The organism is uncultured Microbulbifer sp. (assembly GCF_947504145.1).
Lineage (GTDB): Bacteria > Pseudomonadota > Gammaproteobacteria > Pseudomonadales > Cellvibrionaceae > Microbulbifer.
Window position 1 is genome coordinate 690,369 of sequence record NZ_CANNGQ010000002.1, and the last position, 57,222, is coordinate 747,590.

Annotated in this window: 53 protein-coding genes (2 of these 53 running past the window's edge); 37 read left to right on the forward strand and 16 right to left on the reverse strand. The window is 57.7% G+C overall.

The window, feature by feature from the left end; genetic code table 11:
* Positions 1–731, reverse strand: the 5' portion of a protein-coding gene (locus tag Q1A74_RS09500) for an O-antigen ligase family protein (protein ID WP_299595086.1). It extends 670 nt beyond the left edge of the window; the window shows 731 of its 1,401 coding nt (coding positions 1–731); the start codon lies at positions 729–731; its stop codon lies off the left edge, out of view.
* A gap of 158 nt (positions 732–889) precedes the next feature.
* Between Q1A74_RS09500 and waaA the strand changes: the two genes are divergently transcribed.
* Positions 890–2,230 carry a lipid IV(A) 3-deoxy-D-manno-octulosonic acid transferase gene (waaA, locus tag Q1A74_RS09505; protein ID WP_299595088.1) on the forward strand — a complete coding sequence of 447 codons (1,341 nt, stop codon included), beginning with the start codon at positions 890–892 and terminating at the stop codon, positions 2,228–2,230.
* Positions 2,231–2,352: 122 nt separating this feature from the next.
* Here waaA and Q1A74_RS09510 read toward each other — a convergent pair whose 3' ends face one another.
* Genes Q1A74_RS09510 through Q1A74_RS09520 form a run of 3 tightly spaced genes read right to left on the reverse strand, consistent with a single transcriptional unit; the run spans position 2,353 to position 4,883 of the window.
* The gene (locus Q1A74_RS09510; RefSeq protein ID WP_299595091.1) at positions 2,353–3,252 is read right to left on the reverse strand and encodes a glycosyltransferase family A protein; all 900 of its coding nucleotides are present in this window, start codon (positions 3,250–3,252) and stop codon (positions 2,353–2,355) included.
* 24 nt (positions 3,253–3,276) lie between these two features.
* A complete protein-coding gene (locus Q1A74_RS09515) occupies positions 3,277–4,152 on the reverse strand; it encodes a glycosyltransferase family 2 protein (protein ID WP_299595093.1) in 876 nt (291 codons plus the stop codon).
* A gap of 44 nt (positions 4,153–4,196) precedes the next feature.
* The gene (locus Q1A74_RS09520) at positions 4,197–4,883 is read right to left on the reverse strand and encodes a hypothetical protein (RefSeq protein WP_299595095.1); all 687 of its coding nucleotides are present in this window, start codon (positions 4,881–4,883) and stop codon (positions 4,197–4,199) included.
* 192 nt (positions 4,884–5,075) lie between these two features.
* On the opposite strand from Q1A74_RS09520, the gene Q1A74_RS09525 reads away from it, so the two are divergent.
* Positions 5,076–5,975 (forward strand): glycosyltransferase family A protein, encoded by a 900-nt coding sequence (locus Q1A74_RS09525; RefSeq protein WP_299595097.1) that lies wholly within the window; start codon positions 5,076–5,078, stop codon positions 5,973–5,975.
* Positions 5,976–6,119: 144 nt separating this feature from the next.
* A complete protein-coding gene (locus Q1A74_RS09530; protein WP_299595099.1) occupies positions 6,120–6,845 on the forward strand; it encodes a 3-deoxy-D-manno-octulosonic acid kinase in 726 nt (241 codons plus the stop codon).
* A gap of 15 nt (positions 6,846–6,860) precedes the next feature.
* On the opposite strand, the gene Q1A74_RS09535 is transcribed toward Q1A74_RS09530, so the two are convergent.
* Entirely contained in the window at positions 6,861–7,889 is a 1,029-nt protein-coding gene (locus Q1A74_RS09535; protein WP_299595101.1) for an NAD-dependent epimerase, read from the reverse strand.
* 170 nt (positions 7,890–8,059) lie between these two features.
* Positions 8,060–9,589, reverse strand: coding sequence for a TolC family outer membrane protein (locus tag Q1A74_RS09540; protein WP_299595103.1), 1,530 nt, complete (start codon positions 9,587–9,589; stop codon positions 8,060–8,062).
* Between the two features lie 448 nt (positions 9,590–10,037).
* On the opposite strand from Q1A74_RS09540, the gene Q1A74_RS09545 reads away from it, so the two are divergent.
* From Q1A74_RS09545 to Q1A74_RS09625, 17 genes are all read left to right on the forward strand, one after another.
* Positions 10,038–10,748: a paraquat-inducible protein A gene (locus Q1A74_RS09545; protein WP_299595105.1), complete on the forward strand. Its 711-nt coding sequence runs from the start codon at positions 10,038–10,040 to the stop codon at positions 10,746–10,748.
* 137 nt (positions 10,749–10,885) lie between these two features.
* Positions 10,886–11,434 carry a paraquat-inducible protein A gene (locus Q1A74_RS09550; protein ID WP_299595107.1) on the forward strand — a complete coding sequence of 183 codons (549 nt, stop codon included), beginning with the start codon at positions 10,886–10,888 and terminating at the stop codon, positions 11,432–11,434.
* Positions 11,431–13,791 (forward strand): MlaD family protein, encoded by a 2,361-nt coding sequence (locus Q1A74_RS09555; RefSeq protein ID WP_299595109.1) that lies wholly within the window; start codon positions 11,431–11,433, stop codon positions 13,789–13,791. Before Q1A74_RS09550 ends, Q1A74_RS09555 begins: the two co-directional genes overlap by 4 nt.
* A 74-nt stretch (positions 13,792–13,865) precedes the next feature.
* On the forward strand, positions 13,866–14,429 hold the full coding sequence (locus Q1A74_RS09560) for a DUF4136 domain-containing protein (RefSeq protein ID WP_299595111.1): 564 nt from the start codon (positions 13,866–13,868) through the stop codon (positions 14,427–14,429).
* Between the two features lie 99 nt (positions 14,430–14,528).
* Entirely contained in the window at positions 14,529–15,119 is a 591-nt protein-coding gene (locus tag Q1A74_RS09565; RefSeq protein WP_299595113.1) for a DUF4136 domain-containing protein, read from the forward strand.
* A 26-nt stretch (positions 15,120–15,145) separates the two neighbouring features.
* The gene (locus tag Q1A74_RS09570; RefSeq protein WP_299595115.1) at positions 15,146–15,772 is read left to right on the forward strand and encodes an NUDIX domain-containing protein; all 627 of its coding nucleotides are present in this window, start codon (positions 15,146–15,148) and stop codon (positions 15,770–15,772) included.
* Between the two features lie 264 nt (positions 15,773–16,036).
* Positions 16,037–16,603 (forward strand): DUF1249 domain-containing protein, encoded by a 567-nt coding sequence (locus tag Q1A74_RS09575; protein ID WP_299595117.1) that lies wholly within the window; start codon positions 16,037–16,039, stop codon positions 16,601–16,603.
* Between the two features lie 52 nt (positions 16,604–16,655).
* On the forward strand, positions 16,656–17,459 hold the full coding sequence (locus Q1A74_RS09580; RefSeq protein ID WP_299595119.1) for a phosphodiesterase: 804 nt from the start codon (positions 16,656–16,658) through the stop codon (positions 17,457–17,459).
* 210 nt (positions 17,460–17,669) lie between these two features.
* Positions 17,670–18,359 carry a hypothetical protein gene (locus Q1A74_RS09585; RefSeq protein WP_299595121.1) on the forward strand — a complete coding sequence of 230 codons (690 nt, stop codon included), beginning with the start codon at positions 17,670–17,672 and terminating at the stop codon, positions 18,357–18,359.
* A 68-nt stretch (positions 18,360–18,427) separates the two neighbouring features.
* The gene (locus Q1A74_RS09590; RefSeq protein ID WP_299595123.1) at positions 18,428–19,075 is read left to right on the forward strand and encodes a YqiA/YcfP family alpha/beta fold hydrolase; all 648 of its coding nucleotides are present in this window, start codon (positions 18,428–18,430) and stop codon (positions 19,073–19,075) included.
* A gap of 55 nt (positions 19,076–19,130) precedes the next feature.
* Positions 19,131–21,017, forward strand: coding sequence for a DNA topoisomerase IV subunit B (parE, locus tag Q1A74_RS09595; RefSeq protein ID WP_299595126.1), 1,887 nt, complete (start codon positions 19,131–19,133; stop codon positions 21,015–21,017).
* Between the two features lie 200 nt (positions 21,018–21,217).
* Positions 21,218–21,628 (forward strand): DUF4279 domain-containing protein, encoded by a 411-nt coding sequence (locus Q1A74_RS09600; protein WP_299595129.1) that lies wholly within the window; start codon positions 21,218–21,220, stop codon positions 21,626–21,628.
* Positions 21,629–21,802: 174 nt separating this feature from the next.
* Complete coding sequence (locus tag Q1A74_RS09605) at positions 21,803–22,585, forward strand: hypothetical protein (protein WP_299595131.1); 783 nt, start codon at positions 21,803–21,805, stop codon at positions 22,583–22,585.
* 87 nt (positions 22,586–22,672) lie between these two features.
* Positions 22,673–23,062, forward strand: a complete 390-nt coding sequence (locus tag Q1A74_RS09610; RefSeq protein WP_299595133.1) for a hypothetical protein — start codon at positions 22,673–22,675, stop codon at positions 23,060–23,062.
* Positions 23,063–23,198: 136 nt separating this feature from the next.
* On the forward strand, positions 23,199–23,711 hold the full coding sequence (locus Q1A74_RS09615) for a hypothetical protein (protein ID WP_299595135.1): 513 nt from the start codon (positions 23,199–23,201) through the stop codon (positions 23,709–23,711).
* Positions 23,712–23,846: 135 nt separating this feature from the next.
* On the forward strand, positions 23,847–24,155 hold the full coding sequence (locus Q1A74_RS09620; RefSeq protein WP_299595138.1) for a hypothetical protein: 309 nt from the start codon (positions 23,847–23,849) through the stop codon (positions 24,153–24,155).
* Between the two features lie 155 nt (positions 24,156–24,310).
* Entirely contained in the window at positions 24,311–24,970 is a 660-nt protein-coding gene (locus tag Q1A74_RS09625) for an NADPH-dependent FMN reductase (RefSeq protein ID WP_299595140.1), read from the forward strand.
* A 275-nt stretch (positions 24,971–25,245) separates the two neighbouring features.
* Here the strand turns inward: Q1A74_RS09625 and Q1A74_RS09630 are convergent, their stop codons facing one another.
* The 3 genes from Q1A74_RS09630 to Q1A74_RS09640 form a co-directional block, all read right to left on the reverse strand.
* Positions 25,246–26,304, reverse strand: a complete 1,059-nt coding sequence (locus Q1A74_RS09630; RefSeq protein ID WP_299595143.1) for an alpha/beta hydrolase — start codon at positions 26,302–26,304, stop codon at positions 25,246–25,248.
* Between the two features lie 75 nt (positions 26,305–26,379).
* Positions 26,380–27,297 (reverse strand): bile acid:sodium symporter family protein, encoded by a 918-nt coding sequence (locus tag Q1A74_RS09635; protein WP_299595146.1) that lies wholly within the window; start codon positions 27,295–27,297, stop codon positions 26,380–26,382.
* Between the two features lie 168 nt (positions 27,298–27,465).
* A complete protein-coding gene (locus Q1A74_RS09640; protein ID WP_299595148.1) occupies positions 27,466–28,083 on the reverse strand; it encodes a GNAT family N-acetyltransferase in 618 nt (205 codons plus the stop codon).
* A gap of 451 nt (positions 28,084–28,534) precedes the next feature.
* Between Q1A74_RS09640 and Q1A74_RS09645 the strand changes: the two genes are divergently transcribed.
* Entirely contained in the window at positions 28,535–29,989 is a 1,455-nt protein-coding gene (locus Q1A74_RS09645) for a DEAD/DEAH box helicase (RefSeq protein ID WP_299595150.1), read from the forward strand.
* A 119-nt stretch (positions 29,990–30,108) separates the two neighbouring features.
* Here the strand turns inward: Q1A74_RS09645 and Q1A74_RS09650 are convergent, their stop codons facing one another.
* The 3 genes from Q1A74_RS09650 to Q1A74_RS09660 form a co-directional block, all read right to left on the reverse strand.
* A complete protein-coding gene (locus Q1A74_RS09650) occupies positions 30,109–31,425 on the reverse strand; it encodes a M20 family metallopeptidase (protein WP_299595152.1) in 1,317 nt (438 codons plus the stop codon).
* A 167-nt stretch (positions 31,426–31,592) separates the two neighbouring features.
* Complete coding sequence (locus tag Q1A74_RS09655; RefSeq protein WP_299595154.1) at positions 31,593–33,194, reverse strand: AbgT family transporter; 1,602 nt, start codon at positions 33,192–33,194, stop codon at positions 31,593–31,595.
* 312 nt (positions 33,195–33,506) lie between these two features.
* Positions 33,507–34,247, reverse strand: coding sequence for an OmpW family outer membrane protein (locus tag Q1A74_RS09660; protein WP_299595156.1), 741 nt, complete (start codon positions 34,245–34,247; stop codon positions 33,507–33,509).
* 211 nt (positions 34,248–34,458) lie between these two features.
* Between Q1A74_RS09660 and Q1A74_RS09665 the strand changes: the two genes are divergently transcribed.
* Positions 34,459–35,166 (forward strand): gamma-glutamyl-gamma-aminobutyrate hydrolase family protein, encoded by a 708-nt coding sequence (locus Q1A74_RS09665; protein ID WP_299595158.1) that lies wholly within the window; start codon positions 34,459–34,461, stop codon positions 35,164–35,166.
* A gap of 102 nt (positions 35,167–35,268) precedes the next feature.
* Here the strand turns inward: Q1A74_RS09665 and Q1A74_RS09670 are convergent, their stop codons facing one another.
* Positions 35,269–35,829: a thioredoxin family protein gene (locus Q1A74_RS09670; RefSeq protein WP_299595160.1), complete on the reverse strand. Its 561-nt coding sequence runs from the start codon at positions 35,827–35,829 to the stop codon at positions 35,269–35,271.
* A 219-nt stretch (positions 35,830–36,048) separates the two neighbouring features.
* Here Q1A74_RS09670 and Q1A74_RS09675 point away from each other — a divergent pair, with 219 nt between their 5' ends.
* Genes Q1A74_RS09675 through Q1A74_RS09710 form a run of 8 tightly spaced genes read left to right on the forward strand, consistent with a single transcriptional unit; the run spans position 36,049 to position 41,495 of the window.
* On the forward strand, positions 36,049–36,948 hold the full coding sequence (locus tag Q1A74_RS09675) for an urease accessory protein UreD (protein WP_299595162.1): 900 nt from the start codon (positions 36,049–36,051) through the stop codon (positions 36,946–36,948).
* Between the two features lie 34 nt (positions 36,949–36,982).
* Positions 36,983–37,285 carry an urease subunit gamma gene (locus Q1A74_RS09680; protein WP_299595164.1) on the forward strand — a complete coding sequence of 101 codons (303 nt, stop codon included), beginning with the start codon at positions 36,983–36,985 and terminating at the stop codon, positions 37,283–37,285.
* A gap of 17 nt (positions 37,286–37,302) precedes the next feature.
* Positions 37,303–37,644: an urease subunit beta gene (locus Q1A74_RS09685; protein ID WP_299595166.1), complete on the forward strand. Its 342-nt coding sequence runs from the start codon at positions 37,303–37,305 to the stop codon at positions 37,642–37,644.
* Positions 37,641–39,356, forward strand: a complete 1,716-nt coding sequence (gene ureC, locus Q1A74_RS09690; RefSeq protein ID WP_299595168.1) for an urease subunit alpha — start codon at positions 37,641–37,643, stop codon at positions 39,354–39,356. Before Q1A74_RS09685 ends, ureC begins: the two co-directional genes overlap by 4 nt.
* A gap of 16 nt (positions 39,357–39,372) precedes the next feature.
* On the forward strand, positions 39,373–39,900 hold the full coding sequence (gene ureE, locus Q1A74_RS09695; RefSeq protein ID WP_299595170.1) for an urease accessory protein UreE: 528 nt from the start codon (positions 39,373–39,375) through the stop codon (positions 39,898–39,900).
* A complete protein-coding gene (locus Q1A74_RS09700) occupies positions 39,881–40,555 on the forward strand; it encodes an urease accessory protein UreF (RefSeq protein ID WP_299595172.1) in 675 nt (224 codons plus the stop codon). Before ureE ends, Q1A74_RS09700 begins: the two co-directional genes overlap by 20 nt.
* Positions 40,556–40,577: 22 nt before the next feature.
* Positions 40,578–41,249 (forward strand): urease accessory protein UreG, encoded by a 672-nt coding sequence (ureG, locus tag Q1A74_RS09705; RefSeq protein ID WP_299595175.1) that lies wholly within the window; start codon positions 40,578–40,580, stop codon positions 41,247–41,249.
* 36 nt (positions 41,250–41,285) lie between these two features.
* Positions 41,286–41,495 (forward strand): hypothetical protein, encoded by a 210-nt coding sequence (locus tag Q1A74_RS09710; protein ID WP_299595177.1) that lies wholly within the window; start codon positions 41,286–41,288, stop codon positions 41,493–41,495.
* A 188-nt stretch (positions 41,496–41,683) separates the two neighbouring features.
* Here Q1A74_RS09710 and Q1A74_RS09715 read toward each other — a convergent pair whose 3' ends face one another.
* Together Q1A74_RS09715 and Q1A74_RS09720 are read right to left on the reverse strand one after the other, a co-directional pair.
* Positions 41,684–42,634 (reverse strand): response regulator transcription factor, encoded by a 951-nt coding sequence (locus Q1A74_RS09715; RefSeq protein ID WP_299595179.1) that lies wholly within the window; start codon positions 42,632–42,634, stop codon positions 41,684–41,686.
* Positions 42,631–46,098 carry an ATP-binding protein gene (locus Q1A74_RS09720; RefSeq protein WP_299595181.1) on the reverse strand — a complete coding sequence of 1,156 codons (3,468 nt, stop codon included), beginning with the start codon at positions 46,096–46,098 and terminating at the stop codon, positions 42,631–42,633. The genes Q1A74_RS09715 and Q1A74_RS09720 overlap by 4 nt, the downstream gene beginning before the upstream one ends.
* A 249-nt stretch (positions 46,099–46,347) precedes the next feature.
* Here Q1A74_RS09720 and Q1A74_RS09725 point away from each other — a divergent pair, with 249 nt between their 5' ends.
* From Q1A74_RS09725 to urtE, 6 genes are all read left to right on the forward strand, one after another.
* Positions 46,348–47,523: a hypothetical protein gene (locus Q1A74_RS09725; protein WP_299595183.1), complete on the forward strand. Its 1,176-nt coding sequence runs from the start codon at positions 46,348–46,350 to the stop codon at positions 47,521–47,523.
* 48 nt (positions 47,524–47,571) lie between these two features.
* Entirely contained in the window at positions 47,572–48,858 is a 1,287-nt protein-coding gene (urtA, locus tag Q1A74_RS09730; protein ID WP_299595185.1) for an urea ABC transporter substrate-binding protein, read from the forward strand.
* A 246-nt stretch (positions 48,859–49,104) separates the two neighbouring features.
* On the forward strand, positions 49,105–50,772 hold the full coding sequence (gene urtB / locus Q1A74_RS09735; RefSeq protein ID WP_299595187.1) for an urea ABC transporter permease subunit UrtB: 1,668 nt from the start codon (positions 49,105–49,107) through the stop codon (positions 50,770–50,772).
* A gap of 98 nt (positions 50,773–50,870) precedes the next feature.
* Positions 50,871–51,989, forward strand: a complete 1,119-nt coding sequence (gene urtC / locus Q1A74_RS09740; RefSeq protein WP_299595593.1) for an urea ABC transporter permease subunit UrtC — start codon at positions 50,871–50,873, stop codon at positions 51,987–51,989.
* 38 nt (positions 51,990–52,027) lie between these two features.
* The gene (gene urtD, locus Q1A74_RS09745) at positions 52,028–52,831 is read left to right on the forward strand and encodes an urea ABC transporter ATP-binding protein UrtD (protein ID WP_299595595.1); all 804 of its coding nucleotides are present in this window, start codon (positions 52,028–52,030) and stop codon (positions 52,829–52,831) included.
* Positions 52,828–53,523 carry an urea ABC transporter ATP-binding subunit UrtE gene (urtE, locus tag Q1A74_RS09750; RefSeq protein ID WP_299595189.1) on the forward strand — a complete coding sequence of 232 codons (696 nt, stop codon included), beginning with the start codon at positions 52,828–52,830 and terminating at the stop codon, positions 53,521–53,523. The genes urtD and urtE overlap by 4 nt, the downstream gene beginning before the upstream one ends.
* 81 nt (positions 53,524–53,604) lie before the next feature.
* On the opposite strand, the gene Q1A74_RS09755 is transcribed toward urtE, so the two are convergent.
* A complete protein-coding gene (locus Q1A74_RS09755; RefSeq protein ID WP_299595191.1) occupies positions 53,605–54,579 on the reverse strand; it encodes a questin oxidase family protein in 975 nt (324 codons plus the stop codon).
* Positions 54,580–54,808: 229 nt separating this feature from the next.
* Here Q1A74_RS09755 and Q1A74_RS09760 point away from each other — a divergent pair, with 229 nt between their 5' ends.
* On the forward strand, positions 54,809–57,222 hold the 5' portion of the coding sequence (locus tag Q1A74_RS09760) for a chondroitinase-B domain-containing protein (RefSeq protein ID WP_299595193.1). Its footprint extends 220 nt past the window's final position; the window shows 2,414 of its 2,634 coding nt (coding positions 1–2,414); its start codon is at positions 54,809–54,811; the stop codon falls past the right edge of the window.

Here is a 57,222-nt window from a genome sequence, read left to right on the forward strand (position 1 = left end):
ATACCCACCCAGCCGCCGCGGGTCTGGGTCAACACCACGGCGGTGATACAGGTGGCCAGGGCCAGCAGCCAGCCGGCGCGAATGATCCAGCAGCCGCGGCGGGTGCGCAGTATATCCGGCGCAAATGCCAGCAGGCCCAGGGCGCCGGTACCAAACAGCATGGCGGTGTGCTGGGCGTTGTGCAGGCCGAAATCCACCCGCACACCGGCAAACCCCTGCTGCCACTCCTGCCAACCGCCGCCGGAAATCCACGGAGACAGCAGCAGGCCGCAGAGGGCAACGAGCCAGATCGTATAGGTGTTCTTTACCTGCCCGCCCAAGAGTATTGCTACCGGAATCATGGCAAACCAGTTGGTGAGCCGGTGCACTTTGAACGAAGATTCGGCCCAGTGGGGGTGAGTCAGCCAGGAGCAGCCCCAGGAAATCAGAGCTACCACGATGGCCGCAATCGCCAGCCATAGAATGCCGGAGCGCCGCAGGGAAACCCCGTCCACCGGCCGCCCGTAGATAGCGAGCATCAACAATCCGCACAGGAGCGCCAGTTGACCGGCTTTGTCCGGCACAGAGTCCAGGCTGATGCCGAAAAAGACATACACCAGTAACGCGGGCACGCCGAGTGCCGGCAGCCAGGCGCGTGACTGCAGCAGCCGGTTGGGTTGCCACCAGCGCTGCAAGTCGACTCTGTGACTGAGACGGTCGTGCTCGGCTGGGGATGAGGACGGTGTGGTCATTGGGGGATAGGCTCGGATACAGCAGAGTTCGACACTGCGGGAATTGGGTCGCACCAGCGGGGCGCATAGATGGGGTAGAATGCTACCAAACGCGGGGGGCATTTCCACGGACTTTGTCCCCACTCTGACAATGTGTACGGGCTTCCGTTGTAACCTTGATGCGCCATTTTTATACCTGGTTTTTCCGGCTCACTCTGCCACTGATGCTGCTGCACCTGTGGTGGCGGGGCCGCGCCGACCCGGCCTACCGCAAGCGCTGGAGCGAGCGCTTCGGCCTGGTTCCCAAGCGCGCGGGCACGCGCCGTCGCTGGCGCGAGCGTTTCGGTGTGGTACCGGACCGCGCGAGCCGGGCACCGCTGATCTGGATCCACTCGGTTTCGGTGGGCGAGACTCTGGCCGCAGTGCCATTGATCGAGTCCCTGGCGGCCCGCCACCCCGGCTGGCAGTGGCTGGTCACCACCACTACGCCCACCGGCTCCCAGCGCGTACACGATGCGCTCGAGCCGATTCTCAATGGGCGCCTGCTGCATTACTACCTGCCGTTTGACCTGCCTGAATGCCTTACGCCATTCCTCGACGCCCTGCGGCCCACGATTCTGGTGAGCATGGAGACCGAACTCTGGCCCAATCTACTGTCGGTCTGCCACCGGCGCGAAATGCCGGCCATTCTGGTCAATGGTCGCCTGAGCGAAAAATCGGCTCGCGGCTACGGGCGCTTCTCCCGTTTAAGCCGGGATATGTTGAGCCACCTCAGCAAAGTGGTTGCCCAGTATCCAGCCGACGCTCAGCGCTTCATGGCGCTGGGGTTGCCGGCCGAGAAGGTGACTGCAGTGGGCAATATCAAGTTCGATCTGCATATCGGCTCGGGCCAGATCAGCAGCGCACAGGCGCTGTCGCATCAATGGCGGGGAGCTGCGAATCGGCCCGTATGGCTGGCGGCGAGCACCCACAGTGGGGAAGATGAAATCGTGTTGCAGGCCTATGGCGAGCTCCGCGATGAGTTTCCGGATTTGCTGCTGGTGCTGGTGCCGCGCCACCCGATTCGCTTCGACAGTGTGGCCCGCTTGTGCCGCGAACAGGGCTTGCGCGTGGCAAGGCGCAGTGACGGCAACCCTCCCGGTGCCGGGGACCAGGTCTTGCTGGGCGACACCATGGGCGAGCTGCTGCGCTTCTACGGCGCCAGTGACGTGGCCTTTGTGGGCGGTAGCCTGGTGCCGGTGGGTGGGCACAATATGATCGAGCCCGCAGCCTGGGGAGTGCCGGTGGTATGCGGGCCCTATCTGCACAATTTTGCCACCGTCTCCAGCCTGCTGGAGGACGCCGGTGGTCTGATGGTGTGCGAGGATGCTGCACAGCTGGCACATCAGGTGGGTTACTGGCTGCGCGACGCGGACAAACGCGAGATGGCGGGTGCCCGCGGGCGCGAAGTCGCTGCGCAGAACAGCGGTGCACTGGCGCGCACGGTCAGTGAGGTGGAAGCGCTGATGCGGAGCTATTGAGCCAGGCTTAACCCATCTCTGCGCCAACCCCGCAACACAAAAAAGGCCGGTCGCGAAAGCGCCCGGCCTTTTTTGTGTCTTCTGTGGCTACTGGAGCGAAGGCGCGGCAAGCGAGTGCCGCGTCAGTGCTTGTCTGTCGCCTTGCGTACACTGCTGCGGATCTGGGTCTGTAGCTTGCTGCCGGTATAGCGGCCCTTGCTCACATGGCGGATACGGTAAACCCCAGGGATCTCGAGAGGCTCCCCTTGGGTGCCCAGCAGCCAGCGGAAGGCGCGGTCTTCGTGGGCTTTGCACCAGCGTTCAGCGGGCTTTTGGTAATAACTCAGGCTGTCGCAGTAACCGCCCGCGCGGGCCATATCGCCGTGGGCAATCTGCAGTGGCCCGGTGGCGCGGTCGCGCGTCTGTTCCACAAAGCGGCTGTCGTCGATCTCGATCACGCGCAGTTCCGCGGGATCGAAATTGAGCATGGGGTCGTCGTCGGCGAGCAGAGAAGTGATGCGCTCGCGGGCCGGGAATACCAGGCTGTCGCGGCGGCCTTGCAGCAGCTCGGTCAGGGTGTCGATGCAGTGCTCGCGGAACATCAGGTCGCAGTCAGTAAACCAGATCCAGTCTGCTTTGGTGGCCAGCGCCGCCTCGTTGCGGCCGATGGCCCGGCGGTAAAGGGATTCTTTGGGGAGCTCTTTCCAGTTCCAGGTGATTCCCGGGACCTGTTGCTTGGCGAAGAAATCGAGCACCGCGGCGGTGCGGGTGTCTTCGCGGTTGTAGTAGACGGTCATGGTGACCGTGGCCTTGGTGGGTGGGTAGAGCACCAGGGAGCTCAGCTGATACACCAGGAAATGGGAGTACTGCCAGCAGTGGCTGACAACCTCGATGTCCAGCACGCCGGTGCGCGCCGCACGCTCGCTTTCCGAGGGCAGCGGTTTCTGGAACAGGGAGGCCGGTATCCAGCCGCTGGCCGCGAGGCGCAGGAAGCGGCTGACAATCGGGTCGGACCAGTGTTTTTTTGGGGTGGTAGCGTTCATTGCTTGGCTCTTTGGTACAGGCCTTCAGGCCTGCGTCTGGCTGGTGTTGGTGTGGTCATCGGCGGCGTATCCGCTTTCGGTCAACTGGCGAATTCCCCGCGGGGTTTCCACAATGCCCTCTTTGGCAACGCGCACGCGCAGTGCCTTGTTGCGGGCGACAATTTCTGGATCTGCGTAGCCGCGGGGGTGGTCCAGGTGGATGCAGATCGCATCAAAGCGCACATGCCGCGGCTTGATACCGGCATTTTCCAGGCGCACGCCAAACTCGCGATCGAGCCCTCCCCAGGCCATGCGCTCATCGAAGCCATTGACCTTGAGGATGTCGGCCTTCCAGGCGGAGGCGTTGGAGCCCTTGAGGTTGCAGGCGGTGGGCGTGAGGCGATTGAGTACCGGCGCCCAGCGCGCGCTGGCGCGCAGTTTCAGGGTTTTGCGTCGGGTCTTCAGGCCATTGGCCTTGAGCCAGGTGTAGTCGAAGCAGCGGCCGGAGAGGATATCGTCCCGGGTGATCGATTCGCTGGTGCTCATGGGCAGCTTGAAGTAGCTGCCAGACAGAAAGTACCCGGGCTCCGCACGCTGCTTGTGCACCGCGAGAAAATCCGCCCGTGGGATGCAGTCGCCATCGGTGAAGACGATGTAGTTGCCGCGGGCCTGCAGTATGGCCTTGTTGAGGATGCGGCACTTGCGGAAGCCGTCGTCCTTCTGCCACACGTGGCGGATATCCAGCCCGGTTTCGCCGCGCAGGCGGGCGACCAGTTCGCCCGTTTCAGGGCCGGAGCCGTCGTCCGCCACAATTACCTCCAGTGGCGGTTCGCTCTGGCAGCTGTAGCCCCACAGCACCTTTTCCAGCCAGGCGGGAGAGTTGTAGGTGGTCATGATCACGGAGATTTTCATGGCGGTCATGGTGGGTAATTCCAGTGCAATCTAACGGTGTCAGAGTATGGCGATCAGAGCTGGTAGCCGTAGCGATTGGCGGCCAGTGTCAGTTCTTCGCGCAGGGTATCGGGCAACAGGTCCAGGGTGATGTCTTCGCGCTTCTGCCCGCGGGTATTCACATTCCGGGGCAGGCTGTTGAAGGTCTCTTGTACCTGGTCTTCACGGTAGCTGAATTCGACACTTTCCAGAATGTGCAACAGCAGAGGCAGGTCGAAATCTTCGATTCGGTACTGTAGATACGTCTTGCCCTCAGAGCACGATTCTACCAGCGCGTTCCAGTCGATCCAGAAGCGTGCCAACCAGGCTGCCTGCTGTTCCAGGGGCAGGGCGGCAAACTCCGCCTTGTTCATTTTGGGGATATGCGGCAGGTGGCGGCTGCGAAATCGGCCGTGAACCCAGCCTTTCTTCTGCCGCGAGCGGATGAATTCCAGCGGGTGGCGCACCTGGTGGAAAACCTGGGTGCTGTCGGCGAGGTGCGGCAGCCACGGAGCCGCCTCCCAGGCCGCCTCACCCACGGCGGAGGCTTTCCACTGTGGCTGGCGCAGGCCACTGCGGGCGAGGAGGCCCGCGATCGGCGACGGTTTGCTGCCGGTAAAGACCTGTTCGTGGGTGCACACACAGCCCAGCTGACTCAGCAGTCTGGCGGTGTAGGTGGTGCCGGATCGGCCACAGCCGGTGATGACAAAACGCTTGGTCATACAGGTCTCGAAGTCTACGCTGAGCCGAATCCATGGCGTAAAAACGGCGCATTCTAGGTTGTTTTTCCGGCGACTGCACCCCGGGTGTCCGCGAGTGTAAGCAGAATGGTGTGCCCCGGTAGTATGCGCTGCAAGCCGTCGTGGCATGGCGACTTCTGGTATGCTGCGCGAAATTTCTACGGATGTCGGGAAATGCACATTTTTGTTTTCTCCTATAACCGTGGCCCTTTTCTTGAGAACTGTATTCGTTCTATTGAAACCTGCGCGCCACAGTGTGGATTGACGATCATTGACGATGGCAGCGACGACGCAGATACGCGCCGGATACTGGCGGAAATCGGCGAGCGCCACCGGGTGTTGGATAAAACCGCGAACTCTGGCCACAAGCTCGGTGGGCTCTATGCCAACATGCAGGCGGCGTTTGAAATGGCCGCTGATGATGAGCTGGTCTGCTTCCTGCAGGACGATACCCAGATGGTGCGTCCGCTGAGCGATGCGGATCTGGATGAGCTGCGCAATAGTTTCGATCAGCAGCCGGATCTGGGCTTTATCTCTCCGGCGTTTGTCCGCGGTATCTCGATCAAAAAAGCCGCCAATCGGGATTTCCGGTTCGACGCCGAGCGCAATTTCTGGTTCTGGTACCCGCGCAAGCGCTCCACCGGCACCTGGTTTTCCGCTCTGCTGATTGCCGACCCGCGCCGTTTGCGCAAGGTGGGCTGGCAGTTTGATGTGGGGGAGTCGGTCAACAACCGCAAGGCGGCAGATATCTTCTGTCGAATGGCCCGCATGCGTGCACCGTTTTCCATGTGGTTGCCCAATGGGCGCGCTTATCGCGGCAAGCAAAAATCATTGGCGCTGCGTTTTGGTGAGTGGTCGCGCCGCTGCGGGCTTTATCCGCTGGCGATCATGAGCGAGCAGGAAGTGCAGGCACTGAAAACGGCGGAGCCCGCGCGTCTGCCGGTGGCCGAGGATTGCCTGAAAACCACCCGCGGTGCGATCAAATCGCCCTGGGCCTACGATCCCATGCAGGGTGCGGGCTGGCTCAAGCTGCTCGACCGGTTGGAGCGCAAGTTGCGCGGGCTGTTTTCCTGAGTTGGAGCCCGCTGCCGGATGCTGTGGGATCCTGCCGCCCGGCATTAAAATAAGAAATTTTGTAATTACTAAAATAGTACAACGACTAATCTGACGCTGGCTGTAAGTGTATTGGTGCAGCACCGTCTACTGAGGGGATTTCCGGTGGGGTATCGGCAATTCAAAAGCAAGCTCGCACGGGTCATCTATGACGATGCACTGGTGGGGGCCGATTGCGAGAAGCTCTTTCATCTGGACTGGCTGCAGGCCAACAGCCGCTGCGCCACGGTAGAGCGCGGCAAAGCAGTCATGTTTGAATACCGCGGTGTGGAACTGGTGTTCAAGCAGTACCACCGCGGTGGTCTCGCTGGACGGGTGGTGGAAAAATCCTATCTATACAGCCGCTTGGCCAATACCCGGGTATGGCGCGAGTTCAATATGTTGCGGGATATGCGCAAGCTGGGCCTGCCGGTGCCGCGGCCGGTGGCCGCGCGCTGTGTGAGTGTGCCACCGCTGGCTTACCGCGGCGCCCTCATTACCGAGCGGGTGGCGGATTCGCAGAATCTCACTGAGGTACTGTGTGAGCGCCCGCTCGACAATGAAATGTGGGAAAAACTGGGCGGTTTGATTGCACAGTTCCACGCAAAAAACGTGTACCACGCGGATCTCAATGCCAGCAATATCCTGCTGACCGGAAGCGGTGCGTTTTACCTGATCGATTTCGACAAGGGGGTGATTCGCAAATCCCTGCCCCGCCAGGATGCGCTGTCGAACGTATCCCGTCTGCGCCGTTCTCTGGACAAGCTGCAGGGCAAGCACAGCCCTTTCCATTTTACCGATGAAAACTGGCAGGCTCTGGAAAAGGGCTACTCCGCGGGTCAGTCAGCCTGAATCACGCCCCCGGGGTTACACGGAATAGTAATCTCGGTACCAGTCCACAAATTTTTGCACGCCTTCACGCACACTAGTATCCGGGCGGTAACCGACAGCCTGCTGGAGCTTCCGTGTATCGGCGTGGGTGTCCGGAATATCTCCCGGCTGCATCGGCAGCATTTCGCGAATCGCCTCTTTGCCCAGGGCTTGCTCCAGTGCGTCGATGTACTCGGAAAGCTGGGCGGGATTGCCGTTGCCGATATTGAACACACGAAACGGTGCATTGCTCGTGGCGGGGGTGGGCGCTGCACTGGACCATTCGGGATCCGCAGCCGCGATCTGATCGGATGACTTGATGACGCCCTCGACAATATCGTCGATGTAGGTGAAGTCGCGGCTGTGGTGTCCGTGGTTGAACACTGGAATCGGCTTGCCCTCGAGGATCAGGCGTGTGAATTTGAACAGCGCCATATCCGGGCGGCCCCAGGGGCCGTACACGGTAAAAAAACGCAGTCCGGTGGTGGGCAGCCGGAACAGGTGGCTGTAACTGTGGGCCATCAATTCGTTGGCGCGCTTAGTGGCGGCGTAGAACTGCAACGGGTGGTTGGCACCGTCGTCTTCACTGAACGGCATGGTGGTATTGCCGCCGTAGACACTGCTGGTGGTGGCGTAAGACAGGTGCGGGGTTTTGGCGTTGCGGCAGGCTTCGAGCAGATTGAAAAATCCGACCAGATTGCTCTCGACATAGGCCTCAGGGTGCTCGATAGAGTGGCGCACACCGGCCTGGGCGGCCAGGTGAATGACCCGGTCAAAATCGTGGCGTTTGAAGCAGTCATCGATCGCGCTTTTGTCGGCGATATTGGCGCGGACAAATTCATATCCCACCTCGCCGCCCTGCTGGCCGGCAAGTTCCGTCAGCGCTTTCAGGCGGTCCTCTTTTAGGCTGGTCTCGTAGTAGTCGTTGACGTTATCGATACCCACCACAGAATCGCCACGCTCGAGCAAGGTCTTCGCTACGTGGAAGCCGATAAATCCTGCATTGCCTGTTACCAGATACTTCATGCCAGTGTCTTCATGAATGTTGTCAGTTTGTAAAAGTCGGTGGTGGGGGTGACTGTCATTGTAGCCAGCCCACAAAAAAGGCCGGCACTATAGCAGTGCCGGCCTTTTATTTCTGCGCCCTGGGTCGGGTTCTTTCCTGCGCCAGGTGCATGCTCGGGGTTTGGGTCCTGCTATTTGCTGAAGCCCGCTGCGCCGCTGTCGAGGATGTGGGCACGGGAAACCGGGCTGGCCGGGTTCAGGCTCGCATCCAGCTGCTGCAGGTCATCCGGTGCCAGCAGGCCGGCTACCAGTTTCAGGTTCAGGGTGTTAAGGATGTAGTCGTACAGGGCATTGGCGTAGTCCGTGCGCGATAGTGCCAGGGTGCGCTGGGCCAGCAGCACGTCGACGATATTGCGGGTGCCCACCTCGTAACCGGCCTGGGTGGCATCCAGGGCGCTCTTGGCGGAGATCACCGCCTGCTCGCGTGCTTCCACCCGGCTGGTATCGGTGGTTACCGCCCGGTGCAGGGTGCGGGTATTCTGAATGGTGTTGCGTTCAGTCAGGTTGCGGATGTCTTCCGATTGGAATGCCAGATTGCGGGCTTCGCGACGGCTGGCACTCAGGCGGCCGCCACTGTAGATGGGCATCTCAAAGGTGATGGCTGCAATCTTTGTTTCCGTTTTGTCGTCAATCGGCGTGGCACTCAGGAACGGGGTAATACCAGGAAAGCGCAGTGTGCCGTTGCTGTCGCCATCGACGTACGACTTGTCATAGGCGAGAGACCCGTAGAGCTTCGGTAGATGCTCAGCCGCTGATGCGCGGGCGTTATAACGCGAGGCATCCGCAGAAAGACGCGCGGCCTTGAGGGAGAAATTATTGGCCAGGGCAAAGTCCACCCAGGAAGCGCGATCCACCGGGTCTGGCAGTGCCACGGTAAAGTTCGGTTGTAGCGGTGCCACCACGTCGTGATTGCGACCGGTAAGTACAGACAGGGCATCGAAATTGCTGAGCAGGTCGTCCTGCGCGGTAAGGCGGCGGGCTACGGCACTGTCGTAAGCTGAGCGGGAGTCGTACACGTCGGTAATGGCGGTGAGGCCCACTTCAAAGCGCTGTTGGGTCTGTTCCAGCTGCTTGGCCAGGGCCTCTTCTTCGGCGATGGCTGCGTCCAGTACGTCGTGCGCACGCAGTACGTCAAAGTAGGCTGCGGCAACACGTACCATCATGTCCTGCTGGTTGGCGCTGAATTCGGCTGTGGCCTGTTCGCTGATGGTTTTGCCCTGCTTGTAGCCGAACCAGGCCGGCAGGTCGAACAGCGCCTGGTCCAGCCGTGCGCCGTAGCCGTGGCTGTCTACGTCTCTGTCACCACTGGAAATACCGTTGACCAGGTCGATTTGATCGCACAGTCGGGTACCGTCTGGACAGGTCTGGGCGATGGATTCTGATTCGACGCGAGTTTTGGTGTAGTCGGCACTCGCGTTCACCTGCGGTAACAGGGCGGAACGACCAAGATTTTTGGCTTCCAGCCCGGCGCGGTAGGCGGCGCGGTCGGCGGCCAGCTGGGGGTCGTTATCCAGGGCCTGCAGGTACACTTCCCACAGGGTGTCGGCCTGAGCCTGGATGGCAGTGAAGCCGGTACCCAGCCCCAGTACGGCGGCGGCGAGCAGAGATTTGAGCGGGCGGCCGATCTGGCGGGTTAGGCGCCCTTTTGCACTTCTTGTCATTACTGTTGATTTCCTGTGACAGCTGCGGTCTTCAAGTTTCCGTGGCGTCGTCGATGATGGATGGCTACGCCCACTGCTTTCCTGTAAACCCCGCTTCCTTTGTATAAGGATCTGAAGCCAGTCTGTAATGTGCTCTGAAGGCGGTGCTGGCTTGGCCCGGTACAGTGCTCCGTGTTGTGGAGCCTGCCCCGTATCGATGACGGAGTTCGGGCCTGCGGTCGCGAGAGTGTACCTCCCGGCTGCAGGAGCGTCGAGGCGACGACCGGCGGAAATTGGTATATCTTCGTTAAACGGACGCGAATGTGCGTCCAGTGGCAAAAGGTTCCCGGCTGCCGGTCTGTGTGCTCTATATCGCGCCACTTCCCGGTTACTCTGACGCATCCGAGCGCGTTGCTGGATGCAGGTGGGGTGAGAAAAGCTCGGGATGATTAGCGAATTTGGAAGGGGCATGGGACAAGAATCCCCGCAGGGTGTCATTAGCAAAGTATCCGGACGGGACGACCCTCGTCACCGGACGTTGGCGTGGAAGCGCGCCTGCCACCAGTGCGACCTGTTGCTGACCCGCGCGCACGCGCCGATTGGGCAGCGGCTTTCCTGCCCCCGTTGCGGGGCCACCCTGCACCGCAATATGGATCGCAGTGTTGCGCATACCGCGGCCCTGAGCCTGAGCGGCCTGCTGCTGTTTATCCCTACCGCGACGCTTCCGCTGCTGGAGTTCTCCCTGTTTTCGTTCGGCGCGGAAAACACGTTGATGAACGGTGTTCAGGCGCTGTTTGCCGCCGGCTATATATGGTTGGCCTCCATCGTGCTGTTCTGCAGTGTGGTGGCGCCGCTGGGTAAGTTTCTGTTGCTGGCGTTTGTCAGCTGGGGCAGTGCGTGGTCGCGCATGGCGAAGCCGGTGGCCCGGGCCCTGCGCTGGTACCACCATCTACAGGAGTGGGGCATGCTGGATGTGTACATGCTCGGTATTTTGGTGGCGCTGGTAAAAATGTCCGATCTCGGCAAGATGTCGGTAGAGCCGGGGCTTTACTGTTTTGTGGCCATGATGGTGGTGTCCAGCGCTGCCTCTGTGTCGTTTGATGCGGAAACCATCTGGGCGCGTCTCGCCCGGCGCGCCGCGGATAATGACACTGCAGAAAATACGGAGGGCACCCAGTGAACCGTCCGGCGCGGGCTTTGTCTCAGGGGTTCTGGACCTGCCTTGGCTGCCGTCTGCTGGTGCGGGCGCCCAGGGCAAATTCATGCCTGTGCCCGCGCTGCGGCGCGCGTATACACGGGCGTGTCGAGAGCAGCATCATGCTGACCTGGGCACTGGTCATCACCGGAACCCTGCTGTTGATTCCCGCAAATGTGCTGCCGGTCATGACGGTCATCTATCTGGGCTCTGGCGACCCGAGTACTATTGTCGGCGGTGCGCTGGAGCTGTATCACAATGGCCTTTGGGGCATTGCGCTGATCGTGTTCGTGGCCAGTATTGCGGTGCCGGTGATGAAACTGGTGGGGCTGGTGCTCCTGTGCCTGATTGTGCAGCGGCGCTGGGATGTATCCCCGCGTCAGGCGATGCGGGTTTACCGGGTGGTGAATGCCATTGGCCGCTGGTCGCTGTTGGACCTGTTCATGATTTCGATCCTGGTAGCGCTGGTGGATATGGGCGCTATTGCCGAGGTCGCCGCCGGTGCCGGCAGTACCGCCTTTGCCACCGTGGTTGTGGTCACCATGTTTGCAGTGCGTGCGTTTGATCCGCGGCTGATCTGGGACGTCGTCGAAGAAAAACACATAGCCGAAGAAAAAATTGCCGCTGCCCAAGTGCGCGGGAAAGAAAACTCTCACAGGGAGAATGGATGAGCGAACCGCCATTGGAATACGACGCCCAGCCCGAAGGGGTGGCGCGCCGCAGTCGCGGTCTCTCGCTGGTCTGGCTGTTGCCATTGATAGCGGCGCTGATCGCTGTCTGGCTGCTGTACAAGGATTTCACCCAGGGAGACATTCGCGCCACCATTCTGTTTTCTACCGGCGATGGCCTGGTAAAGGGCAAAACCGCGGTGAAGTACTCCGGGGTGGAAATCGGTGTGGTGGAGGATTTCCGCCTGGTGCCCAATGCCAAAGAGCTCAACGGGCAAGACGGCGTGCTGGCCGAAGTCTCGTTCAACCGCAGTGCGGCTTACCTGCTGACCAAAGGCAGCAAGTTCTGGCTGGTCAAGCCGGAAGTGTCGCTCACCGGGGTACGCGGCCTGGAGACGCTGGTGTCCGGCAACTATATCGCCATCGAACCCGGCAGCGGTGCCTCACAAAAACACTTTGTCGCCGTGCCCGAACCTCCGGCCTATGTCCGCGGGGACGGCTTGCGGGTGACCCTCAAGGCGCCGCGCCTCGCCTCCCTGAGCCGTGGCTCGCCGGTGTATTTCCGCCAGCTGGAAGTGGGGCAGGTAGAAAGTTATCGCCTGGCAGCAGATGACAACGAGGTGGAAATCGACCTCTTCATCCGCCGCGAGTACGCGGACCTTGTGCACCGTGGCAGTCGTTTCTGGAATGCGTCCGGCGTGTCGATTCAGGGCAGTATCAGCGGAGTAAACGTCGAGCTTGAGTCCCTTGCCTCACTGATTGCCGGCGGGGTCAGTTTCTACACGCCGGCCTCCCAGAAGCACACGCCGAAGGCGGCGGATGGCAACACGTTCAAACTCTACAAAAGCTTCGCGGAGGCGGACGCCGGCATTCCGATTACCCTCAATTTCAATCGCGGCGTCAGCCTTACGGAAGGCTCTACCCAGGTGATTTACCAGGGGATCCGCGTGGGTGAGGTGAATTCAGTCAAGGCCAACCGCAATATTGACGGTATGGAAGTCGAAGTGCTGATGGACCCGATTACCGACGACCTGCTGACCGAAAATACCCGCTTCTGGCTGGCCCCTCCCACCCTGGATTTCACCTCCGGGGTCAACGACCTGCTGAAAGGCAATCGCATCGAAGTGGATCTCCGCTCCGGCGACCGCTCGGTGCGCACCTTCGAGGCGGCGAGTGCGCCACCGGCGCGGGACGCCCGTACCCCGGGCCTGCATCTGAAACTTACCGCGCGCAATACCGGCTCGATCCAGCGCGGCGCCTCGGTGTACTACCGCCAGATGGAAGTGGGTCGTGTGCAGGGCATGGAGCTGGATAGTGATGGTTCCCGGGTCACTGTCTATGTGGTGATTGAGCCTCAGTACGCGCACCTGGTGAACAGTGACAGCCGTTTCTGGAACGTCAGTGGTGTGCGTGCCAGTGCGAGCCTGCAAGGTATCGAGGTAGAAACCGATGCTCTGCTGTCGGTGGTGCGCGGGGGTATCGCCTTTGGCAGTGGCCCCCATCACAGCAAAAACGCCGCGCGCGCACGCACCGGCGACAGCTTCCGCTTGTACAGCAGCCGCGAAGACGCGCTGGAAGAAGGGGTTAACATCTACATTGACCTCACCGGTGATGAGGGCCTGAAAGAGGGCTCGCCACTGCGTTACCGGGGGATTCAGGTGGGGGAGATCACCCGCCTGCGTCTCAATTACGAACTGGATGGCGTGCGCGCCAGAGCACGCCTCTACCGCCGCGCGGAGCGCTTTGCCCGTACCGGCACCCGTATGTGGGTGGTGGGCCCGAAAATCGGCCTGGGCGGTGTGGATAACCTGGATACGCTGGTGACCGGGCCTTTTCTGGAGCTGGATCCGGGGCTCGGCAACGATCCGCAGACAGAGTTTGTCGCCCTCGCTGCCAAGCCTGAGCCGGATCTGGCGGATACCATGATGATGCCGGGGCTGGCGCTGATTCTGGACGCCCCGCGCCGGGGTTCCCTCAAGCGCGGCAGCCCGGTGTACTACCGCCAGGTGAAGGTCGGGCAGGTGACCGGCTATCAGCTGGGGGAACTGGCGGACCGGGTTTACATCTATGTTTATATAGAGCCCGAATATCGCACCCTGGTGCGGGAGCACAGCAAATTCTGGAACGCCAGTGGCCTGGATGTGAATTTTGGTGTGATGACCGGGTTGGACGTGCATACCGAGTCGGCGCAGTCACTGCTGGCGGGCGGCATCGCCTTCGCCACACCCGACAATTCGGAGATGGGCCTTGAAGTCGAGTCCGGCAGCCACTACCCACTGTATGGACAGCCCGAAGATGAGTGGCTGCTGTGGAGCCCGAAAATCGAACTGTATCCAGCGCTGGAAGACAATTTTAAATAGGCCGGTTTTCCGCCTGTGCGGTCGGGATATCGAACAAATCTCATACAAGACTCAGACGAGAAAAGGAAAAACGGATGCGTATTACAATAAACAGCCTGCTTGCGGGGCTGCTAGCGGTGGTTGGCCTCACTGGCTGTGGCACCCCGACCCAGATCGAACGGATCGAATCGCGTACGCCCGCGGTTAGTTTTCAGACCTATGCCTGGGGAACTGAAGTGCTGACCGGTGACACCGGTGCACCGGCACAGCTGGTGGAGCTCGATACCGAGTTGCGCCGCACGGTGGGTGCGTTGATGCAGTCCCGCGGCTACCATCAGGTGCAAAGTGTGGACAGTGCGCAGATGGTGGTGGAATATCAGATCGCGGTGATCGAAGAAGAGTTTGCCAGCGAAGAAGAGAACGAAAGCTGGGATGCCCAGTTCGACAGCAACGCCCAGCGCGGTGTTGTGGAGTTGCCGGACCGCAGTGGTGCGCCGCGGGTGACGCTTTCCGTGGGTATCGGCCCGCATAATGCCATGCCCATCTGGGGCGGAAGCGCGACCAAGCTGATGGCGCGCCCGGAAGACAAAAACGAGCGTCAGCGTATTCTCAACCGGGCAGTGAGCGATTTGCTCAAGGACCTGCCGCCGGCCAGCTGATGGCTTAGTGTCGGTATTGCACGTCGATCGTCAACAGAATAATTTTTTCATTCCAGTTCGGCAGGGACGCCGGGACTCTCAACCTCAACAGGAGAGCACATGGCTTCACTGCCTCGTATTTTTACCCATCGCCTGAACAGAATCTTTTCTGTCTTTGCCCTCGGGCTTGCCCTGGCCCTGGGGCTCGGTGGCTGTGCCACTCCCGATCGGGTCGCCGTGGATTACGACCCAGCCTTCAAATTCGCCAACCTGCGCAGCTACTACCTGTTGGATACCCTGGCCAATGGCCCGGTTTCACCATTTGAGAGTAAACGCGCTAACCAGGCAGTGAACGACGTATTGAGCGGTAGTTACCAGCCCGCGGCCAGCCGCGAAGAGGCAGATTTCCTGGTGCGCGTGCAGTTGTTCAGCAGCGACAAGGTGGCCGTGTATGAAGACCCCTTCAGTATTTACGGCGGCTACCGCTATTTTGGTTTCGGCTGGCGAGCGCCGCTGCGGGTGCGTGAGTATCGCGAGTCTTCCCTGATCGTTGACGTCATGTCGCCCGAAGAGGCTCCCCTGTGGCGCGGCAGCATGCCGTCGGTGGCGAGTCGTTACGATGATCCCCGGGAGCAGCTTTTCCGTCTGCGGGAAGAAGCCGGAATGATCCTGGCCAAGTTCCCGCCCTACAACGATGTCGGTTTCGACTGATCGTTTGATGCTGTGGAGTGGACCCCGTGACTGAACACAAGGATCTCAAACCGCAATTTACCCGCGGTGCGGTAGATGTCATTTCCCGTCAGATCAAATACGACGGCTTCTTCCAGATTCACAAGCTGCGCCTGCGCCACCGCCTTTACCGCGGTGGCTGGAGCGGAGATATGGAGCGGGAACTGTTTGTGCGCGGCAATGCGGTGGGGGTGCTGTTGTACGACCCGGAGCACCAGCTGGTGGCGCTCACCGAGCAGTTCCGGATCGGTGCGCTGGAGCGCGCGAGCGGCCCCTGGTGCCTCGAAGTCGTTGCCGGCATGGTGGAGGAGGGCGAGTCCCTCGAGGACGTTGCCCACCGCGAGCTGCAGGAAGAGGCGGGGCTGGAAGTGGCTGAGCTGCACTTTATCCGCAGCTACCTGCCGAGTCCTGGCGGCGCCAGTGAGCGTATGCACCTGTTCTGCGCCTGTGCCGATCTCAGTGGCGTCGAAGGCTATTTCGGGCTGGCCGATGAGCACGAAGACATCCGCTTGCGGGTGTTTGCGCTGGACACGGTACTGGAAGCGGTTGCCAGCGGTGACAGCGCCATCGACAACGCCGCCAGTATCATCAGCCTGCAGTGGTTGCAGCTTAACCGTGACCGCCTGAGAGGCTGACCTGATCCTGGCCTGCCGGGAAACCAGCAGTACTCCGTGAGAGTATTCAGTCATTTACCGGACGTTGCGTGCCGATAGGCACAGACAAATGGCAATTCCCCCCAGGGGCTGCCAAGGTTAAAGGTATTCCCGCGCCGCTTACGCAATTCAGTCGCGCAGGGTGTATAAAAACTGTCCATCGACGCCGTAATTCCCTCCCCACTCCCGGTGATACGGGCAATTTGAGAGATGAATCACGGCGCGGACTCAACAGGAGTGTCGATAATGGCGGTACCGGCAGGCACTGGCCGCAGCAAGGCAATATCGCAGGCACAAGGGGGCTCGAAAGAGCTACATGGCGGGCGCGGCAAGGAGCGTTATCGCGTCGATCTGCCTACCTATCACGCCGATTGCGATGCAAATTACCTGCGTCTGTGCAAACTGATGCCGGAACTGGCAAGTAACCAGAGCTGGTCCTACCAGATGCCCGACGGCACCCTGGAAGTGGCCGTATTAGAACGCAGCAGGTACACCACCGAGGTATGCCTGCAGGCCTCTCCGCTGAAAGGCGGTAGCGGTGAAAGTAGTGGAAACACTGCGGACAACAACTGGCTGACGCCGCCCCCCATTACCGTGCGCCTCTATCACGATGCGCGTATGGCAGAAGTGGTGGCCGTGGATGGTCAGGGGCCGGTAGGCGGTGACGGGCTGAATTTCAGCTACCCCAATCCGGCCATGCACAACGAAGACGAGCGCCAGCAGGTCAATCGCTATCTGAGCGAATGGCTGGCGCATTGCCTGGCAAACGGCCGCGCCGAGGTCGACCTCCCGTTTCGCGGACGTCAAACCTGAAGCCAGCCGGGCATCGCACAAGCGAACACGGATGTGACGGCAAGGTGAGACAGTGAATATCGAGGCAGTACAATCGGCACAGCGGCTGATCCAGGTCACCGACCCCCATATTGGCGGTCGGCCGGATTATCAGTTGCTGGGACTGGATACCGGGCACACCTTGAATGAGGTGCTGTCTGCCGTGTCCGGCGAAGCTGCTTCCTCCGATCTGTTAGTCGTCACAGGCGACGTCTCCGCCAATGGCTCCGAAGCTTCCTACCGCCGCTTTCTGCACAAAATGCAGCCGGTCACTACTCCCTGGTACTGGCTTCCCGGCAATCATGATAACGCCCAGAAAATGGACGAACTGGCCCCCAGGCGGCGGCCGGAAGTGGTCGCCCTCGGCAACTGGCGCCTGCTACTGCTGGATACCAGTGTGCCCGGGCAGATCAGCGGCGGGTTGAGTGCCGAAGAAATCGACCGCATTCGCGAATTACTGCGGGATAACCGCGAGCACCCGCTGATGCTCATGATGCACCACCAGCCGGTCCCGGTGGGTAGTCACTGGATCGACGGGCACATGCTGAAGCAGGGGCGCGACGAATTCATCGAGCTGGTAACCGGTGCAGAAAATGTGCGCGCGATCAGCTGGGGCCATGTACATCAGCAGTTCGACAGCCACCTGGGGCAGATCGGCCTGCACGCGACGCCTTCCACCTCGGTACAGTTCACCCCTGGCAGCGGCCCCTTTGCTGTGGATAGTGAAATGCCCGGCTACCGCTGGTTTGACCTGCGCGATGACGGCAGCTACGACACCGGTGTCGAACGCGTAGCCATCGCAGAATACAGTGTGGACCTGGCTTCCTCCGGATACTGATTCTGCGTCAACCGCAGAAGTTGGGCCAATCGTCCATTTGCACTTTTTAACCTGTCTTTTATGACCCCTCAGCCATGCATCTATCATAAGATGGCACGTGAATTCGCGGTTTAGCGGTACCGGATTCCTGCGGTAGAGTGGTGGCAAGTACCATACTCCGCCGACATCACACTCGAGCCTACAGACGTGCTTACCAGGAAGGAGGTCACCATGCAGACAATTCCCCCTACGATCTACAAGATAACCTTTTACAAGCAAATAACGTCACTGCTGCTTCTTGCCGTTGTTCTGTTGACGGGCTGCGCACAGCAACCGGTGGCCTCCCCGGAAGACGAAGCCGATGGCCTACTGCCTCGCAAAACCGGCCTGGACAGCGTCAGTGCTGCCTACGCCTTCGACCTGAGCGGCGCCAAGGTGTACCTGGAGCCTGTGGGCGTAGAGTACACCAAGCGTTTCCGTGGCGCCGGCTCACCATTGAGCGCAAAAGACTACGAACTTCGCGACAAGGACATGGCCCGATTACAGGAGGTAATGGGTGAAACGCTGAGTGAGCGATTTCTTGCGCCGCGCCGCAGCGAGCTGGTTGCCGACAAATCCGAAGCCGATTATGTGATGCAGCTGGATCTGAGCCGTTTTGCTCTCGGTGCGCCGCTCGACCCCCAGCCCTGGTTGTGGCGGGTCTATACGGACCAGAGCGCCTACGGGACCCTGTCCGGCGAGCTGCAAGACAGTAGCGGCAACCCGGTGATGCGCTTCAGTGACCGTCGTGATATCGGCGAGAACTTCGGTGGCCTCGGCCCGAGCGGCCGCTTCGAGCGGTTCAACCAAGTCACCTTCTGGCGTGATATGAAAGTGGACATGCGCCGGGCATTTGCCAGCCTGGATGAATCCCTGCGCTAGTACCTACCGAACCCAGTCGGGGAACTGCCGCCGGTACATCTGCCGGCGGCACCGCTATAATCCCCGCCATGTCACTACAAGATCCCTATAAAAAGGCCGAGCAGCCCTCCTCCGGTGAGCGCCCGCTACTGGTGTACCTGCACGGCTTTCTGTCCTCGCCGCAGTCCTACAAGTGTCAGGAGCTTAAAACCTGGTTGATGGAATTTCGTCCGGATATCGTGTTTTACGCACCGTTGATTTCCCCCTACCCGGAGAAGGCCGCAATGGCACTGGGCGCTGCCGTGGGAGAGTTTGTCGCACGGCATACGGGGCCCATCGGCCTGGTGGGCAGCTCTATGGGCGGGTTCTGGAGCACCTGGCTGGCCGAGCAGCACCAGCTGCCCGCAGTGGTGGTCAACCCCGCGGTCACGCCCTCACGCTTTATGCCCGGCTATCTCGGGCAAGATCTCAAACCCTACAGTGGCGAGATGCAGACCTATCGCCTGCAGCCCGCGGATGTGGATAAGATGCAGCAACTGGAAGCCGCCATACCGACCAGTCTGAGCGGGCGATACTGGCTGCTGGCGCAGCGCGGCGACGAGACTCTGGACTGTCGCGAGGCTGAAGCTTTTTATCGCAACCAGCGCCAGACTATTGAAGATGGTGGTGATCACAGCTTCCAGGGATTTGCCCGCTATGCCGAGGCACTGGTAGATTTCCTGTTTCCAAATAAATAACAATCCTTAAAACAACCCGCAAGCAGTAGGCGCCGGCTACGGCGAACAAGACTCTATGGCCAATTACTCCGCAGAAGATATCGAAGTATTGACGGGGCTGGACCCGGTGAAAAAACGCCCGGGCATGTACACCGAGACCACAAGGCCCAATCACCTGGCCCAGGAAGTGATCGACAACAGTGTCGATGAAGCCCTCGCCGGCCACGCCAAGAAAATCGAAGTGGTGCTGCACAAGGACCACTCCATATCCGTCAGCGACGATGGTCGCGGTATGCCGGTGGATATCCACCCGGAACAGGGGCGCCCCGGGGTTGAGGTGATCCTTTCCACCCTGCATGCCGGCGGCAAGTTCTCCAAGAACAACTACCAGTTTTCCGGTGGTCTGCACGGCGTAGGGGTGTCGGTGGTGAATGCCCTGTCCAACGTACTGGAGGTGACCATTCAGCGGGAAGGCAAGGTCCACCGCATCGGCTTCCAGAATGGCGACAAGGTTTCCGACCTGGAAGTGGTGGGGGAATGCGGCAAGCGCACCACCGGCACCAGCGTGCGCTTCCTGCCAAACCCGAGTTATTTCGACTCTTATAAATTTTCTGTACCGCGCCTGCGCCACCTGCTGCGCGCCAAAGCGGTACTCTGCCCCGGCCTCAACGTCACCTTTATCAATGAGCAGGACGGTGAGTCCGACCAGTGGTACTACGAGGACGGCCTTAAGGACTACCTGGCTGCGGCCAACCAGGGCTGGGAAGTGCTGCCGGCAGAACCGTTTGTCGGTGTCTTTTCAGCGGAGACCGAAGCCGCGGACTGGGCGGTGCAATGGTTGCCGGAAGGCGGTGAAGTGACCGTCGAATCCTATGTGAACCTGATCCCCACCGCCCAGGGCGGCACCCACGTAAACGGCCTGCGCGCCGGCCTGCTCGACGCCATGCGTGAGTACTGCGAGATTCGCAGCCTGCTGCCGCGCGGCGTCAAGCTGGGACCGGAAGACATCTGGAACCAGTGCTCTTACGTTCTCTCAGCCAAGCTCGCCGATCCACAGTTCTCCGGCCAGACCAAGGAGCGCCTGAGCTCCCGCGAAGCCACCGCGTTTATTTCCGGCGTGGCCAAAGATGCCTTCGGCCTGTGGCTGAACCAGCACACCGAAGACGGCGACAAGCTCGCCGAACTGTGTATCAGCAACGCGCAAAAACGCCTGCGCTCTGCAAAAAAAGTCGCGCGTAAAAAAGTCACTCAGGGCCCGGCGCTGCCCGGTAAACTCGCAGACTGCTCCAGCGGCGATACCAGCCGCTCGGAACTGTTTCTGGTGGAGGGTGACTCCGCCGGCGGCTCCGCCAAACAGGCACGCGATCGGGAGTTTCAGGCCATCATGCCCCTGCGTGGCAAAATCCTGAACACCTGGGAAGTGGACTCCAACGAAATCCTCGCCAGCCAGGAAGTCCACGACATCGCCGTTGCCCTGGGCGTTGACCCGGGTACCGATAATCTCGAAGGCCTGCGCTACAACAAAATCTGTATCCTCGCCGACGCCGACTCCGACGGCTTGCACATCGCTACCCTGCTGTGCGCCCTGTTCCTGCGCCACTTTCGCCAATTGGTCAGCAACGGCCACGTTTACGTCGCCATGCCCCCCCTGTTCCGTGTCGATATTGGCAAAGACGTTTATTACGCACTGGACGACGCCGAGCGCCAGGGTATCCTCGATCGCATCGCCGCCGAGAAAAAGAAAGGGAAGATTCAGGTAACCCGCTTTAAAGGCCTGGGTGAAATGAACCCCCTGCAGTTGCGCGAAACCACCATGGATCCGAATACCCGTCGTTTGGTGCAGCTGTATATCGACGACGGTGACAATAGCAATCAGTTGCTGGATATGCTCCTCGCGAAAAAGCGAGCGGGTGACAGGAAACAGTGGTTGGAAAGCAAGGGGAACCTTGCGGAAATCAGTTGATTTAAAAGCCTCGCAACGCGGGGCTTTTTTTGGGCGTCAGGGGGTAAAAAGTGATGCCTATATCTAGGCATGTGCCCAGTACAGGGGTATGGGTATATCTAGGCATTATGGGCGTATATAGGCACCCCATGCCCAGATATAGGCAATATGCCTATATCTGGGGCTTTTGAATAAAACTGTTAGCTCCTCAGGAGTAGTGAATGACAACCAATGAAGGAAGAGTTTATTTTGCTCTTGATGGAGAGGTTTTTGATCCCGATGAACTCACGGAATTTCTTGGCATAGAGCCAACCTCAATCCAACGGAAGGGAGCTAAAGTTCCAGGCAGAGTTCCGAAGACGAATTCGTGGCAATTCTCTACAGAAAATGTAGTTAACGATTACATCGATGTCTTTCACTTGTCTTCGCTGGTCATTGAACAATTAAAACCAAAGAAGGATCTAATATTAAAGGCAAAGGAAAAATTCAGCGTACTCCCAAGACTTGAAGTTGTTCTATCTCTTTCTATGAATGAGCAGCATTCAACGCCCGCGATTGGATTTCACGTGGAAACAATGGAATTTTTAGGTGAAATTGGGGCGTTCGTTGATATTGATACATACAAGCACTAGTGCGAAAGAGCTAACAAGGCCGGGCAATTTGCTCCGGGCCTACGGCCCTCCGCGGGACAGCTTACCTTGTGCACGTTTTGCGCGGGTCGCTACGCTCCTATTATTGCGCAAAACGTGCACAAGGTAAGCTGCCCCTGCCGGCGGCGTTAGCCCCTTCTGGTTCTGAGACATAGAATGGATATAGATTCTAAATCGATAAAAATTATAAAAGCCAAATACTGGAAAAATGGCTGGATAGATTCAAGTAAAAGGAATTTATCTGGCTCCGATGCCGAACACCTTTCTAACCATGGCTGGAATTTTGGCACTGTAAAGCTTAGCCATGACCAAATAATCAGTGACGTTGTCGAAAAATGTAGAGATATGAGCTTAAAGGATGGCGCTGCATTATTGTCCCAGTCGCTTTCAACAAGAAAGGTTCAAGATCGATCATTTATTTCTTCTGTAATTCAAGCCTCAAATATGCCAAAACACTCGCACACTACAAGTGATCGATGTCCAATTTGCGGCTTATACAATGAGGTCGAGATAGATCAAGATGTCCTACTGTTTGAAAAATTAATGTGGGGCGGGGTTCGTTTAACAAATATTGAATATGTTTGGCTTGACTTGAAATTGATAGATAGAAATTGCCACCAGAAGGCCAACTTCGAGGATCTTATAAATCTGGTAATGAGTTTCGAGGCAAGGAGTGACAAGCTGTCAGCTTCAAAATTTGCCGCATCTCTTAAAGAAGTTAAAGGCAACAAAGCTGAGCGTGAAATTCTCTGTAGTATATTGGGTGTTTGCAATATCCTTCAGCATCCTGAACATACAGGGTTCCTGTTGAAGTATCATCCGGCAAATGAGAGGCAACTGCCGAATCAGCACTTCATTGATTTAGAATGGCCCTTCTGCTGGTACAACAGTAGCTTTGGTGTTAACAAAGGCGCATTGGAAATACTAACCAACAAATAGGGCTAACAAGGTGCTGCTAGGGACAAACCTACGCTACGCTCCGGTTTTCCCCAGAGCACGGCGTTAGAGAAAACTAATCAAATCTTTATGAGAACTATCAAGCTATTCTGGGTCGGAATTTTATTTGGATTGGCTGCTTGTGCATCACTCCCAAAGAAAGAGTTCAGTAATATTGCTGATGTCGTAGAGGGGGTGTGGGGCTGGTCTGACACGAATGACTGTGTCGAGAATTACCATGAGATTGATATATCAAATAATCGGAAAAGAATGACTATAACATTTAGAAATGTGGGGTTTGCTAGTGAAACCGATTCTAGGAAAAAGTTTGAATATCAGATTTTAATGATTGGCCATAATATTATTTCAACGAAAATGGATGATGATCTAAGAGTCGATAAATTTGGTAACCCTGTGACGTGGAATTTAGTCTTGCTAGATAATAAGAATTATTGTTGGCAAAGGGGGGTGGGAGCCTGAGCAATGCACCGAAATAATCAACCGGTGCCCGCTCTAACAAGCAAAGCAGCAGGGCTGCGGCCGGGATATTCCATTGCGTGGCGCGTCCCTGTTTGCGGCGTTATGCGTGCAAAGTAAGTCATTACAAGGAGAGAGCATGAAAAGGTTGCTGGATGCTAATAGAGAGCTTCTGTTTTTTACTGTTGCTTTTATCGTTGTAATAGTGAATACAATAAACGTTCGTTACTTTGGTGAAAAGCTTGGTTCGTTTTCCGAAATCGCAATCCTGGCTGATTTCGCAATATTTCTACCGCTTCTGTATATTTTATTTTTCCGGTATGAGTTAAAGAAGGCGTTAGTGAAGTCTTTAGGTATTGCCTGCATTGGCTTTTGGGGAGCCAGTGTATTGGTGCCGGGAATACAGCAAGACATACTCTTAGACTATGGATTTATCCGTTACGTTGGGTTATCCGTTTTGGTGTTCATAGAAGTTAAGGTTACGTTTGTAATTTGGAAGGCGGTTTTTTCAGGTAAAGATCGAGATCAGATACTTAAAGAAGCCAAGGATCGAGCGGATATGCCGGAATGGGTTGCACGGCTCATGGTTTGGGAGGCCTCATTCTGGAAAAAGCTAGGTAGAGCCATCGGGATCGGCAAAAAGCGCAAATAGTACGTATCCCATACAAGGCCGGGCAGTTTGCTCCAGGCGTTCGGCCTTCCGTACTCCCAATATCGCGCAAAACGCACATGACATGCACAGGGTAGGCTACCCCTGCTGGCGACGTTAGCTGCACAGAGTAGTTTCATGAGAAAGAAACAATATAAAGCATCAGAAATTTACGAAGAAATTGGCCCAAATCTGGTCAGCTGCTGGATCACTTTATATTTAATGGGAGTTCTCTTTCTCGGATCTCTTGCTTCTACAATCCTTGGTGGCATTGGCTACGATACGATTTTGCTAGTTTTCTCGGGGTTGATTCTCGTGCAGGCCATACGCGGAATCGTACAATTGAGGGGTTTACGAGTAAGGCTTCAGAACGATCCTGAATCGGTTCGCATGTCAGATGTACTGGCTGCACCAAGTTTCAAGGGTATTTATGCCTTCGTCAGGTAGCAGGTTGTTCTACGGTCCTTCAGGCCTTCGCGGGGCGACTTACCTTGTGCGCATTTTGCGCGGCGCGCTGCGCTCCCAAGTTCGCACAAGATGTGCATAGCATTGATCGCCCCTGTTACGGGGGTATGCAATATTTCAATCAGATGGAGCTCGAAATGAAATTCTTGGTCTTCTTGGGCACCCTGCGGGATAGTACGCCTCCGACGCCGGCACGCCTGGGGGTTAGGGTTACAGAAGCAGTTTTGGAGTGCCTGAAAAGTCGATATGCCGAACATGACGTTGAGTTGGTTGATGTTCTGGATTATCCGCCAGAATCCGTCTTCAAGCCGCACTTTGCTTACCCTCGGAGCAAGGCACCTTCCGCTCTAAACCAATTGGCAGAAAAGATAGAGAGTGCCGATGGATTCGTTTTGGTTAGCCCTGAATATAACCATTCAATGAGTCCGGCGCTTGCCAACTTGTTGAACCACTTTGGCAGTTCCTTGTTCTCCTACAAGCCAAGTGCGATTGTTACCTATTCAGCAGGCCAGTGGGGCGGGATGCGTGCAGCGGTCGGCATGCGCACGTTTCTTTCAGAGCTGGGCTGTCTGCCGGTTTCTGCAATGATACATGTGCCCAAGGCTCAAGAAATATTTACGGCGGATGGCTCATTGCAGGCGCAAGAGGATCAAGGCTCCTGGTTCGATTATTTTGGTCGGACATTTAACCAACTGATTTGGTGGGCACAGGCAGCGAAGGGCCATCGAGCGCAGGTTGATCCGCATAAGCTGGTAAGAGATTTCAAGACGGACCCATCCCAACGCAATGCACCATAATCGGGTGTTATGCGTCATCGAGTTTATGAGTGTCGAGATAGATACAATTAGACAACTGGAGCAGAGAAAGCAGTTTCTTTTGTTTCCAGTATCAATTGCGTTTACGTGTGTTTGGATAGCGCTGCATGTATTCCATGTGAGAAACCACATCTATGTATCGGGAATTCACCTTTGGGGTGTTTCGAAGTACATCTGGCTGACTACCACTTTCGTGCAAGTGCAATAAGTAAGCCGCGTCTGATTGCGCCTTTCCCCGGAGTAGGGCAACGGGTTCCTTACTTTAGACTCCCCCTGATGAACACAATCATGTCGTTTAGAGTATCCGGTGCGTCTGCATCAAAACAGCTGCCCAGGTACTCATTGCACCCGGTGTCCAGAAACGCGTGATTTTTGTCGGGATACTCTTTGTACTTCACCCGTTGGCCGGCGGAATCAAGTTTTTCTACAAAGGCGTTTACTGCCGCAGGCGGTGTTGTGGTGTCTTTGCTACCTACACTTGCAAAGATCGGGGGCAGCTTTTTATCTTCGGCACTGGGGATCAGATGTAGTGGGGATGCTGCGCGGTAGAGGCGGGGGCTATTTACGATGTTGTACCCCTTACCAAAAATTCCGCGGGGTTCGGCACCACCCATTTTCCAGAAGAAGTTTCCCGCGGACTCCAAGCCCCGCTTTGCTCGACTTTCCAGGTCAAATACACCATAGCTGAGAACCGCCGCCTGCACGCCCAGCGCTCCGTGTTCAGCTATTTGCTCCGCTGTTTTCCCGGGGGGAATGTACGTCGGCCGGAATGCGAGATTATCCGGTGAAAATGGCTTGCTGCTCAGCTTGTCTCCTGCCAACACCACCATGGCGCTCAGGTGACCACCGGCGCTATCGCCCGTGACTACGATGCGTTCTGGGTCACCGTGATATTGGGCAATATGCTCTTTTACCCACAGGACGCCACCGAGGGCATCTTCGATGATGTCGTCCATGGTGGTGGTGTTGTTGTTATCACCCAGAAGTCGATAGTTCATGTTTGCCACGACAAATTCTCCGTGGCTGGCCAGGTATTTTGCCGTGGACTCCATAATGCTGTTGTTGTTGATCAGCCAGCCTCCGCCGTGATAGATCACTACGACCGGGTAGTTTTGGCGCCCGGTATCAGGAACGAATATGTCGGCCGTCAGGGTTATATTGCCGGCCCTTGCCCAGCGGATATCCCGGTGTGCGAGGAGGGGCGTTGGAATTCCTGCTGGTGATACGGTGGGTGCCTCTGCGAGTGCGGAAGGGGTGCCAGGGATGAGCAGAAAAACAGCAATGATCAGTGACTGAAGGTGGGATGGCAGGGGCATGAGTGACCTCACTTTTTGCTATGAGGTCACTCTAAGGGGATTTCGGGGCGTACGCCAGATACCGTCGAGCCGGTGTTATCCCACTTTCGCAGCGTGGGATGATTCGGTTGCCGTTTTCGATGGCGATGAACTGCTTTTGACAAATCGTCTTCCGTACGCCGCTAACAAAAAGCCGATGGGAAACATGATCACGCCGTAGATGGCGGAGGGTACTGACATATCGCTGGACTGCAGCAGCGTCAGTGTCACCATCAACCCGAGGGTGCCGTTTTTGATCCCCAGTTCTGTGGCGACGGCGAGGCGCTCGCGGCTTCCCAGGCCCGCCATACGAGTGCACAGCAGGCCGACGGCTATGCCCAGTATGTTCAGAGCGATGGCGGCAGGGCCTGCCTGAATCAGCAGGTCGACAACACGGTCGCGCATCCCATATACGATGCCGGCAATCAGGGCGGCCAGCACTACACCGCCAAATATACTCACCACGCTTTCTGCGCGCGCGGCCAGTGCGGGACGCAGCGCTTTGACACCCATGCCGATGGCGACCGGTAAAAGCACGATCGCGGAAAGCATCAGCACGGTTTTGCCCAGCGGCAGGCTGATCTCTTGCGCAGTGCCAAAATAGAGCTTGAGGGCAAAGTTGGCGAACAACGGAATGCTCATGATGGTGATGAGGCTCGCGGATACCGTAAGCACAATGGACAGCGCCACATTGCCTTTTGCGAGCAGGGTGAACAGGTTGGAGGTGGTACCGCCGGGGCAGGCGGCGATAATCACCAGGCCGACAGCCATTGCCGGGGGCAATTGCAGGACCCAGGCGAGGGCGAATGCCAGCAGGGGCATGACCAGAATCTGAGCAATGGTGCCGAGGATCAATCCAGCGGGTTTTACCGTGACCTGATGGAAGTCCCGGGCGGTGAGGGTCATGCCGATGCCGACCATGATGATGAACAGAGACAGGGGGAGTCCGATTGAGATAAGCGGGCTGGATTCCATGGGAAGCTCCAAATTTATTATTCGATCTTATTTTGTATAGCCCAAACTGCCGGAGCTTCCATCGGTTGGCAAGTTTTCTGAGGACTTTGTGTTGGCGGTATCGGAGGCTGGGTGCGAAAACGACGGGCTGTTTGCCCGCCGTTTCCTTAAGCCCATCAATACGCCGCGTTAGTGGAGGCTAAGGGAGTAGCGCAGGGTGGTGTAATCGTGGGGATCCGCCTTACACGCGAACCCCAGTTCCCGTGCTACGTGGTCAATGGCGCTATTGCTGGCAGATTCGATGGAGTAGATCTCGTCCAGCCCATCTGCCTTGGCCGCATCCACCAGCTCCTGAAGCAGGAGTTTACCCAAGCCGACATTTTGCCAGTCATCGGCTACTACCACGGCACACTCGCAGGCGTGACCGTCCGGGTCGCAGGCGAAATTGGCAACACCTACGGCGTGCATCGTACCGGCCTCGTCCTCATGCAAAGCAATAAACGCCTCGTGCTGGGCATCGTTGTCGGTAAGGATACGCATCAGGTGCTGGGTGACGCGCCCAATCCCGCCGAGAAAACGCATACGACTGGAGTCTGGTGACAGGCTTTCGATCATTTCTCGCTCCATATTGCCATCTGAGGCCTGAACCGGGCGAATGGCCACTTGGCGGCCGTCACTCAGGGTGTAGCGGAAAGCGCCGGCCTCACGGCCATTGCCCGAATACGCTCGCGACGACGACTCCATCGTCGAGGGTGGTGTTGAGGCTCGTGTAGGTATCGTTTGTGAGGTGCGTGCTGTACTAGACATGATGTGCCCTCCCCGTTTTGCAGTGGAGAAATATTACGGTCGGGCAACCGTGGTCGAAAGGTTCCACTGGTTAACGGCGGGAGAAAGGAACCGAATAAGGCGTTTATTGTTACTTCGGAAATAAAACTGGGCAGTCTGCCGCCCTGTGGTATAGTGCCGCGGCTGGCGCTACTGCCAGTTGCGTCATCTGTAGGCCGGATTGATTTTCGGCTCATTTCTGGAACACAGTGCTACACAGTGTATCCGATCCCCTTCTACTGAATGCCGCACCATGCCGAATGAGAATTTTCGGCCAACGCCTCTGGCGGCAACCAATCTCAGCTCCGTGGAACATCGGCCTTATCAAAGGCACGGCGGATTGAGTATTCCAATTTTTGCCCTGAGCGACAGGCTTGGGCGTAACGCGGGTCGGTGTGATTGTTCCCCCGGCCGCCCTCAATAAAGAACCTCTATGTTATTTGAAGATCTCGGCCTAGCGCCGGAAATCGCCCGCGCCGTTGCGGAGCAGGGCTATACCAAACCGACCCCGATTCAGGAGCAGGCTATCCCCGTCGTAATGCGCGGTGGCGATGTGATGGCGGCGGCACAGACCGGCACCGGTAAAACCGCCGGCTTCACCCTGCCGTTGTTGCACAAACTGAGCGCAGGCAAGCGCGCGGGTAACAATCAGGTGCGCGCTCTGGTACTGACCCCGACCCGCGAACTGGCGGCGCAGGTATTCGACAATGTGCAGAGCTACAGCCAGTACCTGCCCATGCGCCACTCGGTGGTATTCGGTGGAGTGAAAATCAATCCGCAGATGATGCGCTTGCGCGGTGGTGCGGACATCCTCGTGGCTACCCCCGGTCGTTTGCTGGACCTGTACAACCAACGCGCGATCAAGTTTGACCAGCTGGAAACGCTGGTACTGGACGAAGCCGACCGCATGCTGGATATGGGCTTTATCCACGACATCAAAAAAATCCTGCGTGCGCTGCCGGCCAAACGTCAGAACCTGCTGTTCTCCGCGACCTTCTCTCCGGAAATTCGCACCCTTGCTAAAGGGCTGGTCAATGATCCGGTAGAGATCGATGTGAGCCCGCGCAACACCACCACCAAGACCGTGCAGCAAAAACTGCACCCGGTGGATAAGTCCCGCAAGGCGAATCTGCTGTGCCATCTGATTAAGGAAAATGGCTGGCATCAGGCGCTGGTGTTCAGCCGTACCAAGCACGGTGCCAACCGGTTGGCCAAACAGTTGGAGCAGAACCGGATTCCGGCAGCGGCGATCCACGGTAACAAGAGCCAGAATGCGCGTACCAAGGCGCTGGCGGATTTCAAAAACGGCAAGGTACAGATCCTGGTTGCGACAGATATTGCTGCCCGCGGTATCGATATCGATCAGCTACCTCAAGTGGTGAATTTTGATTTGCCGAATGTGCCCGAGGATTACGTGCATCGAATCGGCCGTACCGGCCGTGCCGGTGCCAGCGGTCAGGCCGTTTCCCTGGTCTCGGCCGACGAGGCCAAGCAGCTTTGGGATATCGAAAAGCTGATCAAGAAACCCATCGAGCGCGAAGAGATTGAAGGCTACGAGCCGGATCATCAGTTGCCTGCTTCCGGTGGCAAGCCCGGCAAGGGCAGCCAGGTGCGTCGCGGTGGCGGTGGAAATGCTAGCGGGAATGGTGGCGGAAACGCCGGCCGCAATAAGCCGGCAGGCAACAAGCCCGCCGGTGGCAGACGCGGTTCGAGCAACCGGGCGTCCGATGGCCGCTCGGAAGGTCGCTCGGAAGGTCGCTCGGAAGGTCGCGGCGGCAATGATCGCTCGGGCAATCGATCTGGCGGCAACGCGAATGGCAATGGCAACGGTGCCGCAAAGCCGGGGCAACGTCGTCGTCGGCCGCGTCGGAACACCGAATCTGCCTGACTGCTAGGAACCGGCGCTGTGTAACAGACAGGGCCAGCAAAAAAGGGCCGGCTGACGTGAAGTCTCCGGCCCTTTTTTTCGGCTGTCAGAAATTGGTTTCCGCGTGCCCCAGTACCGACTTAATTTTTCTGGCGATCGAAATAATCCAGTGTCAGCTGGGTAATCGCCTTGGTGCCAATTGCCAGTGCGCTTTCATCCACGTAAAAACGCGGCGAGTGATTGCTGGCAGCGGTGGCCGGGTCAGTGCCTTTCGGGGTGACGCCGAGGAAGTAGTAAAAGCCGGGGATCTCATTGGCGAAGAAGGAAAAGTCTTCGGCACCGGTAATTTTCGGAATCACCATCACCTTGTTGTCACCCGCCGCGGCCTTGAGTGCGGGGATAGCGGCTTCCGTCAGCGCCGGGTTGTTGACGGTGACCGGGTAGCCTTCCAGTATTTCCACTTCTGCACTCGCGCCGCTACTTTCGGCAATATTCTCCGCGGTTATCTTCAATCGCTTGAAAATTTCCTGGCGGTTATCCATATCGAAGTTGCGGATGGTGCCGTTCAGGTAGACGCTGTCCGGAATAATATTGTTGCGCACACCGCCGTCGATCACGCCGAAAGAAACCACCGCGGGCTCCTTGGTGATGTCGATCTGGCGGCTGACGATGGTCTGGGTGCCCATTACGATCTGGGCTGCGGCGGTAATCGGGTCGACGCCGCCCCAGGGGCGGGAGCCGTGGGTCTGGCGACCTTTCACATTGATGCGGAACTCATCCGAGCTCGCCATCAGCGGGCCGGAGCGGTAGCCGATCACGCCGACGGGCAGGCTGGAGGTGACGTGCTGGCCGAAGGCCACGTCCGGTTTGTATTTTTTAAACAAACCTTCTTTCAGCATCAGTTCCGCACCGCCTTCCTCTCCGTCTGGCGCACCTTCTTCCGCGGGCTGGAAAATAAACAACACGTTGCCGGCCAGCTCATCGCGCATCCCTGCCAGCACCTGCGCGGCGCCCATCAACATGGCAACGTGGGTATCGTGGCCACAGGCATGCATTACGCCCACTTCTTCGCCGTTGTATTCGGTCTTGGCCTTGGAGGCGAAGGGGATATCCACCTGCTCGGTGACTGGCAGTGCATCCATATCGGCGCGCAGGGCGACGGTGGGACCGGGCTTGCCGCCTTTCATCAGGGCGACGACGCCGGTGTGGGCGATACCGGTTTCCACTTCCAGTCCGAGGGATTTCAGGTGTTCGGTGATGTATTTGGCGGTTTCGAACTCGCGGTTGCCCAGCTCCGGGTTCTGGTGCAGGTGGCGGCGCCACTCGACGACCTTGTCTTCAGTCTGCTTCAACTGTTTGTCGGCGTCAGCTGCTTGCGCTGTAGAAGCCAGGGCAAGTGCGGGGGCGAGAGAAACAGAGAGGGCGAGGAGTGCTTTTTTGATCGGGTTATTATTCACAAGGAATTCCTGTGTTGCAGTACATGACCAGTGGTGAGGTAACCATGCACTGCTGCAAGAATCAATCCCAGCTCCCGAGTGCTGCGGTGGGCCGTGCAACCAGGCGTAAAAAAACCGCGCCGGAAGGGCGCGGTTTTAATAGGAAAGGTGATTCTCTCCGGGGCGACTTACATGGTGAAGTAAGTGGCTGCTCCGGGCCCAACGGGCATACCTGCGACAAATACCCACAGGAAGAACAGCGCGGTCCAGCCGATAAAGAAGAAGATGGAGTAGGGGATCATGGTGGCAATCAGTGTGCCCATGCCCAGGTCTTTCTTGTAGCGGGTGGCGAAGGAGACGATCAGGCCGAAGTAACTCATCATCGGGGTGATGATGTTGGTAACCGAGTCGCCGATCCGATAGGCCGCCTGGATCACTTCCGGGGCGTAGCCGAGCAGCATCAGCATCGGCACGAAGATTGGCGCGGTGACGGCCCACTGGGCGGAGGCGCTGCCGAGGCTCAGGTTGACGATGCCACACATCAGGATGAAGAACACGAACAGTAGCGGGCCAGTCAGGCCGATACTCTGCAGGGCCTCGGCACCCAGCACCGCGAAGATGGTGCCCAGGTTGGTCATCTTGAAGAAGGCCACAAACTGCGCGGCGAAGAACACCAGCACGATGTACATGCCCATGGTGCCCATGCTCTTGGACATGGCGTCGATCACATCGCGGTCATTCCGCATGGTGCCCACGGTCTTGCCGTAGACAAAGCCCGGAATGGCGAAGAACACCACGATCAGCGCCACAATGCCTTTCAGGAAGGGCGAGCCGGCTACTGCGCCCGTCTCCTGGTTACGCAGTACACCCCACTCGGGCACGATGGTGAGTGCCAGCAAACCGCACACACCAAGAACCGCGAGGCCTGCATATTTCAGGCCGCGTTTTTCCTCGGCGGTGAGCTGGGTCATCTTGTCTTGAGACAGGTCCACGGAGGCTTCGCTGTTGTCGTACTTGCCCAATTTGGGTTCGACGATCGCCAGGGTCACCCAGCTACCGAGGGTAGTGATCAGAAAGGTACTGATGATCATGAAGTACCAGTTCACTTCCGGGCCCACCACATAATTGGGGTCGATCATGTGCGCGGCGGATTCGGTGATTCCCGACAGCAGCGGGTCCACGGTGCCCAGTAGCAGGTTGGCGCTGTAGCCACCGGATACACCAGCGAAGGCCGCAGCCAGGCCGGCCAGTGGGTGGCGGCCGAGGGAGTGGAAGATCATCGCGGCCAGCGGAATCAATACCACATAACCCAGTTCAGACGCGGTGTTGGAAATGATGCCGGCGAATACCACGATCACCGTGACCGTGCGTTTGGAGGCCTTGAGCACCATGCCGCGCACGGCGGCAGACAGCAGCCCCGAATGTTCGGCAATACCCACACCCAGCAGCGCTACCAGAACGGTGCCCAGTGGAGCAAAACCGGTGAAGTTGGTTACCAGCGTGGTGACGATGGTCCTGAGCCCCTCGCCGGAAAGCAGGTTGACTACATGAATGACCCCGTCAGCGGCGCGGCCAGCAGCGCCCACCGGGCGCGGGTCTTCCACTGAGAGCCCGAAGAAAGCGGCGATACCACTGAGGATGACGACGCCCACCGCAAACATGGCGAACAGGGTAATGGGGTGGGGGAGCAGGTTGCCCAGCCACTCGACGGTATCGAGGAAGCGGGTAAAGGCTGTTTTCTTGCCAGATCCGGCGGGCTGGATGTCACTTGAGGAAGTGGATGTCGTCATTATTTCTCCTGTGGCTCGCCTGCCGGCTAAAAAATGATCAGTGGCGCGCAATCATACATTGGAAATGACAGCGATGCCATTTGGGCAGCGAGACCGGCTTTTATTCTCTGAGTATGCAATTTCCGGGCAATGTTCCGCCCAATTATCGGTTCATAAAAGGACATGCTGCCAGTTTTTTGGCGCAGAATGCAATGTCTGTCATGGTGTGGACAGCTGAATACGGCGTGAAACTGAGGGAGAAGCAGGGTAGCGGGGGTTGTGGGAGCCGTTCCTCGTGTACGGGCACCGGGGGCCCGCACACGACTCTCGAGGTCAGAACTTGTAACCGAGTCCCACCGAGTAAACCCAGGGGTCTACATCGACATTGGTAGTAATACGGGTGTTGTAGCCTTGGCTGGTGCGGAAGTCGATCTTTGCCTTGGTGTCGATATCCAGGTACCAGACGGCGGCGTTGAACAGCCAGTTACTGTCGCGGCCAAACTGGATGTCGATCCCCAGTTCACCGGCCAGCCCCCAGGAATCGTCCAACTTCAGGCTCGCGTTACTGGATGCATCGAGTACGTCCTCAAAATACTCCTGCGCAACATTACTGATATCTTCATCCATAAAGGTGGTGAAGTTCACGCCGATACCTACATAGGGCTGCACCCAGGACTCGGTGCATACCGGGAACCACTGTACGGTGAGGGTGGGCGGCAGATGTTCGATACTGCCGAGGTCCACTTTGCCCAGCAGTCCCCCGGTGGCGGGGTCTGGCAGACCGGCTACTGCCAGGTCGTGCTCGAACGGCAGTGCCGCCAGCAGACCGAGGCCGAAGTGGTCGGCGAACAGCCAGGTGGCGGTAAAGGTGGCGCTGTCACCGTCATCCACATACACACGGGTGTCTGGCAGGGTGGTGGTGTTGTCGATGCGCAGCCAGTCGGAGTCGTCATCCGGGTCGACGAGCCCCCAGCCGATGCGGACGACCACATCGCCCTGTTCGTAATCGGCGAGGCACTGGCCGGCGCCGAGAACGGCCGCCAGTGCGGCGGATGTGAGAATGGCGGCTTTCATGAGTTCGCTCCTTGAACTTCTTGGGGGTGTGGCGCAACACTTTTAGTCTAGCCGGGAGTTTCATTACGCAATATTTTTGCGTTTACTCTGGTGTCAGCCTGTTGGCAGTTGCCGGGCCGGTATCTCAGCGCAATAATGTGATCACAAAGTTTGACGTTTTATTCCGTTGTGCGGTACTGCTTGGCGGGTGGTTATGGAGAGTAGTGCGGATATGAAGATTGGCGTTCTGAAGACCGATGATGTGCGCCCCCAGCTGGTGGGGGAGTTTGGTGAATACCCGGAGATGTTTGCGGACTTGCTGAAACGTGAGGATCCGTCTCTGGAATTTGTGACCTATGAGGTGCAGCACGGGCACTATCCGGTAGATATTAATGAGGTGGACGCCTACCTGATTACCGGCAGCAAGACCGGGGTGTACGACGACCAGCCGTGGATTCCGCCATTGATGGAATTTGTGCGCGAGCTGCACAAGCGGAAAAAGCCGACCCTTGGGATCTGTTTCGGGCATCAGTTGATAGCCCATGCTCTGGGTGGTGAAACGCGCAAGTCTGAGAAGGGTTGGGGTGTGGGTGTGCACAGTTACCAGGTGCAGGAAACGCCGGCCTGGATGGTGGCGCCGCAGCAAAATTTCAGTCTGCTGGTGAGCCATCAGGATCAGGTGGTGACGCCGGCGCCGGGCACCAAGGTGATTGCGTCCAGTGACTTCTGCCCTTATGCACTGCTGCAGGTTGGTGAGCATATGCTTACCATGCAGGCGCACCCCGAGTTCACCAAACCCTACTCAAAGAGTTTGATGGAGTTGCGCACAGAGGTGTTTGGGGAGGATATGGTGGACAAGGGGAAAGAGTCACTCACCAACGATATCCACACCAGCGCAGTGGCCCGGTGGATGCTGGCTTTTTTGAAGAGTGCTTCGTAACACGAGTTGACCCCATGGCTGTGGAGAAAACTTCGCAGCCGGTTTGCTGGTCTTTCGCGGTAACCTCACAGGCATGAATAACCGCGAAAGCCCAACCTGTGGCTATTTCCACTTAATGTTGCAACCAATAGACGGCGCTTGATCCTCCGCAGGTTTTTCTCCTGCCAGCACCTTATCCACAGCCACGCGTAAATCCTTCCCGGTCACCGGCTCATCAGTTCCCGGTCGGCTGTCATCAAACTGGCCGCGGTAAGCCAGCTTCCCTTCTTTATCGAATAGAAAAAAGTCCGGCGTACAGGTCGCATCAAAAGCCCTGGCCACAGACTGATCCTCGTCCACCAGATACGCGAAGCGATACCCCCGTATGGCCACTTCTTCCTGCATTTTCTCTGGGCGGTCTTCCGGGTAGCTGGCGAAGTCGTTGCTGTTGATGGCGACGATGCCGAGGCCGGCGGGGATGTACTGTTCGGCCAGTTCCGACAGGCCCGCAGCGATATGTTTTACGAAGGGGCAGTGGTTGCAGATGAATATGACCAGCAGGGGCTTGCCGGCGTAGTCGTCGCTACTGACGAGGGTGTCGCTTTGCGGCTGAGATGTGTCGGGAAGTTGGAAGCTGGGCATGGGGGTGCCGAGGGGGATCATGGCGGATGGGGTGAGGGCCATAGGGACTCCTTTCCGGGTTATGTGGTTCCGACGGTTGTTTCTGCAAGCGTGGTCTGAGTGTACGGCTTTTACAGGTGTATTCCAGGCCGCACTCTATTTGGTGTGTACTACGTCAATTAACGCATACCCCTCGCTTCTGAATATTGTTTCCATTGGCCTTGAATCCAACCTGTTGGCGGGCGTATTGCCGGGCTGCGGGAACAAGCTGTCAGTGCCTTTATGAATCAACTCGTAATCCCGGATCCCAACCTGGCAGAAGCTGCCAAACCGAGCCGTTGGCATGCGGATCTGGAGTTGCAGTTTGCGCTGGGCACGCGGGGTTGTCGCCTGGCGCGCAACCGGCATACGGGGCCGCTGTATGTGCAAAAGCCGTTTTTTCCAGAGGGGCGGGATCTGGCGCATGTGTATCTGTTGCACCCACCGGGTGGTCTGGTTTCCGGGGACCGGCTGGATATTCGTGTGGCGGTGGAGCAGGGCGCAGGTGCGCTGGTGACGACCACTGGTGCAGGGCGTGCTTATCGGGCGCGGGCCGATGGTTTATTGCAGAGCCAGCATACGATGCTCAGGGTGGAATCCGGGGCGAGCCTGGAATGGCTGCCGCTGGAAAATATTGCCTACCCCGGCGCCAATGGTGCCATGCACACACGGGTGGATCTGGAGCGCGGTGCGCGCTTTGCCGGTTGGGAGGTGACATCGCTGGGATTGCCGGCGTGCGACGCACCGTTTGCCGGTGGGCAGTTGTTGCAGCGGTTGGAAATATTTCGCGAGGGTGTGCCGCTGCTGGTGGAGTCATTGCGATTATGTGGTGCTGACTTATCCGGCAATAAAATGATGAATGCCCGCGCGGGCCTGCAAGGGTTGCCGGTAAACGGCCTACTGGTGATGGGACCGTTTGAAAGCGCCCCCCTGGACTCAGTGCTGAAAGAGTGCCGGGAGATCATCGCCAGGCACGAAAAGCACAGCACCGCTGGCGTTACGCTGGTCGGGGAAATGCTGGCAGTGCGCGTGCTGGGGCGCTGTGCATTCGAAGTGCGCGGGCTGTTGACGGAGTTGTGGGAGCGCCTGCGGCCGGAGTGGCTGGGGCGCGCGCCCTGTGCGCCGCGCATCTGGCGTACGTAACGATCAATTTATAAAAGTCTCTGCAGGTTTTTGCATGGAATTATTGCCACGAGAAAAAGACAAGCTGCTGGTATTCACCGCAGCGCTACTCGCCGAGCGTCGATTGGCGCGTGCGCTGAAGCTGAATTATCCCGAAGCCGTGGCACTGATCACCATGGAAATCATGGAGGGCGCGCGGGACGGTAAAACCGTGGCGGAGTTGATGGGCTATGGCCGCGAAATTTTGAGCGCGGATCAGGTGATGGACGGTGTTCCGGAATTGATCCGCGAGGTGCAGGTGGAGGCGACCTTCCCCGACGGCACCAAACTGGTCACCGTGCACAACCCGATCAGCTAACCACGCAAGGGCAGAAAATGATTCCCGGAGAAATTCAGGTCGCGCAGGACAAAGGCGATATCGAACTTAACCCCGGCCGCGAGACGTGCACGCTGCGGGTCGAAAATATTGGTGATCGTCCGGTGCAGGTGGGTTCCCACTATCATTTTTATGAGGTCAATCCGGCGTTGCGATTTGAGCGGGAAAAAGCCCGTGGTTTTCACCTGAATATTGCGTCCGGCACCGCGGTGCGCTTTGAACCGGGGCAGGGCCGCGAGGTGGAGCTGGTGGCGTACGCCGGTGACCGCAAGGTGTATGGATTTCGAGGCGAAGTGATGGGCGCCCTGGATGTGAATGACGAGGGAGGGCCTGACGCATGAGCCGGATGGACCGAGAAAGCTACGCGCAAATGTTTGGCCCCACCACCGGCGACCGCGTACGCCTGGCGGATACCGAGCTGTGGTTGCAGGTGGAAAAAGATTTCACCCGCTACGGTGACGAGGTGAAGTTTGGTGGGGGTAAGGTGATTCGCGATGGTATGGGGCAGAGCCAGCGCCCTTCTGCCGAGACCCCCGATCTGGTGATCACCAACGCGCTGATTCTCGATTACTGGGGTGTGGTGAAAGCGGATGTCGCAGTGAAAGACGGCCGCATCTCGGGTATCGGCAAGGCCGGCAATCCGGACGTGCAGGAAGGGGTGGAGATCATTATCGGCCCGGGTACCGAAATTATTGCTGGTGAGGGTTCCATCCTCACCGCCGGTGGCATCGATGCGCATATTCATTTTATCTGCCCGCAACAGATCGAAGAGGCGCTGATGTCTGGCGTCACCACCATGATTGGCGGTGGCACCGGTCCGGCCACCGGCACCAACGCCACCACCTGTACCCCCGGCCCGTGGAATATCGGCAAGATGCTGCAGGCCACTGACAGCCTGCCAATGAATCTCGGTTTTCTCGGCAAGGGTAATGCCAGCCTGCCGGAGGCCATCGAAGAGCAGCTGGAAGCCGGCGCCTGCGGCCTGAAATTGCACGAGGACTGGGGCACCACCCCTGCGGCCATCGACTGCTGCCTGACTGTGGCAGAAAAATACGATGTGCAGGTAGCGATTCACACCGACACCCTGAATGAATCTGGCTTTGTGGACGACACGCTCGGTGCTTTTAAAGGCCGTGCGATTCACACCTATCACACCGAGGGTGCCGGTGGCGGACACGCGCCGGATATCATCAAGGCATGCGCTTCGGAAAATGTGTTGCCATCTTCTACCAACCCAACCCGGCCTTACACGGTAAACACGGTAGACGAGCATCTCGACATGCTGATGGTGTGTCACCACCTGGATACCAGTATTCCGGAAGATATCGCCTTCGCAGATTCTCGTATCCGCAAGGAAACCATCGCCGCCGAGGATATCTTTCACGATCTCGGCGCCTTCAGCATGATCGCCTCGGACTCCCAGGCCATGGGCCGTGTGGGTGAGGTGGTTACCCGCACCTGGCAGACGGCCCACAAAATGAAAGTGCAGCGCGGCAATCTAGCGGAAGACACGGCCGGTGAAACCGCCGGTGCCGATAATTTCCGCGCGCGCCGATATATCGCCAAATACACTATCAATCCCGCCATCACCCACGGTGTCGCTCACGAAGTGGGTTCCATCGAAGTGGGGAAACTGGCGGACCTGGTGCTGTGGAAGCCAGCATTTTTCGGTATCAAGCCGTCCATGATTATCAAGGGTGGCATGATTGCAGCCGCGCCTATGGGCGACCCCAATGCCTCCATTCCTACGCCCCAGCCGGTGCACTATCGGCCCATGTTTGGTGCCCACGGCCTGGCCGCAGCCAAAACTTCAGTGACGTTTGTCTCCCAGGCCGCACTGGAAAATTGTGTGGGCGAAAAGCTCGGCCTGCAGCGCAAACTGGTGGCCTGTAAAAATACCCGCAGTATCCGCAAGAAAGACATGCTGCTGAACGACTGGCAACCGGATGTCACTGTTGATCCACAGACCTACGAAGTGCGGGCGGACGGAGAGCTGCTCACCTGCGAACCCGCCACTGAGTTGCCGCTGGCCCAGCGCTACTGCCTGTTTTGATTTTGAGGAATTTGCTTTGACTCTGGAAATCTATCAACGCCTCGGCACCACGACTGGAAAGACTGCACAGTTCACCGTGGTACTGGATCACCTGCAACGGGATCGCGGCCGCCTGCGTGCGCAAGCCAGTGACGGCACCGAGGTACGCATTTTTCTGGAGCGTGGAAAGCCATTGCAGGTGGGCGAAATACTACTCAGCGAGTGTGGCAAGTTTATCGAAGTACAGGGGGCGGCAGAGCCAGTAACCACGGCCCGTTGTGAAGACTGGTTTACCTTCAGTCGCGCCTGCTACCACCTGGGTAATCGCCATGTGAAATTGCAAATTGCAACTGTGGAAAATGGGGAGGGTGAAAGCGAGCGCTGGTTGCGCATCACGCCCGATCACGTACTGGAAGAAATGCTGGAATTACTCGGGCTGAACCTGACCCGGGAGAACGCGGTTTTTGTACCCGAGTCCGGCGCTTACAGTGGTGGTCACTCCCATAGCCATTCGCACCATCATTCACACAGCGCGCACGAGCATCATGAGCATCACCACCACTGATGCGGCGCTGCTGCGCCTGTTGCAACTGTCCAGTGCCAGCCTGCCGGTGGGTGGCTACGCATTTTCCCAGGGGCTGGAATATGCCATCGACACCGGCTGGGTAAAGAATCTCGACGACACGCGGGACTGGTTCTCGCTGCAACTGATCGACTCCCTGGCTCAAGTGGATTGCCCCATCCTGTTGCGCTGCCATCGCGCCCTGCAGCAGAGCGACGTAGAACAATTGCAGTATTGGAACCACTACGCGCTGGCCTGCCGAGAGACCCGCGAGCTGCGCCTTACCGACACCGCCACTGGCAACGCCCTGATTCGGCTGTTGGTTCAACTGCAAATAGAGCCTGTTCTACCCAGGCAGGAAACCAGCTTCGTCGCCGCCTTTGCCATTGCCGCCAACTACTGGCAGCTGAACGAAGATGCGGCAATGCTCGGGCTGGTGTGGACCTGGCTGGAAAATCAGGTGGCCGCGGCCACCAAACTGGTGCCGCTGGGGCAGACCCAGGCGCAACAACTGATTGGTGAGATACAGCAACAGGTGCCCGCCGCAATTCGGCGCGCGTACCAGCTGGACGATGGTGAACTCGGCGCGGGGCTGCCTGCACTGGCCATCGCCAGCGCTAAGCACGAACATCAGTACAGCCGTTTATTCAGATCCTGAACGTATTTACGGGACGATTATTATGACTACAGTCAACTTGACGACAGGTAACCTAACCGCAACCAAAAAGCAGACCCTGCGTGTCGGTATCGGCGGCCCCGTAGGCTCCGGGAAAACAGCGCTGCTGCGCGAACTCTGCAGCGCGATGCGCGATCACTACGATATCGCCGTCGTCACCAACGATATCTACACCCAGGAAGATGCCAAGTTTCTCACCCATCATGAAGCCCTGAGCGCCGACCGTATTCTCGGTGTGGAAACCGGTGGTTGCCCCCACACCGCCATCCGCGAAGACGCCTCGATGAATCTCGCTGCCATCGACGAACTCATCGCCCGCCATGGCGACCTCGACGTGGTCTTCGTGGAAAGCGGCGGCGACAACCTCAGCGCCACCTTCAGTCCGGAACTCTCCGACCTCACTATCTATGTCATCGACGTCTCCGCCGGCGACAAAATACCGAGAAAAGGCGGCCCCGGTATCACCCGTTCCGACCTGCTGATCATCAACAAAATCGACCTCGCTCCACTGGTGGGTGCGTCCCTCGACGTCATGGACCGCGATGCAAAAAAAATGCGCGGCGAGCGCCCGTTTGTCTTCTCCAACCTGAAGGCACAGAAGGGCCTCAAAGACATCATCCAGTTCATCGTGCGCGAAGGCATGCTCGAAGAAAAATCCATCCCCGCAATCGCTTAACTCCCACACCAGAACATCAAGAAGTAGAGACCAATTATGAAACTGAGAAAACTACTGCTCGCATTTACCACTTTGATCGCCGCAACCGTCAGTCTGCTTGCTCAGGCCCACGAAGGCCACGCCCCGGCAGGTGTTGTGCACGAATTGCATCACATGCTGTGGGTTGTGATGGCACTTGCAGTGAGTGCAGTAGCAGTATTCCTGATCAGAAATCACGGAAAGAAAAAAGAAAACACAGAAGACTAATCAGCTACGAAGCCCAGTGTTAGACGCGCAGGTGGAGTGGCGGGGGCGGGCTTTCAGGAGCGTCGCAAACAGGATGTTTGCGCCGCAGCGCCCAGGGATGGATTCACAGGGGGGCGCCTAGCTCGGTCCTGAAAGCCCGCCCCCGGTGCTCCACCGCCACACAACGAAATAAAAGACCACCAAAGACCTCAGGAATCCGGGTTTAAGGCCCGAATAGCAATCCCCGCTGCAGCGGTCCGATTCTCAACCCCAAGCTTCGAAAAAACCCCCTCGAGATGCTTGTTCACAGTCCGAGGACTCACATCAAGAATCTCGCCAATCTCACGATTCGTCTTCCCGTTGGCAATCCAGAATAAAACCTCCGATTCCCGCTTGGTCAATGCAAGCTTTTCCCGAAGAACCTCTTCACCCGCGGGCCCACCGTCATCGACCAGTTTCAGCAAGAAGGTGTTGCTGTCGCGCTGTTCGATAAACACCACCGCCAGTGGTTTTTGTAGCCCGTCCAGTTTCAGCTTGTGCCCTGCAGCCGGATTGCGTGATAGCCACACCTGTAACTCCGCGCCCATTTTTTGCTGCAACTCCGATTCCAGTACACCTGCACTGCTCAGCAGGGCGTAGGTCTGTGGTGTGGCCCAGTGCATCCTGCCCGCGGCGTCCACGGTAAACAGAAACTGCCCGGTAGAATCCAGGGCCTGGTGGGCACTGGATGTCAGGCGGGCATTGTTCAGGTGCACCTTCATTCGCGCCAGCAACTCACTGGGCTGAATTGGTTTGGTCAGATAATCCACTCCGCCACTTTCCAGTCCGCGCACGATATTTTCCGAGTCGGTCAGCCCGGTCATAAAGATCACCGGGATCGACGCCAGCTCCGGATCCGCTTTGAGCAAGCGGCAGGTCTCAAAACCATCCAGCCCCGGCATGACCGCGTCCAGAAGGATCATGTCCGGGCGCAGGCGGCGGGCGATATTCAGCGCCTGGCTGCCGTCCAGTGCTACCAGCGCATCGATGCCCGCCTGCTCAAGTGTGTCGTTGATCAGACTTAGGGTATCCGGCGAATCGTCCACTACCAGCACAATATCGCCGGTGTGTGGGTCCGCATTTGCCGTCGCCGGGTTTGCGGTATCGTCGCGGGGTTTCATTCGCTCTCCTTGATGGCCAGGGCTTCGCTCAACTGTTCGAAGCGCATGGTGTCCGCCAGCTGGCGAAATTCTTCAATCTGATTTTTCTCTACCACGGATTCAGCGGCAAGCCGATCCAGAGTGCGGTGTACACCGCTGCGGTAGCCGATACGGGCATAGGCCAGTAACTCGGCCAGTAGCGGGTGGTCGGGCAGTACCTGTGTGGAAATGGGTTGCGGCGCGGACCTAGCGACAGGTTTATTTTCGTTGGCGTAGGTCCACTCGAATGTCAGCAGGCGCGCCAGGGTGTCGAACAGCTTCTGGTTCACCAGAGGTTTTACCAGGTAGGCATCGTGGTGGGCCGGTTCGCTGTCGCCGGGTTTCAGGTGCCGTTCATGGGCGTCGGCGGAGAGCATCACGATAGGCGCGGTAATGCCGTTTGCCCGCAACCGCTCGGCCAGTGCCAGCCCGTCCATACCGGGCATGGTGACATCCAGTAAAAACAGGTCTGGTGTTTGCTGCTGTACCAGCGTCAGGCAGTCCTCCGCGCTCTGCGCTTCCAACAGGGAGAATCCCAGCGGGGTCAGCAGGTCGCCGATCAGTCCGCGGTGGATGGGCTCGTCGTCCACCACCATCACGCTGCGTCGCCTGCCTTCATAGCCGGTAATACGGCGAACCGGCACTTCGCGACGATGATCCGAATCCACCCACGACAGCAACAGGGAAACCGTAAAGCGGCTGCCTTTGCCGGGCTCGCTTTCGAGGCGCAACTCGCCACCCATGATTTCCGTCAGCAGATAGGCAATGGTCAGGCCGAGGCCTGTGCCCGGTGCTACGGGTGTGGTGCCGTTGCGCACCCGCTCGAAGGGTTTGAGAATCCGCGCCTGGTCCTCAGGATCAATGCCCACGCCGGTATCCACAATGGTGAATTCGGCCACCTGGTTGCGGTAGCGTATATGAAATTCCACCTGTCCCTCGCGGGTGTATTTGATCCCGTTGGAAAGGAGGTTGATCAGAATCTGCCGCAAGCGTTTTTCATCGGCGATTACGGTGGAGGGCAACCGGTTGTGGATATGGCAGTAAAAGTGGATGCCTTTCGCTTCTGCCTGTGGGCGAAACATTTCCACCATCTGCTCCAGCAGTTCCGGCAAGCGCACCTGGTTGCGATAAATATCCAGTCGGCCCGCTTCGATCTTGGAAATGTCTAACAGTCCTTCGATCAGGTCTGTCAGGTACTCGCCGCTGCGCTTGATAATACGCAGACCATTGCGGTGTTTTTCCGGGATGTCCTGCTGCTGGTTGAGCAGTTGGGCGTAACCGAGAATGGATTGTAGGGGGGTGCGCAACTCGTGGCTGATACCAGAGAGGTATCGGCTTTTTGCACTGTTTGCCCGATCCGCCTGTTCTTTGGCGGCCTGTAGCGCGCGGTCGGTTTCCTTGTGCGCGTCGATTTCGTGGAGCAACAGGCGTGTCTGACGATTGGATTCCGTCTGCGCGACGATACGGCTGTCGTGGGTGAGCAGGAACAGCCAGCATAAAACACCCGCAATCATTGAAAGGACGGCAAACAGTGTCCAGAAGGCCTGGCTCAGCAGCTCCGCTTCGCTGTGGTTGGCCGGGTGCAGTTGGCCGTAAATCAGCGACAGCACCCCGGCGATGCACACGCAGGCGCCCAGCAGCAGGGTGGCAAAGCGGCCCAAGCGTGCATCCACCCGCTTGGCCACCTGCTGCGGTACCAGCAGTTTCATCAGCGAGGCCAGTTGCTGGGAGAATCGTGCATCCGGTTTGCAGGCATCCAGGCAGCGGGAATCCAGCGAACAGCACAGGGAACAGATGGGCCCCTGATAGGCCGGGCAGTGGCTCATGTCGGCGGGCTCGAAATCGTTCTCGCAGATACAGCAGGTTTTGGCTGTCTGGATGGCGCCCAGTGCCTGCCTGTCATTGCCGTTGTCATCGCCATCGTCATCCAGGGAGTCCCGGTGGCGCGCCAGATAAAAACGCCCGCCAGTGGCGATGCCCAGCAGCGGCACCATCACAAAGCAGATACCGAGGCTGATAAAGCTGGCGAAGTTTTTTGCCCCTTCACCGAAATGGCCGAGATAACACACGATACCAATCAGTGAGGCCAGCAACATCGAGCCCACGCCCACCGGGTTGAAGTCGTACAGGTGGGAGCGCTTGAATTCCACATAAGAGGGGCTGATTCCCAGCGGCTTGTTGATCATCAGGTCTGCCGCCAGGCAGCCCAGCCAGCTGATCGCCACCAGGGAGAAAATCCCCAGTACCCCTTCAAGTGCGCGGTAAATCCCCAGCTCCATCAGGATCAATGCAATGCTCACATTGAATACCAGCCACACCACCCGTCCCGGGTGACTGCGGGTCAGCCGCGAGAAGAAATTCGACCAGGCGATGGAGCCCGCATAGGCATTGGTGACGTTGATCTTCATCTGCGAGATCACCACCATCACACCCGCCAGAATCAAGGCCATGGTGGGGGACTGGGTGAGATAATTGAACACCATCTGATACATGCGCACCGGGTCCGCGGCCTGCTCGCTGGACGCGCCGGCGGTAATAGCGAGGTAGGCCAGAAAAGACCCGAACAGCATTTTGATCACCCCGATAAAAATCCAGCCGGGCCCGGCCAGGGTCAGCCAGAACCACCAGCGTTTACGATTCTCCCGGGTTTTTTCCGGCATAAAACGCAGGTAATCCACCTGCTCACCAATTTGCGCCACCATCGCAAAAAACACCGCACTGGCCGCGCCGAACAGCATCCAGTTGAAGTCGGCTCCTGCGGGATTGTGCTGTGGGGTGTACTGGGTCCAGTCCTGCACTCGCGACAGTTCAAACCAGGCGGCGATGCCGAGGGCCAGGCACTGCAGAAACAGCCACAGCGGCTGGGTACCGATCTGGAATTTGCTGACGGCCCGGATGCCGTGGGTCACGATGGGAATCACCGCCACCGCACACAGGATATAGCCAATGGCCGGGGGAATACCGAGCAGGGCGTGCAGGGCAGAGGTGAGGATGGCGGCTTCGATGGCGAAGAAGATAAACGTGAAGGAGGCGTAGATCAGCGAGGTGATGGTGGAGCCGAGGTAACCGAAGCCTGCACCGCGGGTGAGCAGGTCGATATCGAGGCCGTGTTTGGCGGCGTAGTAGGTGATGGGGAAGCCGGTGATAAAGATCACGGCGGCAACGGCGAGCATGGCGGTGACGGTGTTGATAAAGCCGTAGTTGAGGGTCACCGCGGCGGCGATGGCCTCTAGCGCGAGGAAAGCGGTGGCTCCCAGGGCGGTCTTGGCCACCTGTTCGATGGTAAAACGTCGCCCGCGCACGGCGGTGAACCGCAGTGCGAAGTCTTCGAGGGTCTCGTCTCCCACCCACTTGTTGTAGGTCCGCCGTACGCGGAATACCTGTTGTGCGGGTCGCATGGCCTGTTGTTCGTTGTCGTTATTGTTGCCCGTAAAAATCTCAACCACCGGGTACTGCCTACTGCTGATTGCTCGTCATATCGTTTTTCTTGCAACAAGAATACCGGATTTACCCGGTAGCGGTGCCGCCACTGCACGAGACCCGAAGCCCGGGATCTTTAGTGTACGTTCATCCCTTGCCCTGAAAACCGTCAAATGACGTAGTCCAGTACCCCAATACGCGTATGGCTCCTCTGTCCGCTCGGTCGAATAATCGATAGCACCAAAAAATAACCAATCGAGACCAAGGGGAAAAACATGGATATGTTGTCAGGAGGTTTCCGACTGCAAGGGGTATCGCAGTCGGAAAGCGTGTCGCAGTCGAAGAAAATGTTGGCCCGCAGCGCCTGCGCCGCGGCGGTACTGGCGGCTAGCGCGGTATCACTGCCGGCGGCGGCCAAGCAGTTTGAATCCGAAGGTGGGCAGACGTTCAGTATTGGTGCGGGCTTCCGCTCCCAGTTTCAGTCGGTGGAAGGGGACAGTGAATTCACTCTGCCGGATATCCGGGTTTACACCTCCGGGCAGTTGAACGACACCGTGAAGTTTACCTTCAACCTGCAACAGCGCGATGGCGACACCGCCGATGTGCTGGACGCGATTGCCCAGTTCGAGTTCAGCCCGCAGTTCAATATCTGGGCGGGGCGTATGCTGACCCCGGCCGACCGTATTGAAATGAGCGGCCCGTTCTACGGCCTTAGCTGGAACCAGTATCGCCAGCCGCTTTACGCCTCCGACCAGGGCGGCGAGGCGGGGCTGATCGGGCGTGACGAGGGCATCACCTTCTGGGGCACTGCCGGCAAGTTCCAGTATGCCGCGGGCTCGTTTATCGGCCTTGACGAGTACAGTAATCAGGACGAAAACCCGCTCTACGCCGCGCGCTTCGCTTACAACTTTCTGAATATGGAAGCCAACCCCGGCTACTACACCAGCTCCACCTACTACGGCGGGCTCGGCAATATTTTCACCCTCGCGTTCTCCCTGCAAAGTCAGGAAGACGGTGTGGGTAGCGCGGAAAGCGCGGGCGATTTCTCCGGCTGGACCGTGGATATGCTGTCAGAAACCGTGCTCGATGCCGGTGGTGTGATCACCGTCGAGGCGGAATACAAAAGTTTTGATGCGGATTACACCCTCGCTTCGCAACCGGCAGTCGGCGACTGCTTCTGCCTGTTTGACGGCGAATCTGCCTTCGCCACCGCCGCCTATCTGTTCCCGTCCAACGTGGGCCCCGGCAAATTCCAGCCCTACGCGCGCCTGGTCGAAAACAGTCCTTCGGATGCTGCGAGCAGCAGCTCCACCGAGCTGGGGCTCAACTATGTGGTTAATGGCCACAACACCCGTTTGAACCTCAGCTTTGTCTCCGGCGATGCCAATGCCTCCGGTTACGCGGGTGCCGATGTCGATGTGCTGAGCCTGGGCATGCAGGTACAGCTGTAACGCCAGACTGAAACCGAATTACGAAAATAACGAACAGGAGTCATTCCTATGAAACTGAAAAAATTTGTTGCCGGCCTGGCGCTCGCCGCCGGTACCAGTGTGATTAGCGCCGCGGCACTGGCCGCGGAAACCATCAAGGTGGGTGTGCTGCACTCGCTGTCCGGGACCATGGCCATCAGCGAAACCACCCTCAAAGACACGGTCCTGATGATGGTGGACGAGCAGAATCGCAAGGGCGGTCTGCTGGGTAAAAAACTGGAAGCCGTGGTTGTGGACCCGGCGTCCGACTGGCCGCTGTTTGCAGAGAAGGCACGCGAGTTGCTGACCAAGGAAAAAGTGGATGTGATCTTCGGCTGCTGGACATCTGTGTCGCGCAAATCCGTACTGCCGGTAGTGGAAGAGTTGAATGGCCTGATGTTTTACCCGGTGCAGTATGAAGGGGAAGAGTCTTCGAAAAATGTGTTCTACACCGGTGCCTCTCCCAACCAGCAGGCGATCCCAGCTGTGGACTACCTGATGTCTGACCTGGAAGTAGAGCGCTGGGTACTGGCCGGAACCGACTATGTGTACCCCCGCACCACCAACAAGATTCTTGAGTCTTACCTGGAAGCCAATGGTGTTGCCAAGGAAGACATCCTGATCAACTACACACCTTTCGGTCACTCCGACTGGCAGAGCATTGTTTCCGATATCAAAAAATTCGGTAGCGCAGGCAAGAAAACGGCAGTGGTTTCCACGATCAACGGCGATGCCAATGTGCCCTTTTACAAAGAGCTCGCCAACCAGGGTATCAGTTCCGAAGATATTCCGGTGGTGGCCTTCTCTGTGGGAGAAGAAGAGCTTTCTGGTATTGATACCGGCCCACTGGTGGGCCACCTGGCAGCCTGGAATTACTTCCAGGGTATCGACAGTGAGTCCAATGAATACTTCGTCCAGCAGTGGAAGAAGTTTATTGGTGACGAAAAACGGGTGACCAATGATCCCATGGAAGCCACTTACATTGGGTTCAATATGTGGGCCAAGGCCGTGGAAAAAGCCGGCTCTACAGAAGTGGATGCGGTGGAGCAGGCGATGATCGGCATCGAGTTCCCCAATCTTACCGGCGGTGTGGCCAAGATGAACAAAAACCATCACCTGTCCAAGCCGGTGTTTATCGGCGAGATTCAGGACGACGGTCAGTTTGAAGTGGTGTGGGAAACCGACGGCGTTGTTGCCGGCGATGCCTGGTCCGACTTCCTGCCGGGTTCCAAAGACCTGATTGCCGACTGGACCGCGCCGATCAAGTGCGGAAATTACAACACCAAGTCCGAGGCCTGTAGCGGCCAAGTGCAGTAATCCGATGGTAGTGGTGCGTGGTTGCTCTTTTTTCTTCATGGATGATGCAAAAAGAAAATCCTCAAGTGAACGCACCACTGCACACAGGGTGAGCCGAAATACCCTCTGCCTGTAGGGTGTTTTGGTTAGGGAGTTGGCCCCGGTAATTCAGAAGTATTGGATTGCCCGGGGCCTGTTTCCGTTTTTGGTGTTATCCAATAAGTGCGACTTGCGCTTGTTGTCGGGAACCGTGTCGCGGAGCTATCTGTGAAAAAGTTGTCTGTGAAAAAGTTGTGTGTGAAAGAGCTATCTCTTCAAAAATTAATACAGTGTTGTGGCCTGCTGCTGGCACTGCTTGCCAGTGTTTGCGCCCAGGCACAGCCGAACACCGCCCCACCGGCGATGGATGCAACCCTGCAGCAGCTGACCAAGGCTAGCCTGCGCGAAACAGGAGCGTTGGTGGAACATCTGGAACGCGTCGGTGGAAAAACCATGCGCCCCTTGTTTGAAACCATGCTGGCGGGGGATCTTCATTACCACAAGGAGACCGGTCAGTTGATGGCCGTCAGAAAAAACGTGGACGGCGACCGACTTGGACGCGACGTGTTTAGTGGCGCAGATTTTGGCGTGCAGCAACGCAGGGACATCAAGAAAATCCGTGTGAACAACCGCCTGCGCAGTCAGTTGCGTAGTGCCCTGGGGCGGATGGATTTATTTCACGGGAGTGAGGCGGAAAAGCGCGCAGCCGTTGAAGCCATTCTCGACGATCTCAGCACCGAGAATATGCGCCTGTTAGAGAGTGCCGCGGATGCCGGCGTTGGCGCAGCGGTAACCGATCTGATTGATCTGGCGGAAGCCATGGTACGGTTACGCGACAGCAGTATCACCGACGAACGCCTGGCGGCAATCGAGGTTATGAGTGAGCGCCTGGAGGCACCGGTACGAAACCAGTTGCAGCGGCTCGTCGATAACGAAAATGAACAGGATATGGTGGTCAAGGCGGCTGCCGCGAAGGCGCTGGATAAAATTTCCGGGCGCATTGAGTTTTACGGACAGCTGGAGCAGCTGTTTTTTGGCCTGAGCCTGGGTTCGGTGCTGTTGCTTGCGGCCATCGGCCTCGCCATCACCTTCGGAGTGATGGGGGTGATCAATATGGCCCACGGCGAGATGATCATGCTGGGGGCCTACACCACCTACGTGATTCAGCAGTTGATGCCTGAGGCAATCGGCTATTCGCTGCTTATTGCAGTGCCGGCGGCGTTTTTGGTGTCCGGCAGTGTGGGTGTGCTGATTGAACGCGGGGTTATCCGCCACCTGCAGGGGCGCCCGCTGGAGACGTTACTGGCAACCTTTGGTATCAGCCTGATCCTACAACAGGCGGTGCGCAGCATTTTCTCGCCGCTGAATATGCAGGTGGTTACCCCGGAGTGGATGAGCGGATCGCTTTCGATCAATCCGGTGTTCTCCGTCACATTTAACCGCTTGTATATTCTGCTGTTTGCCATCGCGGTTTTCGTCACCCTGGTGATGATTCTGAAAAAATCCTCCCTCGGCCTGAACGTGCGCGCGGTATCCCAGAATCGGGATATGGCGAAAGCCATGGGCGTGCGTACGGAAATGGTGGATGCCATGACTTTTGGCCTGGGCTCTGGCATTGCCGGGGTCGCCGGTGTGGCACTTTCTCAGCTGACCAATGTGGGGCCGAATCTGGGCCAGTCTTACATCATCGACTCGTTCATGGTGGTGGTTTTTGGCGGAGTGGGCAATCTGCTGGGTACGCTGGTCGGTGGCTTTTCACTGGGTGTGGCGAACAAGTTTCTTGAGCCGAGCACCGGTGCGGTGCTGGCGAATATCATCGTACTGGTCTGTCTGATCCTGTTTATTCAGAAGCGGCCCAAAGGGCTATTTCCACAGCGCGGGAGGGCAGCGCAATGATTAGGGTGAACCCTGCGTTGAATACGGTAGTGAAGAATGTATGGAGTACAGTCGGCAGTGTGCTGAGTAACTTGCGTCAGCCCGGGAAAGGTTCGTCCATGCTGGTGGGCGTACTGCTGGTCACCACCCTGGCCATGTCCGCGGCTAACCTGCTATTGCCGGTGGATTCGCCGCTGTATGTGAGCACCTACACCATTACGTTGATGGGGAAATATCTGTGCTTTGCCATGCTCGCCATGGCGGTGGATATCATCTGGGGCTACTGCGGAATTCTGAGCCTGGGCCACGGGGCATTTTTTGCCCTTGGCGGTTATGGCATGGGCATGTACCTGATGCGCCAGATTGGCGATCGCGGTGTGTACGGTAATCCGGATCTGCCAGATTTTATGGTGTTCCTCAACTGGCAGGAGCTGCCCTGGTACTGGTCTGGTATGGACCAGTTCTGGTTTGCGGTATTGATGGCGCTCGCGGTGCCCGGCCTGCTGGCGTTTGTGTTCGGCTGGCTGGCGTTCCGCTCGCGGGTGACTGGTGTTTACCTTTCCATCATGACCCAGGCTCTGACCTACGCGCTGATGCTGGCTTTTTTCCGCAATGAAATGGGTTTTGGTGGCAATAACGGGCTGACGGATTTCAAGGATATTCTTGGCTTTGATTTGCAGTCAGATGCCACCCGGGTAGGGTTGCTACTGGTTACCACCCTGTTGTTGGTGATTGCGATCCTTACCAGCCGTGCGATTGTGCAGTCGCGTCTCGGTCGCGTGATTGTGGCTGTGCGGGATGCGGAAGCGCGCTCGCGTTTTCTTGGCTATCGCACCGAGCACTACAAAGTGTGGCTGTTTGTCTACTCCGCATTGATCGCCGCCGTCGCGGGCATGCTGTATGTGCCGCAGGTGGGCATTATCAATCCCGGCGAATTTTCTCCGCTCAACTCCATTGAGGTTGTGGTGTGGGTGGCTGTGGGTGGTCGCGGCACACTTTACGGCGCCATCGTCGGCGCCTTGTTGGTGAACTACGCAAAAACCCGCTTTACCGCGATTATGCCGGACGGCTGGCTATTCGCGCTGGGCGCACTGTTTGTGATCGTGACCGTCTATTTACCCCAGGGGCTGGCAGGCTTGTTGCAGCGTTTTTCCGGTGACAAGCCCGAGCAAGCTGCCGGGCGGGAACTGGATAGCGATGCCTCAAACGGGGTGAGCGGCCGGGAGGCAAATGCATGAACAGTCTGAATGAATTTACCGGGCAGGCGCGAGAACTGATGCGCCGGGATACCACCTGGCCATTTCTGGTGCCGCGGCGGCGTTCGCCGGATGTGTCAAAAAACGTGATCCTGTATCTCGAAGGGCTGAGTGTCAGCTTTGATGGTTTTAAAGCATTGAATGATCTCAACCTGTATGTGAACGACGGCGAATTGCGCTGCCTGATCGGTGCCAATGGTGCCGGTAAAACCACGCTGATGGATGTTATCACCGGTAAAACCCAGTGCGACAGCGGCAGTGCCTGGTTCGGCCAGAATATCGATTTACTGGCTCACGACGAGGCAGAAATTGCTCAGCTGGGTATCGGTCGAAAGTTCCAGAAGCCGACGGTGTTTGAGGCGCATACGGTCTTTCACAACCTCGAGTTGTCGCTGCAGGGCAGCAAAGGTGTGTGGAGTGCACTGACCGCAAAACTCTCGGGCGCTGAGCGCGACCGTATCGACGAAGTGCTGAATATCATCGGCCTGGAGAAGGCCCGTTTCCAGATGGCGGGTGCGCTCTCTCACGGGCAGAAGCAATGGCTGGAGATTGGCATGCTGCTGGCGGCGGAGCCGCGCCTGTTGCTGGTGGATGAACCGGTGGCAGGGATGACGGCGGAAGAAACCGAGCGCACTGCGGAGCTGCTGACATCCCTGGCCGGCAAACACACGGTGATTGTGGTTGAGCACGATATGGAGTTCGTACGCAGTATCGCGCGCACGGTGACGGTGTTGCATCAGGGCTCAGTGCTGGCGGAGGGCACCATGGATCAGGTGCAGAACAACCGGGATGTGATCGAGGTTTATCTGGGAGAAGAAGCGTGATCCGGATCGAGAAACTGAATCAGAAATACGGCGGGACGCAGATTCTCTGGGATCTGGACCTGAATATCGAGCAGGGTTCCTGTACCTGCATTATGGGAAGAAATGGCGCCGGCAAGACGACGCTGTTGAAGTGCCTGATGGGTTTGTTGCCGGCCAGTGATGGGCAGATCCTGTATGAGGGGAAGCCGATTGAGGGGCGGCCGGCACAGGCGCGGGCGAAGATGGGGATTGGTTATGTACCTCAGGGACGGGATATTTTTCCGTTGTTGACGGTGGAGGAGAATCTGCAGATTGGTTTGCCGGCGCGCCGCGATGGCCTGAAGACGATTCCGCCGCGGATTTTTGAGTTGTTTCCGGTGTTGCAGGATATGTTGCATCGCCGGGGTGGGGATCTTTCCGGTGGTCAGCAGCAGCAGTTGGCGATTGGTCGCGCGCTGGTGATTGATCCGAAGGTATTGATTCTGGATGAGCCGAACGAGGGGATTCAGCCGAATATCGTTCGTCAGATCGGGGACGTGGTGACGCAGCTCAATGAAGAGGACGGGCTGACGGTAATCCTGGTGGAGCAGAAGCTGGGTTTTGCCCGTCGCGTGGGCAAGGAGTTTCGTCTGATGCAGAAAGGTTCGGTGGTGGCGGCGGACCGGATGGCGAATCTGGATGACGGACTGATTCGCCAGTACCTCGCGGTTTAGTGTTTTTCGGCTTTGATTTCCCGACAGCTTTGATTGCTCGACGGATGTGATTTCCCGACATAGTATCTTGCGGACTTTTTATCAGCAAAAAACCTGCAGGTACTCCCTGTTCCCATAAAAGTGAAATTCTTCCAATGCGCTGTACGCCAGTTTGATCACATGATCATCGTCACTGTGCAGCGCCTTTTCTGTGATTTCCGCCTGTCGTTGCGGGATGTCCTTAATCACTTCTGATTTCACCGGCTGGATCGTTTTTGGCCCGGTACTCAAATACGCAATCACCAGGCCCTGCCAGAAATAGCGCAACGCCGCCTCCTGATCTGTGCAGTAGGGCAGGATCAGGCGCAGAGCGTGACAGCCGGTTACGCCGTGTAGCAGGGTGAAGTCCCGGGTGCCGAGGTAGGCATCGATCGCGACGCCGGCAATGTCTTCAAGGCCGAGCAACCTGGGTTGGATTGTTGCTTCCATCCAGCCCGCTTGACCGGTGACGGAGTGCATATGGTCTGCGATGTTGCCTGGGGCGAGGGGTATTTCGGGGTATTTATCGGTTACCCGCTGAATCACTTCTTTGGCGGTTGCGATGGCGGGGGTGGTTTCTGTACGACTCGTCAGTTCGTGGTAGTCGAGGTTCCAGTAAGCAAGACCCATGGCGATTTCTTCCAGGTGGCGAGCGTCGACGCCATAGGCGGTGCGAATTAGGCCGTGGAAGGCGGCGGTGGCGATGGCCGGGAGAAGTTTGGGTAATTCCTGCTGCAGGCACTTGGCGATACCGAGGTGCTTGAGCTGCTGTTCGTAGTAGTGCAGAGCGCTGGGGAATAGGTCGTCGCGATTGCGACATTCGGTGATATCAGTGATTTCCTGCACCGGGCTGCCGGGGCGTGGTTGCAGGTGTGGGGTGCTGCGGTCGAAGGTGTGCTTGAGCTCAGTGGGGCCCGCTGACAGTTTGTCCAGAGCGATCAGCACCATGGGCAGATGGTTGGCCAGCCGGTCTCCGTAATGCACGTGATAGCGGCTGCCCGCTTCGAGTAATTCCACACAATTGCGGGTAATGCTCACAAATCCTGCCTCCGCTCAATAAATGGCCATATTTTTTAATTCCGAGCTAATTCAATAGTTTATGTCGCCACAGGCATCCTCCCCAAACCTTCTGTTTGGTTATTTTCCTTTCTTATAAACAATAATATTGTCCAACAAATAGAGTTTTGATAGCGTATTGGTTCTTCGGCCCCGGGTGGTCGAGGAAAGCAAAAATAATTGAATAAAAATGCGATGAGAGGGAAATGCCTTGAATATCAAGTATTTGATAGGCCTTGTCCTGCTCGCCAGTCTGGCGGGTTGTGATAATGGCTCCAGCAATAATTCCAATACCAACCCACCGGATGTGACAGTTCCCGATCCCGATCCCGATCCCGATCCCGATCCCGATCCCGATCCCGATCCCGATCCTGAGCCTGAGCCCGAGCCCGAGCCCGAGCCCGAGCCCGAAACCGGCCCCAACTTCACCCGTGGCAGCCTGGGGGATAACGATTCCGTTCCCGCTATCAATTGCGACAGCACCGTAAACAGCACTTCCGAGCTGGAAGAAGCGGTCAGTTACGACATGGCTGCAGGCACAACCGTGTGTCTGGCTGCTGGTGAGTACACCGGACTTGAGCTGAGCTTCGGCGGTACTGGTACCGAAGAGGCACCGATCACAGTGGCAGCCGCCGAGTCCGGTGCAGTGACTATCGGTGGCGAAGTCAGCGTTAACATGAGCGGCGAGTTTGTAGTGCTGCAGGGCTTCGTGTTCAAAGATGGTAGCTCGGCCAACAGCGACCTGATCCAGACTCGCGGCAATAGCAATACTCCGTGTAACAACTGCCGTATTACCGAGCTCACTATTGTCGACTTCGATGTGGACAGCGAGGACTCCGGCAAGTGGGTGCATATCTACGGCGCCAACAACCGTGTGGACCACAGCTGGTTTGCCGGTAAAACTACCCGCGGCGCATTGCTGGTGGTGGATCGCTGGCTGGACACCGACGGTGGCATGACCATTGAAACCATGGAAGTGGATCGCGCGACCATCGATCACAACTACTTTGGTGATCGTCCGCCGGTAAACGGCAAGGCTTACGCGGATAACGACGATAACGAGTACGAAGCGATTCGTATCGGTACCAGCGATTCCCACACCGGTGATTCTTTCTCCACCGTGGAATACAACTACTTCGAGCGTATCCAGGGCGAAGCAGAAGTTATTTCCAACAAGTCTGGTAATAACACCATTCGCAACAACACCGTGCGCGACAGCTACGGCTCCATCACCACCCGCCACGGTTCCAGCGCTACCATCAGTGGCAACTTCATCCTGGGTGATGACCATCCGTTTGCGGCTGGCCTGCGTGTAATTGACGATGGTCACACCATCGTGAATAACTACATCCAGGGCGCACGCTACAAAGACACCCTGCATCACGGCGGTATTGTGTTACTCGGTGCGGATGGCAATGACGACAACGGCTACCAGCAGGTGGAAAATGTGCTGATCGCCCACAACACCATTGTGGACAGCGTAAACAGCCTGAACGTAGACGGCGGTGGTAAAGCCACCAATCCACGGGATATCTACCTGCACAACAATATTATTACCGACGCCCTGGGCCCGGTGATTGTTGAGGCCGCGGATGGCATGCCGTCGAACTCCGTTGTTGGCGGTAACATTTTCTTCGGCCAGGCGTTCTCTGATAGCGATTCCCTGAGCACTGTGGAAGGCATCACCTTTGCAGACGCGATGCTTGCGGCAGACGCCAAGGGTATTTATCGCCCCGACGGCAGTGTTGATCTGGCGGCAGCCACCGGTCTTGAGAGTGGTACCTTTGGTGCAGTGACTGCGGATATGGACGGCCAAGTTCGTACCGCCACTACCCTGGCCGGTGCCGATGAAACTTCTGACGATGCGGCCACCACAGGCTTGTTGAATGCGGAAGATGTTGGCCCGATCAATTACGTTGCGCCCATGAGCCGCGGCTTCGTGAAAAAAGTGGACATCGCCAACCACGACTTCGACAACGGCCTGGAAGGCTGGACGAATAATGGCGCCGTGCTCACGGATATGGCCGACGAGGTGTTCTCGCGCGGCAGCAGCGTCAAGCTCGACTCGCCGACCGCAAGTGTGTCCCAGACGGTGACTGTTGAGCCCAATACAAACTACACCTTCTCTGCCTTCGTGAAAGGACATGCGGCACTGCAGGTGGTTGCCGGAGGAGAAACTTTCCGCGGCGACTTGAGTTCCACTGACGATTTCCGTCTTGCTACCGTGAGCTTCAACTCTGGTGACGCGACCAGCGCTGAAATTTCCGCACTGATCGATGACGACATTGCCAATGAAGCGGTGATCATTAATCCGGACTTTACCTTAGAGGACCAGGAAGGCTGGGATGTATACGAAGGGACCGGTATCGGCCAGGTACAGGACTCCAGCAACTCCGCCAGTGGTGCTGACGGCTCTATCAAGTTCAAGTACAACGCTGGTGAAGATTTTGGCGATCCCGCCGATCCCAGTATTTCACAAACTGTCAGCGTGCTGGCGAATACCGACTACACCCTGTCCATGTATATTCTGGAAAAAGATGGTAATGACGCCAAGGTGAAGTTTGGTGTGAAAGGAGCAGACGGTACCACGGTTGTTGCCGAGAAGGTTTCGGATTACAGCCTGCT

Excerpts from the sequence above, each read along its gene's own strand:
- waaA (WP_299595088.1), top strand. The coding sequence starts at position 890 with ATGCGCCATTTTTATACCTGGTTTTTCCGGCTCACTCTGCCACTGATG.
- Q1A74_RS09510 (WP_299595091.1), bottom strand. The coding sequence starts at position 3,252 with ATGAACGCTACCACCCCAAAAAAACACTGGTCCGACCCGATTGTCAGC.
- Q1A74_RS09515 (WP_299595093.1), bottom strand. The coding sequence starts at position 4,152 with ATGACCGCCATGAAAATCTCCGTGATCATGACCACCTACAACTCTCCC.
- Q1A74_RS09520 (WP_299595095.1), bottom strand. The coding sequence starts at position 4,883 with ATGACCAAGCGTTTTGTCATCACCGGCTGTGGCCGATCCGGCACCACC.
- Q1A74_RS09525 (WP_299595097.1), top strand. The coding sequence starts at position 5,076 with ATGCACATTTTTGTTTTCTCCTATAACCGTGGCCCTTTTCTTGAGAAC.
- Q1A74_RS09535 (WP_299595101.1), bottom strand. The coding sequence starts at position 7,889 with ATGAAGTATCTGGTAACAGGCAATGCAGGATTTATCGGCTTCCACGTA.
- Q1A74_RS09540 (WP_299595103.1), bottom strand. The coding sequence starts at position 9,589 with ATGACAAGAAGTGCAAAAGGGCGCCTAACCCGCCAGATCGGCCGCCCG.
- Q1A74_RS09545 (WP_299595105.1), top strand. The coding sequence starts at position 10,038 with ATGGGACAAGAATCCCCGCAGGGTGTCATTAGCAAAGTATCCGGACGG.
- Q1A74_RS09550 (WP_299595107.1), top strand. The coding sequence starts at position 10,886 with ATGCTGACCTGGGCACTGGTCATCACCGGAACCCTGCTGTTGATTCCC.
- Q1A74_RS09555 (WP_299595109.1), top strand. The coding sequence starts at position 11,431 with ATGAGCGAACCGCCATTGGAATACGACGCCCAGCCCGAAGGGGTGGCG.
- Q1A74_RS09560 (WP_299595111.1), top strand. The coding sequence starts at position 13,866 with ATGCGTATTACAATAAACAGCCTGCTTGCGGGGCTGCTAGCGGTGGTT.
- Q1A74_RS09565 (WP_299595113.1), top strand. The coding sequence starts at position 14,529 with ATGGCTTCACTGCCTCGTATTTTTACCCATCGCCTGAACAGAATCTTT.
- Q1A74_RS09575 (WP_299595117.1), top strand. The coding sequence starts at position 16,037 with ATGGCGGTACCGGCAGGCACTGGCCGCAGCAAGGCAATATCGCAGGCA.
- Q1A74_RS09585 (WP_299595121.1), top strand. The coding sequence starts at position 17,670 with ATGCAGACAATTCCCCCTACGATCTACAAGATAACCTTTTACAAGCAA.
- Q1A74_RS09590 (WP_299595123.1), top strand. The coding sequence starts at position 18,428 with ATGTCACTACAAGATCCCTATAAAAAGGCCGAGCAGCCCTCCTCCGGT.
- parE (WP_299595126.1), top strand. The coding sequence starts at position 19,131 with ATGGCCAATTACTCCGCAGAAGATATCGAAGTATTGACGGGGCTGGAC.
- Q1A74_RS09600 (WP_299595129.1), top strand. The coding sequence starts at position 21,218 with ATGACAACCAATGAAGGAAGAGTTTATTTTGCTCTTGATGGAGAGGTT.
- Q1A74_RS09605 (WP_299595131.1), top strand. The coding sequence starts at position 21,803 with ATGGATATAGATTCTAAATCGATAAAAATTATAAAAGCCAAATACTGG.
- Q1A74_RS09610 (WP_299595133.1), top strand. The coding sequence starts at position 22,673 with ATGAGAACTATCAAGCTATTCTGGGTCGGAATTTTATTTGGATTGGCT.
- Q1A74_RS09615 (WP_299595135.1), top strand. The coding sequence starts at position 23,199 with ATGAAAAGGTTGCTGGATGCTAATAGAGAGCTTCTGTTTTTTACTGTT.
- Q1A74_RS09620 (WP_299595138.1), top strand. The coding sequence starts at position 23,847 with ATGAGAAAGAAACAATATAAAGCATCAGAAATTTACGAAGAAATTGGC.
- Q1A74_RS09625 (WP_299595140.1), top strand. The coding sequence starts at position 24,311 with ATGAAATTCTTGGTCTTCTTGGGCACCCTGCGGGATAGTACGCCTCCG.
- Q1A74_RS09630 (WP_299595143.1), bottom strand. The coding sequence starts at position 26,304 with ATGCCCCTGCCATCCCACCTTCAGTCACTGATCATTGCTGTTTTTCTG.
- Q1A74_RS09635 (WP_299595146.1), bottom strand. The coding sequence starts at position 27,297 with ATGGAATCCAGCCCGCTTATCTCAATCGGACTCCCCCTGTCTCTGTTC.
- Q1A74_RS09640 (WP_299595148.1), bottom strand. The coding sequence starts at position 28,083 with ATGTCTAGTACAGCACGCACCTCACAAACGATACCTACACGAGCCTCA.
- Q1A74_RS09645 (WP_299595150.1), top strand. The coding sequence starts at position 28,535 with ATGTTATTTGAAGATCTCGGCCTAGCGCCGGAAATCGCCCGCGCCGTT.
- Q1A74_RS09655 (WP_299595154.1), bottom strand. The coding sequence starts at position 33,194 with ATGACGACATCCACTTCCTCAAGTGACATCCAGCCCGCCGGATCTGGC.
- Q1A74_RS09660 (WP_299595156.1), bottom strand. The coding sequence starts at position 34,247 with ATGAAAGCCGCCATTCTCACATCCGCCGCACTGGCGGCCGTTCTCGGC.
- Q1A74_RS09665 (WP_299595158.1), top strand. The coding sequence starts at position 34,459 with ATGAAGATTGGCGTTCTGAAGACCGATGATGTGCGCCCCCAGCTGGTG.
- Q1A74_RS09670 (WP_299595160.1), bottom strand. The coding sequence starts at position 35,829 with ATGGCCCTCACCCCATCCGCCATGATCCCCCTCGGCACCCCCATGCCC.
- Q1A74_RS09675 (WP_299595162.1), top strand. The coding sequence starts at position 36,049 with ATGAATCAACTCGTAATCCCGGATCCCAACCTGGCAGAAGCTGCCAAA.
- Q1A74_RS09680 (WP_299595164.1), top strand. The coding sequence starts at position 36,983 with ATGGAATTATTGCCACGAGAAAAAGACAAGCTGCTGGTATTCACCGCA.
- Q1A74_RS09685 (WP_299595166.1), top strand. The coding sequence starts at position 37,303 with ATGATTCCCGGAGAAATTCAGGTCGCGCAGGACAAAGGCGATATCGAA.
- ureC (WP_299595168.1), top strand. The coding sequence starts at position 37,641 with ATGAGCCGGATGGACCGAGAAAGCTACGCGCAAATGTTTGGCCCCACC.
- Q1A74_RS09700 (WP_299595172.1), top strand. The coding sequence starts at position 39,881 with ATGAGCATCACCACCACTGATGCGGCGCTGCTGCGCCTGTTGCAACTG.
- ureG (WP_299595175.1), top strand. The coding sequence starts at position 40,578 with ATGACTACAGTCAACTTGACGACAGGTAACCTAACCGCAACCAAAAAG.
- Q1A74_RS09710 (WP_299595177.1), top strand. The coding sequence starts at position 41,286 with ATGAAACTGAGAAAACTACTGCTCGCATTTACCACTTTGATCGCCGCA.
- Q1A74_RS09715 (WP_299595179.1), bottom strand. The coding sequence starts at position 42,634 with ATGAAACCCCGCGACGATACCGCAAACCCGGCGACGGCAAATGCGGAC.
- Q1A74_RS09725 (WP_299595183.1), top strand. The coding sequence starts at position 46,348 with ATGGATATGTTGTCAGGAGGTTTCCGACTGCAAGGGGTATCGCAGTCG.
- urtA (WP_299595185.1), top strand. The coding sequence starts at position 47,572 with ATGAAACTGAAAAAATTTGTTGCCGGCCTGGCGCTCGCCGCCGGTACC.
- urtC (WP_299595593.1), top strand. The coding sequence starts at position 50,871 with ATGCTGGTGGGCGTACTGCTGGTCACCACCCTGGCCATGTCCGCGGCT.
- urtD (WP_299595595.1), top strand. The coding sequence starts at position 52,028 with ATGCGCCGGGATACCACCTGGCCATTTCTGGTGCCGCGGCGGCGTTCG.